Source organism: Gilliamella sp. Gris1-4, from assembly GCF_001690335.1.
GTDB lineage: Bacteria > Pseudomonadota > Gammaproteobacteria > Enterobacterales > Orbaceae > Gilliamella > Gilliamella apicola_P.
Window position 1 is genome coordinate 1 of sequence record NZ_LZHA01000081.1, and the last position, 50191, is coordinate 50191.

The 50191-nt window shown below is 34.3% G+C and carries 45 protein-coding genes, 1 CRISPR repeat array and 2 riboswitches; of the genes, 19 read left to right on the top strand and 26 right to left on the bottom strand.

The window, feature by feature from the left end; genetic code table 11:
• From A9G31_RS11470 to A9G31_RS09910, 4 genes are all read left to right on the top strand, one after another.
• Positions 1-218: hypothetical protein (locus tag A9G31_RS11470; RefSeq protein WP_176700388.1), on the top strand; the 218-nt coding region annotated here is incomplete at its 5' end.
• A 403-nt stretch (positions 219-621) separates the two neighbouring features.
• A CRISPR array of direct repeats spans positions 622-1009; the repeat unit is 28 nt; unit sequence TTTCTAAACTGCCTACACGGCAGTGAAC.
• Between the two features lie 360 nt (positions 1010-1369).
• Entirely contained in the window at positions 1370-2935 is a 1566-nt protein-coding gene (locus A9G31_RS09900; protein ID WP_218056449.1) for a type I restriction-modification system subunit M, read from the top strand.
• Complete coding sequence (locus A9G31_RS09905) at positions 2932-4086, top strand: restriction endonuclease subunit S (RefSeq protein WP_065561496.1); 1155 nt, start codon at positions 2932-2934, stop codon at positions 4084-4086. The genes A9G31_RS09900 and A9G31_RS09905 overlap by 4 nt, the downstream gene beginning before the upstream one ends.
• A 68-nt stretch (positions 4087-4154) precedes the next feature.
• Positions 4155-7256 (top strand): type I restriction endonuclease subunit R, encoded by a 3102-nt coding sequence (locus A9G31_RS09910; protein WP_065561497.1) that lies wholly within the window; start codon positions 4155-4157, stop codon positions 7254-7256.
• Between the two features lie 85 nt (positions 7257-7341).
• Here A9G31_RS09910 and A9G31_RS09915 read toward each other — a convergent pair whose 3' ends face one another.
• Positions 7342-8046 carry a GntR family transcriptional regulator gene (locus A9G31_RS09915; protein ID WP_065561498.1) on the bottom strand — a complete coding sequence of 235 codons (705 nt, stop codon included), beginning with the start codon at positions 8044-8046 and terminating at the stop codon, positions 7342-7344.
• 174 nt (positions 8047-8220) lie between these two features.
• Between A9G31_RS09915 and A9G31_RS09920 the strand changes: the two genes are divergently transcribed.
• Together A9G31_RS09920 and A9G31_RS09925 are read left to right on the top strand one after the other, a co-directional pair.
• Positions 8221-10092 (top strand): beta-glucoside-specific PTS transporter subunit IIABC, encoded by a 1872-nt coding sequence (locus tag A9G31_RS09920; RefSeq protein WP_065561499.1) that lies wholly within the window; start codon positions 8221-8223, stop codon positions 10090-10092.
• Between the two features lie 13 nt (positions 10093-10105).
• Positions 10106-11542 (top strand): 6-phospho-beta-glucosidase, encoded by a 1437-nt coding sequence (locus tag A9G31_RS09925; protein WP_065561500.1) that lies wholly within the window; start codon positions 10106-10108, stop codon positions 11540-11542.
• Between the two features lie 78 nt (positions 11543-11620).
• On the opposite strand, the gene dinB is transcribed toward A9G31_RS09925, so the two are convergent.
• The 10 genes from dinB to coaA all read right to left on the bottom strand — a co-directional run bounded on the left by dinB (position 11621) and on the right by coaA (position 21931).
• On the bottom strand, positions 11621-12676 hold the full coding sequence (gene dinB / locus A9G31_RS09930; RefSeq protein ID WP_065561501.1) for a DNA polymerase IV: 1056 nt from the start codon (positions 12674-12676) through the stop codon (positions 11621-11623).
• An 82-nt stretch (positions 12677-12758) separates the two neighbouring features.
• Positions 12759-14465 carry a phosphoethanolamine transferase CptA gene (gene cptA, locus A9G31_RS09935; protein ID WP_065561502.1) on the bottom strand — a complete coding sequence of 569 codons (1707 nt, stop codon included), beginning with the start codon at positions 14463-14465 and terminating at the stop codon, positions 12759-12761.
• 117 nt (positions 14466-14582) lie between these two features.
• Positions 14583-15293: a thiamine ABC transporter ATP-binding protein ThiQ gene (gene thiQ / locus A9G31_RS09940; RefSeq protein WP_065561503.1), complete on the bottom strand. Its 711-nt coding sequence runs from the start codon at positions 15291-15293 to the stop codon at positions 14583-14585.
• Entirely contained in the window at positions 15271-16848 is a 1578-nt protein-coding gene (gene thiP / locus A9G31_RS09945) for a thiamine/thiamine pyrophosphate ABC transporter permease (RefSeq protein ID WP_065561504.1), read from the bottom strand. The genes thiQ and thiP overlap by 23 nt, the downstream gene beginning before the upstream one ends.
• A gap of 14 nt (positions 16849-16862) precedes the next feature.
• Positions 16863-17858: a thiamine ABC transporter substrate binding subunit gene (thiB, locus tag A9G31_RS09950; protein WP_065561531.1), complete on the bottom strand. Its 996-nt coding sequence runs from the start codon at positions 17856-17858 to the stop codon at positions 16863-16865.
• Positions 17859-17899: 41 nt separating this feature from the next.
• Positions 17900-18008, bottom strand: a riboswitch (TPP riboswitch).
• 446 nt (positions 18009-18454) lie between these two features.
• Positions 18455-19135, bottom strand: a complete 681-nt coding sequence (locus A9G31_RS09955) for a 7-cyano-7-deazaguanine/7-aminomethyl-7-deazaguanine transporter (protein WP_065561505.1) — start codon at positions 19133-19135, stop codon at positions 18455-18457.
• A 46-nt stretch (positions 19136-19181) separates the two neighbouring features.
• Complete coding sequence (gene queC / locus A9G31_RS09960) at positions 19182-19838, bottom strand: 7-cyano-7-deazaguanine synthase QueC (RefSeq protein ID WP_065561506.1); 657 nt, start codon at positions 19836-19838, stop codon at positions 19182-19184.
• Positions 19839-19865: 27 nt separating this feature from the next.
• Complete coding sequence (queF, locus tag A9G31_RS09965; RefSeq protein WP_065561507.1) at positions 19866-20339, bottom strand: preQ(1) synthase; 474 nt, start codon at positions 20337-20339, stop codon at positions 19866-19868.
• 3 nt (positions 20340-20342) lie between these two features.
• Positions 20343-20387, bottom strand: a riboswitch (PreQ1 riboswitch).
• Between the two features lie 159 nt (positions 20388-20546).
• The gene (locus tag A9G31_RS09970) at positions 20547-20978 is read right to left on the bottom strand and encodes a DUF1090 domain-containing protein (RefSeq protein WP_065561508.1); all 432 of its coding nucleotides are present in this window, start codon (positions 20976-20978) and stop codon (positions 20547-20549) included.
• Between the two features lie 17 nt (positions 20979-20995).
• Positions 20996-21931 (bottom strand): type I pantothenate kinase, encoded by a 936-nt coding sequence (gene coaA, locus A9G31_RS09975; RefSeq protein ID WP_065561532.1) that lies wholly within the window; start codon positions 21929-21931, stop codon positions 20996-20998.
• Between the two features lie 170 nt (positions 21932-22101).
• On the opposite strand from coaA, the gene yihI reads away from it, so the two are divergent.
• The 4 genes from yihI (at position 22102) to A9G31_RS09995 (ending at position 25307) form a co-directional block, all read left to right on the top strand.
• On the top strand, positions 22102-22602 hold the full coding sequence (gene yihI, locus A9G31_RS09980) for a Der GTPase-activating protein YihI (RefSeq protein WP_065561509.1): 501 nt from the start codon (positions 22102-22104) through the stop codon (positions 22600-22602).
• Positions 22603-22928: 326 nt separating this feature from the next.
• Positions 22929-24299 (top strand): oxygen-independent coproporphyrinogen III oxidase, encoded by a 1371-nt coding sequence (hemN, locus tag A9G31_RS09985; RefSeq protein ID WP_065561510.1) that lies wholly within the window; start codon positions 22929-22931, stop codon positions 24297-24299.
• A gap of 199 nt (positions 24300-24498) precedes the next feature.
• A complete protein-coding gene (locus A9G31_RS09990; RefSeq protein ID WP_065561511.1) occupies positions 24499-24837 on the top strand; it encodes a hypothetical protein in 339 nt (112 codons plus the stop codon).
• Positions 24838-24908: 71 nt separating this feature from the next.
• The gene (locus tag A9G31_RS09995; RefSeq protein ID WP_141671445.1) at positions 24909-25307 is read left to right on the top strand and encodes a hypothetical protein; all 399 of its coding nucleotides are present in this window, start codon (positions 24909-24911) and stop codon (positions 25305-25307) included.
• Between the two features lie 114 nt (positions 25308-25421).
• Here the strand turns inward: A9G31_RS09995 and rsmC are convergent, their stop codons facing one another.
• Complete coding sequence (rsmC, locus tag A9G31_RS10000; RefSeq protein ID WP_065561533.1) at positions 25422-26456, bottom strand: 16S rRNA (guanine(1207)-N(2))-methyltransferase RsmC; 1035 nt, start codon at positions 26454-26456, stop codon at positions 25422-25424.
• 94 nt (positions 26457-26550) lie between these two features.
• Here rsmC and A9G31_RS10005 point away from each other — a divergent pair, with 94 nt between their 5' ends.
• The 6 genes from A9G31_RS10005 to cyaY all read left to right on the top strand — a co-directional run bounded on the left by A9G31_RS10005 (position 26551) and on the right by cyaY (position 29842).
• Entirely contained in the window at positions 26551-26958 is a 408-nt protein-coding gene (locus A9G31_RS10005) for a DNA polymerase III subunit psi (RefSeq protein WP_065561513.1), read from the top strand.
• Positions 26927-27388 (top strand): ribosomal protein S18-alanine N-acetyltransferase, encoded by a 462-nt coding sequence (gene rimI, locus A9G31_RS10010; RefSeq protein WP_065561514.1) that lies wholly within the window; start codon positions 26927-26929, stop codon positions 27386-27388. Before A9G31_RS10005 ends, rimI begins: the two co-directional genes overlap by 32 nt.
• A 35-nt stretch (positions 27389-27423) precedes the next feature.
• Positions 27424-28044 carry a thiamine diphosphokinase gene (locus A9G31_RS10015; protein ID WP_065561515.1) on the top strand — a complete coding sequence of 207 codons (621 nt, stop codon included), beginning with the start codon at positions 27424-27426 and terminating at the stop codon, positions 28042-28044.
• 84 nt (positions 28045-28128) lie between these two features.
• Entirely contained in the window at positions 28129-28914 is a 786-nt protein-coding gene (locus tag A9G31_RS10020) for a hypothetical protein (RefSeq protein WP_065561516.1), read from the top strand.
• Complete coding sequence (locus A9G31_RS10025) at positions 28915-29427, top strand: surface-adhesin E family protein (RefSeq protein ID WP_065561517.1); 513 nt, start codon at positions 28915-28917, stop codon at positions 29425-29427.
• A 106-nt stretch (positions 29428-29533) separates the two neighbouring features.
• Entirely contained in the window at positions 29534-29842 is a 309-nt protein-coding gene (gene cyaY, locus A9G31_RS10030) for an iron donor protein CyaY (protein ID WP_065561518.1), read from the top strand.
• Positions 29843-29922: 80 nt separating this feature from the next.
• On the opposite strand, the gene uvrD is transcribed toward cyaY, so the two are convergent.
• The 12 genes from uvrD to pmbA all read right to left on the bottom strand — a co-directional run bounded on the left by uvrD (position 29923) and on the right by pmbA (position 45261).
• Positions 29923-32106, bottom strand: coding sequence for a DNA helicase II (gene uvrD, locus A9G31_RS10035; RefSeq protein ID WP_081299402.1), 2184 nt, complete (start codon positions 32104-32106; stop codon positions 29923-29925).
• 218 nt (positions 32107-32324) lie between these two features.
• Entirely contained in the window at positions 32325-33038 is a 714-nt protein-coding gene (yigB, locus tag A9G31_RS10040) for a 5-amino-6-(5-phospho-D-ribitylamino)uracil phosphatase YigB (protein WP_065561519.1), read from the bottom strand.
• 2 nt (positions 33039-33040) lie between these two features.
• Positions 33041-33961 carry a tyrosine recombinase XerC gene (gene xerC / locus A9G31_RS10045; protein WP_141671446.1) on the bottom strand — a complete coding sequence of 307 codons (921 nt, stop codon included), beginning with the start codon at positions 33959-33961 and terminating at the stop codon, positions 33041-33043.
• A 9-nt stretch (positions 33962-33970) separates the two neighbouring features.
• Complete coding sequence (locus tag A9G31_RS10050) at positions 33971-34708, bottom strand: DUF484 family protein (protein WP_065561520.1); 738 nt, start codon at positions 34706-34708, stop codon at positions 33971-33973.
• A 150-nt stretch (positions 34709-34858) separates the two neighbouring features.
• Positions 34859-35683 carry a diaminopimelate epimerase gene (dapF, locus tag A9G31_RS10055; protein WP_065561521.1) on the bottom strand — a complete coding sequence of 275 codons (825 nt, stop codon included), beginning with the start codon at positions 35681-35683 and terminating at the stop codon, positions 34859-34861.
• Positions 35684-35804: 121 nt separating this feature from the next.
• Positions 35805-37058, bottom strand: coding sequence for a diaminopimelate decarboxylase (gene lysA, locus A9G31_RS10060; protein ID WP_065561522.1), 1254 nt, complete (start codon positions 37056-37058; stop codon positions 35805-35807).
• Positions 37059-37070: 12 nt separating this feature from the next.
• Positions 37071-37235, bottom strand: coding sequence for an LPS translocon maturation chaperone LptM (gene lptM, locus A9G31_RS11655; RefSeq protein WP_176700390.1), 165 nt, complete (start codon positions 37233-37235; stop codon positions 37071-37073).
• Positions 37236-37485: 250 nt separating this feature from the next.
• Positions 37486-39579 carry an ATP-dependent DNA helicase RecG gene (recG, locus tag A9G31_RS10065; protein WP_065561523.1) on the bottom strand — a complete coding sequence of 698 codons (2094 nt, stop codon included), beginning with the start codon at positions 39577-39579 and terminating at the stop codon, positions 37486-37488.
• Between the two features lie 5 nt (positions 39580-39584).
• Positions 39585-41693 carry a bifunctional GTP diphosphokinase/guanosine-3',5'-bis pyrophosphate 3'-pyrophosphohydrolase gene (gene spoT / locus A9G31_RS10070; RefSeq protein WP_065561524.1) on the bottom strand — a complete coding sequence of 703 codons (2109 nt, stop codon included), beginning with the start codon at positions 41691-41693 and terminating at the stop codon, positions 39585-39587.
• Positions 41694-41711: 18 nt separating this feature from the next.
• Positions 41712-42002: a DNA-directed RNA polymerase subunit omega gene (gene rpoZ / locus A9G31_RS10075; protein WP_065561525.1), complete on the bottom strand. Its 291-nt coding sequence runs from the start codon at positions 42000-42002 to the stop codon at positions 41712-41714.
• A gap of 155 nt (positions 42003-42157) precedes the next feature.
• A complete protein-coding gene (locus A9G31_RS10080; protein WP_218056451.1) occupies positions 42158-43900 on the bottom strand; it encodes a SulP family inorganic anion transporter in 1743 nt (580 codons plus the stop codon).
• Positions 43901-43908: 8 nt separating this feature from the next.
• Positions 43909-45261 (bottom strand): metalloprotease PmbA, encoded by a 1353-nt coding sequence (gene pmbA, locus A9G31_RS10085; RefSeq protein WP_065561526.1) that lies wholly within the window; start codon positions 45259-45261, stop codon positions 43909-43911.
• 77 nt (positions 45262-45338) lie between these two features.
• On the opposite strand from pmbA, the gene yjgA reads away from it, so the two are divergent.
• The 3 genes from yjgA (at position 45339) to cspE (ending at position 47072) form a co-directional block, all read left to right on the top strand.
• Entirely contained in the window at positions 45339-45875 is a 537-nt protein-coding gene (gene yjgA / locus A9G31_RS10090; protein WP_065561527.1) for a ribosome biogenesis factor YjgA, read from the top strand.
• Positions 45876-45938: 63 nt separating this feature from the next.
• Positions 45939-46469 carry an inorganic diphosphatase gene (gene ppa / locus A9G31_RS10095; protein WP_065561528.1) on the top strand — a complete coding sequence of 177 codons (531 nt, stop codon included), beginning with the start codon at positions 45939-45941 and terminating at the stop codon, positions 46467-46469.
• Between the two features lie 393 nt (positions 46470-46862).
• Positions 46863-47072, top strand: coding sequence for a transcription antiterminator/RNA stability regulator CspE (cspE, locus tag A9G31_RS10100; RefSeq protein WP_025315032.1), 210 nt, complete (start codon positions 46863-46865; stop codon positions 47070-47072).
• A 146-nt stretch (positions 47073-47218) separates the two neighbouring features.
• On the opposite strand, the gene gapA is transcribed toward cspE, so the two are convergent.
• Positions 47219-48217: a glyceraldehyde-3-phosphate dehydrogenase gene (gene gapA / locus A9G31_RS10105; RefSeq protein ID WP_034912538.1), complete on the bottom strand. Its 999-nt coding sequence runs from the start codon at positions 48215-48217 to the stop codon at positions 47219-47221.
• Positions 48218-48984: 767 nt separating this feature from the next.
• Positions 48985-50191 (bottom strand): hypothetical protein (locus A9G31_RS11885; protein WP_065561529.1); only part of this gene is annotated, 1207 nt, incomplete at its 5' end.

The window sequence follows — 50191 nt, forward strand, 5'->3', positions numbered from 1 at the left end:
TGTTGCCTGTTGCCTGTTGCCTGTTGCCTGTTGCCTGTTGCCTGTTGCCTGTTGCCTGTTGCCTGTTGCCTGTTGCCTGTTGCCTGTTGCCTGTTGCCTGTTGCCTGTTGCCTGTTGCCAAACATGGTAATGCATTTTTATTTCCTTGTCAAGTATTTTACTGTTTTTTCTCGATTTTTATATCCGTTCGCTTTATTTTTGAGCGATTCATTGCTTGAATAATCTTAAAAATTATAACTTGATGATAAATAATACGCCACTTTTTTTGTTAATTTATTGTAAAGAATTGTTAGGGGTGTGGGGTGCGTTGCTTTGTTTTTTTGTTGATGCATAAAGTGGGTTGGGTCCGGTGGTTTCGGACGTTTGGGCTTTGGGTGATAAAAATAGCTATTGTGGTCACGTCCGATTTAGGGGATTTTTTGCGAAATTCCCTAAAAACCCCTCGCAAGGCTGCAATATGAGGCCTTCGGCACTACTCGTATCATCCTGATGCTCGCCCTCTACGAGGTCACCTTCGCTGTGCTCAGATGTTCAAATTTGTTCCAGACAAATTTGTCTGACGCAGAAATAAGGCAGATAAAATAGCCCATTGTTTTTTATAATATCTGATTAATTTTATTTTTTAATTACTGCCTACACGGCAGTGAACACTAGTTCAGCTTGATAATTTTGAGTGCGTGATTTCTAAACTGCCTACACGGCAGTGAACAGTAACACCAACAGTGTAAAGGAGAATGGCGATTTCTAAACTGCCTACACGGCAGTGAACGATGGACGTTTACGTGGTACGTTGCAATTTATTTTCTAAACTGCCTACACGGCAGTGAACTTTTTACTTCACCTGCCATCAATGCCAAATACTTTCTAAACTGCCTACACGGCAGTGAACGTTTCGACTTTAACCGCTGATCCAGATTCAATTTTCTAAACTGCCTACACGGCAGTGAACGCCTAATAAGCTATCATAAAAAATGGCTTTATTTTCTAAACTGCCTACACGGCAGTGAACTAGAAGCTAATATACTATCAACATAGTATGTAAAAAGGCAAATAGGTATTTAGGTTTTAAAAACCCTTTTTTTAGAGATAAATTTAATTTATTGATTTTATTAACTTTTAAAATATAGCTAAAAAAAGGGTTTTGTTTTTAGATTTTGTTGCTTTGTTATTTTTTAAGATTTTCCAGCCTTAAAGTTCAAAATACCCATTGGCTGAGTTTTTAATAAACACCCCAGATGGAAAAATAACAACAAATCAGCTATGCTATAACACCTATAAAAGGTAGCTATAAAATGACTAATATGAAAGTAAAAATCAGTTACTTTCTAATTAGGCAGCACCTATTTTTTATTTAGGAAATTTGAAAAATATGACATCTAGTAACGCTAAATCAATTACCGAAACGCAACAACGCGATCAACTACAACGACAAATTTGGAAAATTGCCGACGAAGTCCGTGGTGCTGTCGATGGTTGGGATTTTAAACAGTATGTACTTGGTTCTTTGTTTTATCGCTTTATTAGTGAGAATTTTGCCAATTATATTGAAGGTGGCGATGAGAGTATCGATTACAGCACATTATCCGACGATGTCATTAACGATGAAGTTAAAAAAGACGCAATAAAAACCAAAGGCTATTTTATTTATCCTAGCCAATTATTTTGTAAAATTGTAGCTGAAGCTAATACCAATCCAAGTTTAAATACTGACTTGGCAAATATTTTTAATGCGATTGAAAGCTCAGCCATTGGTTACCCTTCAGAAAGCGATATTAAAGGATTATTTGCCGATTTTGATACTACCAGTAACCGATTAGGTAATACTGTTGCAGATAAAAACAAACGGTTAGCCGCAGTACTTAATGGTGTAGCCGAACTGGATTTTGGTGATTTTGCAGACAATAAAATCGATCTGTTTGGCGATGCTTATGAGTATTTGATTTCTAATTATGCCTCGAATGCTGGTAAATCAGGAGGCGAGTTTTTTACGCCACCGAATGTGTCCAAGCTGATCTCGCAATTAGCCTTACATAATCAAAAAAAGGTCAATAAAATCTATGATCCAGCGGCAGGATCAGGTTCTTTATTGTTACAAGCGAAAAAGCAGTTTGAGGATCATATTATTGAGGATGGATTCTTCGGTCAAGAAATCAACCATACTACCTATAACCTTGCTCGTATGAATATGTTTTTACATAATATCAATTACAATAAATTCGAGATCGCACTAGGTGACACGCTAATTAACCCACATTTTGGTGATGAAAAGCCATTTGATGCAATCGTTTCTAATCCACCTTATTCAATTAAATGGATTGGTAGTGATGATCCAACCTTAATCAATGATGACCGATACGCACCTGCCGGTGTACTGGCACCAAAATCGAAAGCCGATTTTGCCTTTATTATGCATGCACTAAGTTACCTGTCCGAGTGTGGGCGAGCGGCAATTGTTACCTTTCCGGGGATATTTTATCGTGGTGGTGCGGAACAAAAAATTCGCAAATATTTGGTCGATAATGATTTTGTCGAAACTGTAATCTCGCTCGCACCAAACTTATTTTATGGCACATCGATTGCGGTTAATATTTTAGTACTTGCCAAAAATAAAACCGTTAAAACAACACAATTTATTGATGCTAGCAAACTGTTTAAAAAAGAGACCAATAATAATGTGCTCACTGATGAACATATTCAAGAAATTATGCAAGTATTTGCTAGCAAGCAAGATATCGAATATTTTGCTAAATCAGTTGATAATCAAACCATTGCGCAAAATGACTATAATCTATCAGTCAGTTCGTATGTTGAAGCCGAAGATACCCGTGAAGTGATTGATATCACCCAGCTTAATGCTGAAATAAAAGATACCGTAGCTAAAATTGATAGCTTACGATCCCAAATTGACGCAATTGTGGCGGAGATTGAGGGATGATTAAGAGTTGCAATATAACTGAGTTGCTGAAAGGTGTTGAGGTTGAGTGGAAGACTTTGGGGGAAGTAGCAGAAATAGCAAACAATACAAGAAAACCAGTAAAAGCGTCTTTACGTATTCGAGGTCAAATACCATATTATGGTGCAAATAATATTCAAGATTATGTTGAAGGTTACACTCATAATGGTGAGTATGTATTAATAGCTGAAGATGGTTCTGCAAATCTTAAAAATTATTCAATCCAGTGGGCAACGGGAAAATTTTGGGCAAACAACCACGTCCACATTGTCCAAGGCAAGCCTGAATTAGATAATAGATTTTTATATCATTATTTACGCAATATGAATTTTATTCCATATTTAACTGGCGGTGATAGAGCAAAATTAACAAAATCGAATTTGATTGAAATTACAATCCCCATCCCCTCTCTACACGTTCAAACTGCAATAGTCTGTATTTTGGACACATTCACAGCCCTCACAGCAGAGCTCACAGCAGAGCTCACAGCAGAGCTTACTGCACGAAAAAAACAATACAACTATTATCGTGATAAATTGTTGACCTTTAAAGAGAATGAGGTTGAGTGGAAAACATTAGGGGAAGTTGCTCATTATTCAAACACTCGTATTAGCTTTGATAAGCTTAATGAAAAAAATTATGTAGGTGTTGATAATTTATTACAAAATCGAGCAGGAAAAACTGATTCAAACCATGTGCCTAAAGAAGGAAATTTTACAGAATATCTTACCAATGATATTTTGATTGGAAATATTCGTCCTTATTTAAAAAAAATTTGGCAAGCAGAATATTTTGGAGGAACTAATGGCGATGTTCTAGTCATTCGTCCCAAAAACGATCTATTATTTCACAGATATTTATACCATGTCTTAGCGAATGATAATTTTTTTGAATACAATATGCAACATGCCAAAGGCGCAAAAATGCCACGAGGAAATAAAGAAGCTATTCTTAAATATCACTTACCCATTCCCCCACTCAAGGAACAAGCTCGTATTGTCGAAATTTTAGACAAATTCGATACTCTAACAAATTCCATTACAGAGGGTTTACCGCGTGAAATTGAATTACGACAAAAACAATATGAATATTATCGGAATTTGTTATTGGATTTTCCTAAGGCAGAACAATAAATAACAGACAAATTACAGCGAACTAAATAGTAGAATAAAATTACAATATTAAACATTTGGAATAGACTATGACGACTTATACAAAACCCATCGCCGAAACAAATAGCTATATTATTTTAGATAACTACAACAAACTTGAAGAATCAGCAGCTGTTTATCAAACTGAAACGGATTTAGAAAATGAATTTATTCATGATTTAGCTCGACAAGGCTATGAATACTTACCGAATTTAAATACGCATGAAAAGTTATTAGCCAATATTCGCGAGCAATTGCAAACACTAAACAAAATGCAATTTACCGATGATGAATGGCGACGTTTTGTATTAGAGTATTTGGATAAACCCAATGAATCTATGATCGATAAAAGTCGCAAAATCCACCACGATCATATTTACGATTTTGTTTTTGATGACGGCCATATTCAAAATATCAAGTTGTTAGATAAAAAAGAGGTTACTAATAATAAATTACAAGTTATCCATCAATTTCAGCAAACAGGTAATTATGCAAATCGTTATGATGTGACGATTTTAGTTAATGGCTTGCCGCTTGTTCAAGTTGAACTAAAAAAGCGTGGTATTGCTATTCGTGAAGCCTTTAATCAAGTGCATCGCTATAGTAAAGAGAGCTTTAATCAAGACAATTCACTATTTAAATATTTACAACTGTTTGTTATATCAAATGGTACCGATACACGTTATTTTGCTAACACGACTAAACGTGACAAAAATAGCTTTGATTTTACAATGAATTGGGCGAATGTTAAAAACGAGCCGATAAAAGATCTAAAAGACTTTACCGCCACCTTTTTTGCCAGTCGAACGCTGTTAAATGTGTTATTGACTTATTCGGTGCTTGATGTGAATGACACATTGTTAATTATGCGCCCTTACCAAATCGCCGCCACCGAGCGTATATTATGGAAAATCATTAGCGCTTATCATGCCAAAAAGTGGAGTAGCTTACAAAGTGGTGGTTTTATTTGGCACACAACAGGTTCTGGTAAGACACTAACCAGTTTCAAAACGGCACGCCTTGCAACCGAACTAGAATTTATTGATAAAGTTTTTTTTGTGGTGGATCGTAAAGATCTGGATTATCAAACCATGAAAGAGTATCAAAAATTTTCAAAAGATAGTGTGAATGGCTCAAATAGTACCGCAGGGCTTAAGCGCAATATTGAGAAAACCGATAATAAAATTATTGTTACTACCATTCAAAAACTTAATAACTTGATCAAAAGCGACGATAACTTAGCGATCTATGATAAGCACGTTGTATTTATTTTTGACGAAGCGCACCGCTCCCAGTTTGGCGAAGCTCAAAAAAACTTAAAGCGTAAATTTAAAAAATATTACCAATTTGGTTTTACTGGTACGCCGATTATGCATACTAACGCAATCGGAACGCAAACTACAGCGGATGTTTTTGGTCGTGAACTGCACGCTTATGTATTAACCGATGCAATTCGTGACGAAAAGGTACTAAAATTTAAAGTTGACTATAATGATGTGCGTCCTAATTTTAAATCGATAGAGCAAGAACAAAATCTCGAAAAACTCAGCGCTGCTGAAAATAAAAAAGCATTGCTCCACCCAAACCGTATTGAGCAAATCACACAATATATTCTGAATAATTTTAAACAAAAAACCCACCGATTAATGGGCAAAAGTAAAGGGTTCAATGCCATGTTTGCAGTGAGTAGTGTCGATGCGGCTAAACTCTATTATGAATCATTCAAAAAATTACAAGAAGGTGCAAATCAGCCGTTAAAAATAGCCACGATATTTTCTTATTCTGCTAATGAAGAACAAGATGCACAAGGTAATTTTGCCGATGAAAGTTTTGAAATTGATGCCTTAAATCAGAGTGCTAAAGAGTTTTTAGCTTCTGCGATATCAGATTATAATCAGATGTTTAAAACTAACTTTGATGTCAGTAGCGATCAATTTCAAAACTATTATCGTGATTTGTCTTTAAAAGTAAAAAATCAAGAAGTCGATCTATTAATTGTCGTTGGTATGTTCCTTACTGGCTTTGATGCCCCAACACTTAATACCTTATTTGTTGACAAAAACCTGAGGTATCATGGGTTAATTCAAGCCTTTTCACGCACCAATCGTATCTATAATGCCACCAAAACCTTTGGTAATATTGTGGCGTTTCGTGATTTAGAACAAGCGACCATTGATGCAATAATAACATTTGGTAAAAGTAATACTCATGAAGTAGTGTTAGAAAAAAGCTTTAAGGATTACATGGAAGGGTTTACTGATAAAGATTCAGGTAATTTCCACAATGGCTATCTAGCCATCGTTGCCGAGTTACAAGAAAAGTTCCCACGCCCTGATGAAATTATCAAAGAAAAAGATAAAAAAGAGTTTGTTAAATTATTTGGTGAGTACTTACGTGCTGACAATATATTACAAAATTATGATGAATTTGTTGCATTAAAGGATTTCCAACAATTAGATGTGACCGATACGCAGGCAGTTTTAGCGTTTAAAAATAAGCATTATGTGACTGATGAAGATCTGCAAAAAATGCAAGCCGTTAAACTACCGACTGACCGCACAATTCAAAATTATCGTTCAACTTATAATGATATTCGTGATTGGCTACTCCGAGAAAAAGAAGCCAATCAACAAGATCAGCAAAGATTTGACTGGGATGATGTGGTTTTCGAAATTGATCTATTAAAATCGCAAGAGATCAATTTGGATTATATTCTTGAGTTAATTTATGAACAAAATAAACAAGAAAAAACCAAACAGGACATTGTCGAAGATGCTAAGCGATTAATTCGATCAAGCTTAGAAAATCGAGCTAAAGAAGAGCTAGTTGTTGAGTTTATAAAACAAACTGATCTTGATGCTATTCCAGATAAAGCCTCGATTATTGATGCGTTTTTCTTGTATGCACAGCAAGAGTTACAGGTAGAGCTTAATTTCTTAATTGAAGAGGAAAATTTAAATGAAGCGGCAACAAAACGCTATATTGCATCATCATTAAAGCGAAAATATGCAACCGAAAACGGCACAGAGTTGAACGAGATTTTACCAAAAATGAGTCCGCTGAATCCCCAATATTTAATTAAAAAGAACCGAGTCTTTGAAAAGATCGCCGCATTGGTTGAAAAGTTTAAGGGTGTTGGTGGTGAAATTTAATTGTTAACAGTTAAATTTGCTAATAATTAAAGGAAGATGAATGATCGATTCCTTATTCATCTTCCTAATAATTCATCATTCAAACTTACTTTGAGTGATTTTGTATACAAAATCTTGCATTTTCGTAATGATAAATGATTTTTGAAAAATCAAAAGGTTCACCTGATGAGGTGTAAAATATTTCTTCAACACAAAGTGCAGGTTCGCCAGGTTGCAGTCCTAAATAGGGAGCCATTTCTTCATCAAGTTTTATTACCTGTAAATATTTATCAGAAAAACCAATATTAATATTATAATTTTCCTGAATGTAATTAAAAATTGAGTTTTCTACAATTTCTTTATTTAAATAACAAATTAACTTTTTACGGTAATATGACTGTTCTAGGCCATATAATTTATCTTCAACATAGCGCAATCTTTTAACAAAATAGACTTCTTCGTTATCATCGCATTGTAGATTTTCTTTAACTTTTGCACTGGGCTTGATGATATCAACATTAAGTACTGTCGAAGAACCATAAACATCTTCTAGATCGACAGTAAAACCATGACTTTGCAAAAAATTGAGATAGCCTCTTTTTTTACGTTCACGAACAAAAATACCACTACCTTGCACTTGATAAATAACGCCCTGCCGCTCAAGACAATTAAGCGCTTTAACAATTGTACTACGACTGACCTGATATTGATTAATTAACCCGTCAATATTAGCAAGCTGAGTGCCTTTGGACAGTTGTTTTTGATAAATCATCTGTTTGATTTTTTTTGCAACATCCTGATATTTAACCATTTTTATATCTTTTTATTTAATGAAAATTTAAACATTATTTTATACAAGTTATTTTAACTTTTAAATTAAATGATGTAAAAGTAGATCAAGATCACAAACAATATAATTGTTAATTAACAATTTTTAAATTGTCTATAAAATAATCTTACTGAATTGCTTTTAAGGAGTTTATGGATGTCATCAAAAATTAGAGATTATAACAAGCTAGCTGTTGATATTTTAAATGAGTTAGGTGGTGAGAAAAATATTGTGACCGTTTCTCGCTGTGCAACGCGTCTTCGTCTTGTTACCCAGCATACACCTGATCACGCAAAAGAGAATATCGCTAAATTGCCAGGCGTAATTACCGTTGTTGAAAAAGGCGGTCAAATCCAAGTGGTTATTGGTACGCATGTTGATAAAGTCTATAACGCTTTTACTCAACTGATTAATACTGATAATAAAGTAACCAATAACGATAAAGCGAATATTTTAAATCGTGTTATTGCAACGATGTCAGCTGTTTTTGCGCCGTTTGTTTATGTTTTAGCCGCTTCGGGGATTTTACAAGGGATCTTAATTTTAATTAAATTAGGCTTTCCTAAAGTGGAATCAACTAGCACTTATAAAATTTTTGACTTTATTTCTTGGGCACCTTTTTTCTTTCTTCCAATTTTTATTGCTATTACTGCTTCACAACATTTTCGTTGTAATATTTACATTGCGGTGGCTTGTTGTGCCGCATTACTTTCTCCCACTTGGACTAAATTGGCAGAATTAATCAAAGAAGGGGCAGAAATCGATTTATTTGGTATTGTATTATCAGAAACGCTTTATAACTCAACCGTACTGCCGCCACTTTTTTTGGTGTGGTTACTGTCGTATTTAGAGCGATTTTTGGAACCACGATTACATAGTATTATCAAACCTCTTTTAATGCCTTTAATCTGTTTAGTGATTATGGTGCCATCAACTCTCATTGCTATAGGACCAATAACTGCAAACGCAGCTCACTATATTGCCAATGGTTATAATTGGGTAGTTAATCTTGCGCCTTACATTGCGGGTGGGTTGATTGGTGCTGTATGGCAAGTATTGGTTATTTTTGGTGTACATTGGGGAATAACACCTGTCATCACCGAAAATATCAATCAATATGGGCAAGATTCTTTCCAAGCATTCCAAACTATTGCCGTAATTGGTCAAGTGGGGGCTGCACTAGGTTTTTATATAAAAACTAAAACACAAGAGATGAAAGGTGTTTCATTATCTGCATTTATCACTGGTTTATTTGGTATCACTGAACCCGCTATTTATGGTGTAAATTTACGCTTTAAAAAGCCATTTATTTATGGATGTATCTGCGCATCTTTAGGTGGTATTGTTGCTGGATTCTTTACACCTTATTACTATACTTATGCGGCACTACCAGGCCCACTAACCATTGTCAATGCCATTAAACCCGATAATATGAGTTCGTTTTTTGGTGTAGCAATTGGTTCAGCAATTGCATTAATTGGACCTGTAATTTTAATCCAAATATTTGGCACAGGTGAAACAAAACAAGATATAGCTAACACTAAAGATGATACACCAAAAATATTACTAGATGAGGTTGAAATTACAAGCCCAATGACAGGTAAAGCATTACCGCTAAGCGAAGTGCCAGACCCTGCTTTTGCGCAAAAATTGATGGGAGAAGGAATTGCTATTGAACCAACGGATAACCACGTTTATGCACCTTTTGATGGCGAAGTCACAGCCGTGTTTGAAAGTTCTAAACATGCTATTGGTTTAACATTAGATAACGGTGTTGAGTTATTAATTCATGTGGGGATTGATACCGTTAATTTAACTAATAATGAGTTTGAATATCACATTGAATTGAATCAAAAAGTGAAAAAAGGAGATTTGCTAATTAGCTTTAATCCTGATGCTATTAAACAAGCTGGTTATCCATTAATTACGCCAATTATTATTGTTAACACCGATCAATACCAATTAATTTCATTAACCGATAAAACTGACGTAACGATTAATGATATCATATTTAAAATTAAGCAATAACAAGGAATCAAAAATGACAAAAAAACCATTTTTATGGGGCGGTGCTTTAGCCGCTCACCAATTTGAAGGCGGTTGGAACGAAGGCGGTAAAGGCCCAAGCGTTGTTGATGTCATGACGGCAGGCGCACATGGTGTACCAAGACAAATCACGCAAGATATTGAAGCGGGTAAATTTTATCCAAACCATACAGCAATTGATTTTTATCATCATTATAAAGAAGATATTAAGCTTTTTGCTGAATTAGGCCTTAAATGTTTACGCACTTCGATTGCTTGGACACGAATTTTTCCAAAAGGTGATGAGCTTGAACCAAATGAAGAAGGTCTACGTTTTTATGATGATGTTTTTGATGAATTAATTGCTAATGGAATTGAGCCTGTCATTACCTTATCGCATTTTGAAATACCTTTACATATTGCTCGCCATTATGGTGGTTTTAGAAACCGTAAAACAGTTGAATTTTTTGAGCGCTTTGTCATTACTTGCTTTGAACGTTATAAACATAAAGTAAAATATTGGATGACGTTTAATGAAATCAATAACCAAATGGATACCAGCAATCCAATCTTCTTTTGGACAAATTCTGGTGTGCAAGTCAAATCATGCGAAAATCGACAAGAAGTTCTTTACCAAGTTGCTCACTATGAGCTATTGGCCAGTGCGAAAGCAGTGATTGCCGGTAAAAAAATCAATCCTGATTTTCAAATCGGTTGTATGATTTCACATGTGCCAATTTATCCATTTTCATGCAATCCTGAAGATATGATGGCATCAGAAATTGCAATGCACCAAAGATTCTTCTTCCCTGATGTTCATGTTCGTGGCTATTATCCAGCTTATGCCTTAAAAGAGTTTGAGCGAGAAGGCTATAAACTTGATATTACTGACGAAGACTTAGCCTGCTTGAAAAAAGGCACTGTTGATTACATTGGTTTTAGCTATTACATGTCTACTGTTGTGAAAGCTGATGCCAAAAATGATAATCGTGACAACATAGTTAACGGTGCACTACCTAATGCGGTTGAAAATCCTTATATAAAAAGCAGCGATTGGGGTTGGCCAATTGATCCTGAAGGTTTACGTTATACACTTAATCGTCTGTATGATCGATATCAATTACCGCTATTTATTGTCGAAAATGGTTTTGGTGCAATTGATGAACTCGAAAACGGTAATCAAATACACGATAAACCACGTATTGAATACTTAGGTGCCCATATTAAAGCCATGCAAACCGCTATGGATTATGATGGTGTTGATGTAATGGGTTACACTGCTTGGGGAATTATTGATGTTGTATCATTCACTACTGGCGAAATGAAAAAACGTTATGGCGTAATTTATGTTGACCGTGATAATGAAGGTAACGGTAGTATGAAACGCTATAAAAAAGACTCTTTTGAATGGTACAAAAAAGTCATTAGTACTAATGGTGCAAGTTTGAAATAATCATTATTAGCTAGCTATCATTTGTTATGAGGATGTTTGAAGGTTTTGCCTGCATCCTCATTTTTATGGTTAAAAGGGCTAAAACTGAAAAATCAACTGCTTTTCAACTTGCGGATCGATTAACGTTACATGAAAACCAATTAACCGAACTCCACGCCCATTACGCCGTTCTAACCAAACTTTATGCGCTTGCTCAATTAAATCAGTTTTATCCAATTTAGACCAAACATGTTCTTGTGTAGTTAGCTGAAAATCGTCAAACTTAAATTTTACGCCTTGCCGAGCAATCGATAAATCAGCACGAACTTTGCTTAACCGTTTTTCCATTTCATCAAATAATGGATCGAACTGCAATAAACACTCTTCCCAACTATGAATATCATCAGTTAAAGTACGCTCTACCCCTACCGATTTACGTTGCCTGTCATTACACACTTCACGATCATCAATACCTTGACATCGCTCATATAGTATTCTTCCAAATTTACCGAATTGGGTAATTAATTTAGTTACATCATAATTAACAATATCATTGCATGTAAATAGTCCCAATTGGGCTAATTTTTTTTCCGTGACCTTACCCACACCTGGGATTTTTTTTAACGGTAGCTGCTCTATAAAACTATCAACGTTATCTGGTGTTATTACATATTGGCCATTAGGTTTATTCATATCAGAGGCTATTTTGGCAAGAAACTTAAGTGGAGCAACACCTGCCGATGCAGTTAACTCAAGTTCCTTGTAAATTGCCTGACGGATATCTTGAGCAATTAAAGTCGCTGAACCATAACAAAGTTTGCAATCAGTTACATCAAGGTAAGCTTCGTCGAGTGATAAAGCCTCAATAGATTCAGTATATCGTTTAAATATTTGGTGGATCTGTTTGGAGACTTCTTTATAAACTGCATGCCTACCTGCTATAATTTTAAGGTTAGGACAAAGTTTTATGGCTTGAGCCATTGACATAGCACTGTGTATACCATACTGACGAGCTAAATAATTGGCAGTCGCAACCACGCCACGCTTACGAGGATCCCCCCCTACCGCAATAGGCATATTGCGATAACGGGGATTGTCTCTCATTTCGACGGCGGCATAAAAACAATCCATATCGACATGAATAATTTTTCGCATAAAGGGTTTCACAATACTCAAATATAACTGTATAAATATACAATATTATACCTTAAATATTTGTGTAAACAACCTAAGGGAATTACTTAGTTAATTTATCAAAATCAATTAGACCATTCTTATCATAAGGATCGCCAATCCAACGAATCGATTCATGAAAATTAGGATTAACAATACTTTTTTCAGGAACATATAAGTTATAACTTAACCCTGCTAAATCAGACCAAGTATGAATCAAATCTTGAGTACTAAATTTTCGATCTACATAAGCTTGATAGTTATTAGGATGCGTTGCCACCCATGTTGGCGATTGCCAAAGCATAAATGGCACAGTATACATAGTTTTAGTTGGTGCCTTCTCGTTTCGCCCTAACACATTATGCGGTGGCGTTTGATAAACATCTTCACCATGATCTGAAAAATATAACATAAAACCATTTTCTTTACTGTTTTTGAAGATATTAAACAGTGTTGTTGTGACATAATCGTTATAACTTATTGCATTATCATAACTATTATATACATTTACTTTATCGTCATCGAGAAGATATGGAATACTTTCCTTATCTTTAAAAAGGTCATACTTACCGTCTTTTGGATAGCGGAACTCGTATTTCATATGCGTACCAAGCAGATGGATAACAATAAATTTCTTTTCAGCGTTGTCAGCTAGCACTTTTTTGAAAGGATCAAATACCGATTCATCATATTGTCTTGAACTTTGATTACGATCGTTATTCATATAAAACTGTTCATCGGCTTGTTTAGAAAACATAGTCAACATAGTATTACGCTTGGTCATGGTCTGCTGGTTAGTGATCCAAAATGTTTTATACCCTGCTTGCTTCATAAGATTTATTAATGAAGGAGTTTTAAGGTATAAATCGGGATGCTTCTCATCAGCAAAAGTTAACGCTTGTTGCAAAATTTCGATAGTATAAGGTCTTGATGAAACCACATCGTTAAATACAACAAAATCAGCATTATCTTTTTTAAACTGCTCAATTTGAGGTGTGGTATTTCGCCCATAACCATAAATACTCATCCTATTACGTGTTGTTGATTCACCAATGACTAACACCAACGTCCTAGGCGTATTACCGTTAGCATCTTTTAAATTTTCAACAGGAGGTAAAGTGTCTAAATGATTTAAAATATCTTCCATATTTTTAAGTTGAGATCGATAAGCTAAATAGCTATTAATAAGTTGCCATGGCACAGTTGTTTCCATACGCGTTAGTAAATGAGTTCCGGCTTTTTCAATAGATGATTTTTTTATTATCACACTAATAAACACAGGCATTATGGCATAAATAGCTATTAATAGTGATACAATCCATTTAGTAGAAGTTTTAATATAAACAGGTCTGACTTTGCTCCAAAGATAAACACCCACTAAACTATAAATAATCAATACCACAACTAATTTAATACTAAAATACTGCTGAACAAATTCGCTCGATTCACTATAATTTGATTCTGCCATAACAAAAAATACACTTTGCGAAAATTCTTGTCGATAAATCACAAAATAACCGACTGAAACCAAAGACAAAAAGCCGATAATAAGACCAAATATAGTCGCAATCTTTCTTGTATAATTAGGAAAAATCAAAACAGGAATAAGCCAAATCAAACTATAGATAATTGAATCGCGAAGTCCAATTGCATTGGAATGCCCCGAAAGAAAAATATATAACTGTAATGCACTAGAAAAATAAGTAAAAAATAAAATATTAAAGATAAGTGCTGACCAGCTAAATTTGTTGGTTGCTTTTATGTTTAGCATAGATATTTAATTTGCTTTGTTATTGATCATAAATTGCAATATATGCTTGGTAGATTAATAAAACCTTAAGCTTTAAATATCTAAATTTAAATATATAAATTATTAAATACTAACCTATTAATTTTTGGAGACATTTAAACCCAATATCTTTGCAATGTGATTATTTTCAGGTTGGTTTAATTGGTTTGGTAAACCATAAAAAACGATCTGTCCATTATCCACCACCAAACAACGAGAAAAATAACTAAGCGAATCATTAAGATTGTGTGAGACCATCATTAATGTCAAATCGAGCTCATCGCAAATTTGATCAACTAATGCTAACATCTCAAAGCGTAATGCTTGATCGAGAGCTGAAAATGGCTCATCTAACAATAAAATAGGTCGGCGTTGAATTAAACAACGAGCTAACGCAACACGTTGACTCTGACCACCTGAAAGGTGTTCAGGATAACGATTATTAAAACCAGTTAAACCAACTTTAGCTAACATATCATCTATTGTTTGGCGCTCCGATATATTTAATTTTGAACAAGGATTTATACCTAAACCAATATTTTGTTCAACATTTAAATGATCAAATAAATTATTATGTTGGAATAAAATTGAAACGGGACGCTTTCCTGGTTGAGTGTGAGTCATATTGTGATGATTAAGTAAAATTTGCCCAGAGTTTGGTGAAATAAACCCAGCAATCAAGCTTAACAATGAGCTTTTACCTGCACCACTTGGCCCAACAATAACCACCTTTTCTTTTGCAGTAATTTTGATATCAAAATGCATTTTAAAATTATCATATTGATAATTAATTTGATTCAGTTCGATCATAATCTATCACAACCAGTAAACTAAAAGATAATATTAGCAATAATGCAGCAGTTACAGCACTTTCATTATAATGATAATACGATATTTGCTCATATAAATAATAAGGTAACGTTGTGACTGACTGTCCACCAAATAACGCAATAATACCAAAATCACCCAATGATAATATTGCTGAAAAGGCAAAACTTTGGATAATTAACTTTTTTAGTGCTTTATATTCAATTAAATAAAAATGCCAAAAACCAGTAATATTAAGTGACTGGCTTAATTGCCAATAGCGTGATGTAACATCATACATTGGTGCAGCAAGATTTTTTAATATAAATGGCAGTGCCATTAAACTATTACAAAGCATTGTCAAAACACAAACAAAGACAGAACTATAAGCGTATGGAAATAACAATAAAAACAGACCTGACGCTAGCACCATGCTTGGAATAATTAAAATCAGCGATCCAATTAACATTAATCGATTACTCCAATTTATTTGCCGATAAATCAATAATCGGCTATTTGTATAAAGTAATAATAAAGATAGTAGCATTGCAATGCTGGCTGATCCAAAAGCAATTAATAACGAAAACATAACTGCACGTTGAAAGGCTACCGAAAAAAATGACCACTGAAAAAAATAAATGCCTTTTATTAATATAGTTATAATGGGTAGCAAAATAAATAATGCACCAATAACAATAATAACAATACTCGACAAAACTAAGCAAAACGAAGCTGGTAAACGATAATGTTTCTTAACATAGCGAGTGTTAAATTTATAGCTATAATTAAACTTTTGCATTAATCCCATAAAAAAAACACAACAAAGCAACTGCAAACACGCTAAAAGCACGGCTTGAATCAAATCAAATTCACGGATAGATTGATAAATAGCAACTTCAAGTGTGGTATATTTAGGCCCTCCTCCAAGTGCCAATACAATAGCAAAGCTAGAAAAACAAAGCATAAAGATGAGCGATGCCATAGGTAGCAATTGTCGACGCAATAGTGGCCATTCCACCAATTTAAAATAAGTAAAACTCGAAAAATTTAATTGAGCAGCTAATTGTTTGTGCTCGACTGGTACACTATTTAAGGTTTGATAAAACAAGCAACAAGCATAAGGGAAATTAAGAAATATATGAGCCAATAAAATACCTTTTAAACCATAAATGGATATCACAAAAGGCAAACCTAAATAATGACAAAACGACGCTAATAAACCATGTTGCCCATAAACGGATAATAACCCCGTTACCACAACCAACGTAGGAAAAATAAAGGTGATAGGCATAATGCGTAGCAATAGATTTTTACCCCAAAAATTGACTATCGATAGGGCTTTAGCCATCAATATTGCCAATAACACAGATAGCAATGTTGATAACGTTGCTTGAAATATTGTTATCCAAATAACATGTAATAAATAACTATCAAAATAAACAGTTAAATTGTTAGACTCAAAAGCAACCAAACATAGCGCAAATAAAGCTGTACCTAATACAACTAAGATCAAGCTTGCCGTGCTAATGCCAGGAATTAACGTTCTTAATTTCAACATTATACTGAATAAGACTACTTGCTAATGGTGGATTTCCATTCACGCACCCAGCTCTTTTGATTATTTTTAACTTGCTTAGCATCAAACTCGAGTGCTTTATTGACAGGTTTAATTTGCTGAAAAGCTTCAGGCAACGTTATATTAATAATTGGATACATGAAATTTTTTTCAGCAAATTGACGTTGTACATTAGGCGTTAATAAATATTGTAAAAAAGCACGTGCCAATTCGGGATGCTGACTATACTTAGTAATACCCGCAACTTCGACTTGGCGATAATGCCCTTCGTCAAAAATAGCAGCAGCATAACGATGATCATTATCATTCATAATATGTGCAACTGGCGAAGTGCTATAACTAAGCACAAAATCAGCTTCGCCTTTTAAAAATAGGCCATAAGCTTCACCCCAACCTTTGGTCACTGTCACTGTATTTTTTGCTATTTTCTGCCATGCAGATGCTGCATCATCACCATATATATTTTTCACCCAAAATAATAAACCTAATCCAGGAGTGCTGGTCCGTGGGTCCTCATAGATAATTTTCCAGTTGGCTTTATTATCAACTAACTCATGCATACTATGTGGTGGATTACTGATTTTTTGTTGATCATAAATAAAAGCGAAATAACCAAAATCATAAGGCATAAAATCACTATCCCACCAGTCGGTATTTAAATTATCTGGTTTAGTGATTTGATGAGGTATAACTATTTTGGCTTGTTTGGCTTGTTCTAAAAGATTATTGTCTAACCCTAAGATCACATCGGCATTGGTTTTATTACCTTCAAGGCGCATTCGATTTAAAACTGCCACCCCATCACCTAATGTAACAATCTCAAGTTCACAGTTACACTGTGCTTCAAACCCTTTCTCAATTGCTTTTCCTGGTCCCCATTCTGAAATAAAGGAATTATAACTATAAACAGTTAAGGTTGGTTTTACGTTGGCAGAATTTGCCATAAAAGGTACCGAAAATACCAAAGATAATAATAATTTTTTACAAAACATTTTGCCTCCAAAAATAGCAAATAAAAGACAAAAGGTTTGAGCAAGTGCAATAACTCAAATCCCTCCGCTGGCATGATCCAGTTCAGGTTCGGCGGGTTATGTTATCCTATCTAACATTCTCAGCCCTTTAGGGCACCCCGTTGAGAACATTAAGTAGTGTAGAGGTTAGCATAAGGATTGTAAACAACGGATGCGAAAAATTCCAATCCCCCCTTCAAAGATGATTTAAATTATCTTTTTGATTTTATGACATGTTCTTGTTTTTTTGCCATAAAATAAAAAATCGTTCTACCGTTCTAAATGCTCAAAAACAAACCGAGATAAATGCAACCAAACCTATCCATAACTAAATTAAAATACGCAGTTAATAAAATATTCGGACACCGAATAAATGACAAATAATAACTATTAAATGTTATAAAAAGAGGCTATTTTATGGAATGTACCCTTATATCAAAACAACAAAAAATTCAATAAAATCAATATGGTATCGGACGGTTTTTATGTTTTTTTTGTATTGAACATAAAACTCATTTAAAATAATTAATGAGTTTTATGTTTGTTAAGATAATTAAATAAAAGATTGATTATAATAATTAGTTACTTTTAGGCATTGCAACTAACTTTTTTAGGATAAAATTGAGAATGACTCCATAAAGTGGCAAAAAGAATAATCCGCAAATTAGAATTTTAAAACTATAGTCCATTAACGAAATTTCGATCCAATGATTTGCCATAAATTCATCGTTACTTTGATAAAATGCGATAGCAAAAAAGACAATAGTATCAATACCATTACCAAATATTGCTGATGCTGTTGGGGCAACCCACCATGATCTGTTTTTTCTTAAATAGTTAAAAACAGTAATATCCATTAGTTGTCCAACTAAATAAGCGGCAAAACTAGCCAATGCAATTCGAAATACGAAGCTATTAAATTCCGTCAATGCTGATAATCCAACCCAATGGGTTTCAAAAAATAGTACCGAAATCAGGTATGAAAATAACAATGCAGGAATCATTACCACAAAAATGATTTTTCTGGCTAAACTAGCACCATAAATTCGAATAGTCAGATCAGTAGTTAAAAAGATAAACGGAAAAGTGAATGCCCCCCAAGTTGTTTGAAAACCAAAAATTTCGAATGGAATTTGGACTAAATAATTGCTTGAAGCAATAACCAATATGTGAAAAAAAGCCAACCAGTAAAGCGCTTTTTGCTTTTGTTTACGGGTAAAACTTTTTTCTATCGATTCTGAATGAACATTTAAGTACATCTTTTTTCCTTTTTAATGGGGTGAGAGAACCCAATGATGAATGAATTTATTTAGCTTGAGCCATATATTCTTGTAGGCCCTTATTGCGCAATAAACAACTTGGACACTTACCACATCCCCCTTCAACACCGTAATAACAGGTGTGGGTATGTTTTTGAACATAATCAAGATAACCTAGTTTATCAGCCATTTCCCACGTTTGCGCTTTAGTCAAATACATCAGTGGCGTGATGAGATTAAACGCATAGTCCATGGCTAAATTCATTGATACATTCATTGATTTAATAAAGACATCACGGCAATCTGGATAACCACTAAAATCGGTTTCACAAACTCCAATAATAATGTCAGAAATTCCTTGTTGCTTAGCATGACAGCCAGCCAAAAGTAAAAAAAGCATATTACGCCCATCAACGAAGGTATTGGGGTAATCGCCATCTTGAGCGGCTTTAATTTCTTGAGCGTCATCAATCAACGCATTATTTGTAGTTTGTTTGATAACTGAAGTATCAATGACGGTTTGTTTAATACCAAGATCATCAGCAATCCATTTAGCTTTTTCAAGCTCTATTGCGTGACGTTGACCATAGTGAAAACTGATTGCCTGAACGTTTTCACGTCCATAATCAGCAATGGCTTGCAGTAAGCAAGTGGTTGAGTCTTGCCCACCAGAAAATATAACTAGTGCTTTACGAGTTTGCATTAACTGTTCCTGTTTGGATAGATTAGATTAGCGATTATCCACTTTTTCTGGATACATGTCGTGATTGGCTAATCGATTAGCCGCAACTTGTTCCCAATGAGTATCCGATTTGCCATAATTGGCATAAGGATCAATCGAAATGCCACCTCGCGGAGTGAATTTTCCCCAGACTTCGATATATTTAGGATCCATTAATTTAATCAGATCTTTCATAATGATATTAATGCAATCTTCATGGTAATCGCCATGATTACGAAAGCTGAACAGATAAAGTTTTAACGATTTACTTTCGACCATTTTAATATTGGGCACGTACGAAATATAAATTGTCGCAAAATCAGGTTGCCCTGTGATAGGACAAAGACTAGTAAATTCTGGGCAATTAAATTTAACAAAATAATCGTTATTCGGATGTTTATTATCGAACGTTTCGAGTATTTCAGGACAATAGGTTGTTGGATAGCGAACAGACTGATCGCCTAGTAGTGTAATTTTACTCATTATTTTTCCTTAGTTTTTTAGCGTGGGAGGTTCACGAACCACGTAACAAGGCGCACACCATACTCTTTTTGCTTAAAAAAGTCTAGTATAGCAAGATGGTTATACAAAATATAAAACTAACACCATCAACAATAGCCATCGATGGTGTTAATGATAAAAATGTTGTTAGAAAGTAAGAAAACTGGAAAATAGTCTAATTATTATAGCTTACTTTGATCCCAATTCTTTATAAAAATCAGATAATTTAGTTTTAGCTTCATCAAGTTCCATTTTGGCATCAGATAATTTTGTTTGTTGTTTGATAATTTTCTGTTTATTACCTTTTGCTCTTGCTTGTTCTAATTCTTTAGTCCTTTCAGCCACTTTATTTGATTTTTCATTAATCTTTTTTTTGTATTTGGCTTCTAAATCATCATTTGAACAATGCTCATTTACTTCGCGTAATGCTTTTTCAAGCCCTTGGATTTGATGAGAATTATTATTTTTTTTAGCATAATCAATCTGTTTTTCAATGGACTGTTTTTTGCTTTCACACGTTAGTCCCTCTGATTGGCCATTTGAGGCATAAGCACCAAATGAAAATGAAATAGCCAAAGTAATAATACTTAATTTACAGAATAACCAACTTACTGATTTCATATAAATTTTCCTTAAGTTTATTTTCTTAATTGAACACAATTGACTTTATGATCTTTACCTTTAGTTAGAATAAGGTTCGCTCGTTCTTTTGTAGGTAAAATATTTTCAACTAAATTTAATTCATTAATTTCTCGCCAAATACGGTTAGCAATATTTGTAGCTTCATGTTCTGGAAGTTTTGAGTAGTGATTAAAATAAGAGTTAGGATCGCTAAATGCACCCTCCCTAAATTTTAAAAACCGATTTACATACCAATCATGTAATAATGACATATCAGCATCAACATAAATTGAAAAATCGACATAATCCGAAACAAAAACTCGGTTATTCGCTTGTGGATAATTCAGTGTACTTTGCAGTACATTCAAACCTTCAAGAATCAAAATGTCAGGACTATCAATAACGATTTCTTCATCTTCGACAATATCATAAACTAAATGAGAATAAACTGGTGCTTTAACTTGTGCCTGTCCTGATTTTATATCAGCAACAAAATTAAGCAATTTTTTTATATCGTAAGACTGAGGAAACCCTTTTTTATTCATTATTCCACGTTCTTCAAGGCATCTATTTGGATATAAAAAACCATCGGTTGTTACCAAAGCTACTTTGCGATGTTCAGGCCTACGGGTTAATAGTGCTTGTAGCACTCTGGCGGTAGTACTTTTACCTACAGCAACACTGCCTGCAATGCCAATAATGTAAGGTGTCTTTTGACTTTTACCTAAGAATTTAGATAAGACAGCTTGCCGATTAAAATTATTGCTGATGTAATAATTAAGTAATCTAGATAAAGGTAAATAAATTTCACTCACTTCATCCATGGATAAATCTTCATTAATACCTTGTAACGAAACTAATTCATCTGCTGTTAAAGTCATTGGTACAGTATTACGTAAGCTAGCCCATTCTTGACGATTAAATTTCAGATAAGGGCTTAAGTGATTTTTCATTTTATATTGTTCTCTAATTCGGTCTAACAAATTTATTTGGCTCAGATTATACATAAATTTCTTTTTTTACAATCTTAAATTAGCCTGACGTCTTCATCATAGCTATATTTTGGACTTACTGATAAAATACGTTTGTAAAATGATTAACCCTAATATTAGACAGAGATTTTATGTTAAAAAATAAATCAAAACAGAAAGCTAAAAAAAGCCGTCAAGAGATTAATGAAGAATCTCGGGAACTGAAACGTAAACGCAAACACAAAGGTTTACCAAGTGGATCTCGCTTTAATAAGCTAGATAATAATAAAAATAAAAATTCGACAAAAACAACCAAAGATCCAAGAGTGGGTAGCAAAAAACCTATTTCTTTAATTATTGAAGATTCTAACAATATAGAAAAACCTGTTAAACAATCTAAACCAATTAAAACGATTTTATCGCCACAACAAGAATTAGAACAGTTAGAAAACGATCCAAAATTAGATATGTTACTTGATCTAGTCGAGCAAAATGTCAAACTCACTAAAGATCAACAAATTTATCTTGATAGCAAATTGAATCGTATCGATGAACTGATGCAAGAGCTTGGTTATACTGATGACGACTTTGATGATTTTGAAGAATTAGACGAAAAGAAAGAAGATATTGTTAGTTTATTAAAACGAAACTAATGATAGTAAAATATAATCGGCAATCGTGATAGCATGTGTCTTGATATCAGTAGGAATATAATCTATTGGATTATATTCCTACTGATAATTTAAACTTAGAATCCATTATTTTTATTCAGTCAATTAATAATTAACAGTGAGCAAATCATAGTGCCAATATTAATTATGTTAAGTTTATATTTTGGGTTGTTGATTTGCACATTGTTATATTTAAATAAAACTAATCGAATCAAAATTAAAACCAAAATCAAGAACCAACAAAAAACAATAGTAAAAATTCATAACAATAACAATACTAAAGATAGACATAAGTGGAAGTAAAAAGCATGACTGATACGCAATTATGGGATCAAGCGTTAATTGAAAAATATAATTATTCTGGCCCAAGATATACCTCTTACCCTACTGCACTTGAATTTAACGAAAAATTTAACGAGCAGGAATTTTTATCGGCGGCAACTCGTTATCCCACAAAACCACTGTCGCTTTATGTGCATATTCCATTTTGTCATAAGCTTTGTTATTTCTGTGGTTGTAATAAACTTATTACTCGCCAAACACAAAAAGTTACCAAATACCTTGATATTTTAGATATTGAAATTGCTGAACGTGCAAAATTATTTAAACATCGCACGGTAACACAAATGCACTGGGGGGGGGGTACACCGACTTTTTTAAACGATGCCGAAATTACTCGATTGATTAGCTCGTTAAAAAAGCATTTTAATTTTGTTGCTAATGCCGAACTATCCATCGAAATTGATCCGCGTGAAATTACACCGCAAACAATTGACCATTTAGCAAGTGTTGGTTTTAATAGGTTAAGTATGGGAATTCAAGATTTTAATCACGAAATCCAAAGCCTAATTAATCGTGAACAAGATGAAAAATTAATACGGTCTCTTATTAATCAAGCACGTAAAAATAATTTTCACTCAATTAGTTTAGATTTAATTTATGGCCTACCAAAACAAACCATTGAAAGTTTTGCCGAAACGCTTAATAAAGTGATTGAGATTTCTCCCGATCGTTTAAGTGTTTTTAATTATGCCCACTTACCAAGCCGTTTTGCTGCCCAACGAAAAATTAAAGATGATGATTTGCCTAATGCCAATCAAAAATTACAGATCCTACAAACAAGTATTAAAAAGTTAACTGAATCTGGTTATCAATTTATCGGCATGGACCATTTTGCTAAGCCTTATGATGATTTAGCTATTGCTCAACAAGAAAATAAATTGCATCGTAATTTTCAGGGGTATACAACTCAAGGTGATACTGATTTACTTGGACTTGGTGTGTCGGCCATTAGTATGTTAGGTGATAGTTATGCGCAAAATCAGAAAGATCTAAAAATCTATCAAACCCAAGTTGAGCAAAAAGGGCATGGATTATGGAAAGGATTCACTTTAAACCGTGACGATAAAATTCGTCGTGATGTGATAAAACAGCTTATCTGCCATTTTCATTTAGATAAAAATGTTATTGAACAACAATACCAAATTCAATTTGATGATTATTTTGCTGAAGATTTAAAATTACTGGCGCCATTGCAAAAAGATGGATTAGTGACAATCAATAACAATATAATCGAAGTCCAACCTAAAGGACATTTATTGATACGCAATATTTGTATGTGCTTTGATATTTATATGCGAAAAATGGCAAGGCAGCAGCAGTTTTCTAGGGTTATTTAATTTGAAGTCGTTTGTCAAATTGCTGTAAACAATATGAGTAATTCCTACAAAGTAAATATTATGTTAATATTTAGTCTAATTTAATAAAAAATAACAAATAAATTATTTGTTTTATTGTGATTAAAGGTTAGCTTTTAAATTCACAATTTTAGCCTTTAGACATGAAATTTTTATTTTTAATAAGGAGTATATTGATAAAATGGCATTGATGAATAAATTAGTAGAAGTATTTCCAACTCGCCCTTTAAAAGTCATGAAGTTAAAGCAAGAAAGCTCATTACATCAAATAAGAAGATTACTTGCAGCAATACTTCTCTTTGCGTTAGCTTTATTTATGGCCATAAGAAATTATCCTGGATTAATTGATGATTATAAAATATCACAGAATCCAGTTGTGGTTGACTATGATGTAGAAGGAACATGTCGTGCAAGACGTATGGTTGATAACTGTTCAGTAAAAATTACCACTGATACAGGACAAGTTATTAAGCGTGATTATACTTTCATTGGGGGAAAAAAGGAAATTATCAAGTTGTAACTGTCGCTTCAGCCGATGATCCATCACTAATAACAATCAATTTAGCTATTGATAATATGCGGACTGTATTTTTGACTACTACTGTTCTTATTCTTTTATTGTTGTTGGTTACATGGATGAGTTTAGGATGTTTCTTAAGAACACATAAAATGATAAAAGTTATCAATGAAATTAACGGGCAAAAATTAACACCTGTTATTGTACCAGTTAAATTAGTCTCTTATGGTAAAATAATAACTGCCTTATATCGTGCAAGCAATACACAAGGAATAAATGCTAAATATGCAGCCAATTTTAATAAAGACTCAAACGGAGGACCAATCATTATAGGTGATAAGATTAGAAATAAATGTAATGTGTTGGCCGTAGTTGGAGAAAGCAACTCCGTTCCTATTCTTCTTGACCAAGAATTTATGCGCTGTGATTTTACTTATAATGAAATGCAGGCATTAAAAGAAGCTCTCTCTTAATCCAGATATGATATCAAGAATAGTGAAATCAGTTTGTTTTTAAATAGTTAAATTTTATACATAGGGCGATAACATCGCCCTATTTTTTTAAACAAAATAAACAAACTACACTTATTAATGGCTTGCTAGATAAACCTTAAATTTTGTCGTTTGTGCAATCACTTCAACGCTTTTGAATGTTTCATCTAAAATGGTTTGATACGGTAAAAATGAATTTGCCACAATGCACAAATAACCATTTAATTTTAGGTGTTTTTTTGCTTCTTTGATTAACGTATTGACGGCAGTGTAATCAGTCTGTTTACCATCATGAAAAGGTGGATTCGAAACAATAAGGTGATATTTATCATTTAGATTTGAAAAAACGTCACTCGCTACAACTGTGGCATTAACATGATTACGGTTTAACGTGGCTTTACTTGATTCAATTGCTGCACTGCTTACATCAGATAACGTTAGTGCTATATCAGGGTATAATTTCCCTAGTACCGTGGATAAGATGCCCGAACCACATCCCACATCTAATACATTACCTTTAATGATATCAGTATGATCCATCAATGCATTTAACAGTAGTTCACTGCCAGCATCTAACCCTTTTTGGCTAAAAACACCGGGTAAACTTTTGATTTCAATATTCTGATTTTCAATAGTTAAATGATAACTTAACCACCATTCATCAAGATCAAAAGCTAAACGGCTATCCGCCTGAAAATGATATAAGCCACAGCGCCTTGCACTATCGATTTTTTGAATTGTACCAAAATCACTCAATAAAGTTTCCGCACTTTTTACACCGGTTCTATTTTCACCAATAATAAAAATATCACTACCTTTTGGCATATTATGCAATAAATAAGAAAGCTGGAATTGTGCTTCACTTTTAGTTTTTGGCCAATAGTAAATCAACGTATTCATTCCAACGTAAAAATCCGCTTCAGGCAATAATGAAAAATAGGTGTGATTGCCTCGTGCACTAGTTTTTAGACGTAAATAAGTATGAAATTGTGTGCAATGAATCTTAACTTGATTTGCCGACATAATAGATGGATAACTATCCTGAATATCACCAGCTATCAACACATTTTTATCGTTAAAAAATGTTTGGTGACGCTCAAGTACTTGACTTGCTGGAGTAAAAGCAGATATTGCCATATTTCCTCAATGAAAAACCTTTATAAATTGATGCATTGATTATACAATTAACTATCTTTAATCTCTAATAAAAAACAGTAAGTCAATAATGACACAACAAGATTGGTACCTAAAACAGTGCAATATAACTCAATACGTTTTGAGGAATGCCAATGTTTTCAAAGGTGAAATAGCAACACAAATAAGTGAAGACATTAGGTTGATTGTGGTTGCAGAACAAAAACCAACACAAAAAATCTATTATGATATTTTAAATGCTATCCATCTAACTGAAGAACAAGTATTGTTTTTAACGCCACAACAATTAATTATTCCTGCTGATGAAATTAAAACAGTAATTTGGTTTATTGATATTACCTTGGATGAGTCATGGGTTAACCCATTAACTATTCAAACAACCAGTCTAGATCAGCTTGCAAAAACACCACAACAAAAACGCCAACTATGGCAAAAATTATGTCAATATGAAAACCATTTCCACCCTGACCGAACATGATTTAATAGAAGCTTTTGAATTAGAACAGATTTGCCATGCTATTCCTTGGTCAAAACAGACATTCTTTTCAAACCAAGGTGAGCGTTATCTCAATTTTAAAATAACGATTAATAATCAAATGGTTGGATTTTGTATTTGTCAATATGTAGCAGATGAAGCAAATTTATTTAACATTGCAATACATCCCGATTTTAGAAAGCAAGGACTAGCAAGAGAGCTGCTCAACCATTTGATAGATGCGTTAATTACGATAAAATCACCCTGCCCAATCTCAACACTTTGGCTTGAAGTCAGACAATCAAATACGCCAGCAATTAAGCTATATCACACACTAGGATTTAACCAAATAACGATTAGAAAAAATTATTACCCAACAACTAATGGTAAACAAGAAGACGCTATTATCATGGCATATACTTTAGCTTTATGATTTACCGTTAAAATTAGCAAAAGGAAAAAAGTGTAATGTCACAAAATAGAGCTTTACTCTTTATTAATGGCGAGCCACCACAACGCGACTTTCAACATTTAGATAAGTATACTTATATTGCTTGCACAGATGGGGCTTACCATAATTATCTGTCGACCTTGTCAATCGAACCAAACTTCATTATTGGCGATTTAGATAGTTATAATCCTAACAAAGCAATTCCATCTAAAACTCAAATTATTCACACACCCGACCAAAATAAAACCGATTTTGAAAAAGCAATTTTGTTTTTAGCAAGTAAAGGGGTGAAAGCATTTGATGTTTATGGAGCTAGTGGCCATGCTAGCGATCACTTTTTGGGAAATATTTCTGTTGCAATGAAATACTATCATCAGTATCAAATCACTTTTTATGATAATTATTGCCATTTCTTTTTTGCCAAACAGCATCAAGAAATAACCAATATAAAAGATCATATTATTTCACTAATGCCACTTTCAAAAGTAACCGGTGTAACCATTACTGGCTTTCAATACCCCTTAATTGATGCCACATTGTCGCTTGGAGAATTTGTTAGTTTAAGAAACAAGGCAATTAGTGACTTAGTTAAAATATCTTTTAAAAATGGTGATTTAATGGTTTTTGTCAAAAATTAAAGAATCTTAATTGACATGTAAGTTTACATTACCTTACAATGACTTTACAAAAATAAGTATAATTATCAGTCAAAGGAAATTTACATGCTTTTAAAAAAAATATCAGCCCTTGTTTGTTTTTCATTTTTTTCTTGTATATCTTTTGCACAAGACAATAATGAACAAAACAAAACTGATAAAGTGATCGATACATTTCTTCAATGCAATAGTCGGTTTTTTGAACAATTATCTGAACATGAACAAGTAATGAGTCAATACGTTGATTTAACGAAAACTCCAGATAATGTAACCTATATTCCTGTCGAATCTACTCAACAATCCGGCAACAATAAAGTTATGTTTAAAAAACCATTTATGTATCACAACTTAAAAGTGATTGGTTACCAAAATATTTATATCCCAACGGCTTTATCTGGTCAGTTTTTTTACTGGGGATTTATTTTTGATAATAAAGAAGATGAAATTATAAATTCTTTAAATAATATTAACTGGTCGCTATACAACACTAATATTTATATTGCAAACGCTAAAATTTATGATCGCAAAGCAAAACCTTCAGCATGGGAAGATGATATTTATGCTATTGACGGTGTTATTCCAAGGTTTGGTACAATAAACAAAGCGATTTATTTAGAACCTATTGAGAATAATCAAAGCAGTATTTTTTGTTCTATTCAAGGCGATTTAGATAAAGAAATGATTATTGCCACTCGCCCAGATCTAAAACCAATCATAGAAAAACAAGAAGCTGAACGAGAACAACGAATTAAGGCACACCAAGAAAAAATGCAACAAGAAAAAGAAAAACAACAATCTCAATCACAAACTAATCCAACAGAAACTAACTCAAAAGATGGAGATAACATTTAAATGAAAAAGGTCAGTTTATTTTTAATTCTCTTTTCTTTTGCAACATTCAGCCATGCCGCTGGTGAAGTAGCTGATACCAACACCAAAGCAAATGAAAACAGTGCCGTTGAAAGTTTAAAAGATCCTAGAGTAGGAGAACAATTCATTCCAACCTCAAAAACTAACGAAGATAATACTATTGGTTATTCATTTTTAGATAGAAAATCAATCAAACGTCACCCTTTCAACTCCAGAATTCGTGTATTTAGTGAAGTCACTAATTACAGTCCTGCATTGGTGCAAAAAAATGATGACGGTACTAAAACACCCTATCACTCCATAAAAATTGAATACTATGCCAATTGTGACAAAATGGAGTTAGCTAAAGGAAAACTTAGGACCATTGAAAATAACTTTGGCGACGGTAAATTAGTAAATACTCTTGAAATTCCAAACCGTTGGGTAGCTGTCACTCATGATAATGAGCAATATAAATTACTTGCTATTGCTTGTTCATTACCTCTTGCTAATTAATAATAATTAAATAAGCACCTATTTTTACTCTTGCCACCTTGCTGTGGCGGAGTATATTCATTTATGCTAATATCATTCCATTATTTATTTAAATGAATATCCCTTTATGAATATCACAGAATTCCACACCCTTACCGATCAATTATTCAATAAAATCGAACTATTTTTAGATGATTATGTCGATGAACATGACATCGATCTAGATTATGAAACAAATGGCAATGTTATTACCATTAGTTTTCCCAATGGTAGTAAAATCATTGTTAATACCCAAGAACCACTCTTTCAGGTATGGTTAGCCACACAAAAACAGGGTTATCATTTTGATTACGTTAATAATAGTTGGATTTGCAATCGAACCGACAAGTCCTTTGACCAAATTTTTTCTGAATCTGTAAAAGAACAAGCTAATTAATAATATTTATAAAAAAGGGAATTAGCTTAATACTGAATTCCCTTTCAATAGAGTAAATTACAAATTTATTTTCAAATAATTTATAATAAAGTAAGATTTGCCAATTTAACTACTAACCATTTAATACCTTCATTAACAAAAGCAATTTGCACTCGTTTATGATCACCTTCACCATCAAGATTAACAATAGTTCCTTCACCAAAACGTTTATGTGACACTTTACGGCCTAATTTATAACCATCACATTGAGGTTTCTTTTTAGGAGGATAAGATTTTCTTTTCTCAAATGACATAGTACCCTGATAACTAATTTCATTTAATTTATCAGCTGGCAATTCAGATAGAAAACGTGAAGGTAAATTACGTTCTTCACGACCATATAGACGCCTTATCTGAGCTAATGACAATGTTAGGCATTTACGTGCTCTAGTAATGCCAACATAGGCAAGACGCCTCTCTTCTTCCATTTTGTCGAACTCTTGGGAGGATCTTAAGTCTGGAAATATACCCTCCTCTAATCCAACAATAAACACATGATCAAATTCAAGACCTTTAGCTGAATGCAGGGTCATCAACTGAACTGAATCTTGTTCATTAATTACATCCCTACTTTCTAGTGAGGTATAAGCCAAAAACGATTCTAAAACCGTCAATGTTTTACCTGTTTTACTATCTTGAATAACAGTATTTTCATTAGAACGATAGAATTGCTCAGCAGCTGACACGAGTTCTTCAAGATTCTCTATTCTTGCTTGCCCTTTGATACCAGGTTCTTGTTCATACATTTGCAATATACCTGATAACCTAATAATCGTATCAATTTGCTTATATAATGGTAATGCATTCACTACATCATAGATATATTCCATCAATTCAAAAAAACGGCCCATATCCGCACGCTGTCTTTCAGCCAATACATTACTTTGTATTAGCGTTATACTCGCATCCCACAATGAAATATTATGTTGTTTTGCTATCAATCTAACTTTATCTAACGTGGCATCACCAATACCTCGTGTTGGTGTGTTAATTGTAGCTTCAAACGCCATATCATTATTGTGATCATGCAATAGTCGTAAATAAGCAAGCGCTAATTTGACTTCTTGGCGTTCATAAAAACGAATAGAACCATAAATTTGATAAGGTAACCCTGCTTGTAACAAAGTATCTTCAAGTATGCGTGATTGCATATTATTACGGTATAAAATAGCGCAATTAGAAAACTTTTCACCTTCTTGATGGCATTTTTTTATTTGATCAACAACAAACCTTGCTTCATCAATATCATTAAAACCAATATAAAGTGAAATCTGTTCTCCATCACCTCTATCTGTCCACAAGTTTTTGCCAAACCGATTTTTATTTTGTGCTATTAATTTATTGGCTACATCTAAAATATTACCTGTTGAGCGATAGTTCTGCTCTAAACGAATAATTTCAGTTTCTGGATAATCTTTACTAAATAACTTAAGATTATCTGCATTGGCACCACGCCAACTATAAATGGACTGATCATCATCACCCACAATCATCACATTAGCTGTATTGCCTGCTAGTTTTTTTACTAACTGATATTGAATCTTATTAGTATCTTGAAATTCATCGATGAGTATATTATAAAAACGATTGTGACAATAATCTAAAACTTCTTTATCACGGCAAAGTAGCTCATGGGTTCTTAGAATTAATTCAGAAAAATCAACATAGCCAACTTTATCACAAATATATTGATAGTCATGATAAATTGTTTTCCACATGGCTTGTTTAGGATCTTCAGGAACAATGTCATCAGAACGAAGTCCCTTCTCTTTTTGAGAGGAAATAAAACTAGCACACTGCTTAGCAGACCACTGTTTTTCATCCATTTTAAGTTCACGAAAAATTCGCTTAATAAGTCTGATTTGATCTTCTGTATCAATAAGTTGAAAATTAGGCGGTAACTTAGCTTGCTCAGGGAACATTCGTAATAAGCGATGGGTTAACCCATGGAATGTACCCACCCACATACCATTAAAATAACCTTCCCCTACTAATGCTTGAATACGTTCTTGCATTTCAGAAGCTGCTTTATTGGTAAAAGTGACCGCAAAAATTGAACCTGGCGAATAATGCTTTTCAATACAAAGCCAAGCAATACGATGGACTAAAACTCGTGTTTTACCACTACCAGCACCTGCAAGAACAATGGAATATTGATTATCAGTGGTAACTGCATTTTGTTGTTCTATATTCAGACCATCTAATAATGATTTACAAACTTCCATTAGATTCAAACCTATTTCGATAATTGAAAACGTCAACCAACACTAATGTTGGGTGTGCTTTAATATTTTTGCCATATTTTAAGATATATTTGCCGACTGCAATCAAATAGAAAATAAAAATATGGCTTACTCATTAAATATAACACAATGTCATACCTAACAAAAATCAACCAATCTTTACGTAAATTAACTGTTTATTTACACAGTTAAAAGAAACATTATAGCAGATTCTCTAATTCTGGCAATTGTGTTATTTCGATGTGAGGTAAACATCTAGTATCATTAAGCTGAAAAATATCCTGATTATAAATATTAATAAAGCAAGCTAAAAAGCCGTTATCAATTGCTCCATTAACATCCGTTAATAAATTGTCACCCACATGTAAAATAGAGTGTGATGGAATATTAAGTTTGTGAGATGCTAAGTCAAAAATTTCAGGAAAAGGTTTTGAACGGCCATGTTCACCACCACGTAGTGAAAATTGAAAATAATCACCTAAGCCAATTTTGTTAATATCAACATTACCATTAGTAATAACAGCCAAAGGATATTTAGTGGCTAATTTAGTTAATAGTGTATGCGTTGATTCAGGAACGTTCATCTTATGCCGCCAAACATTAAAACAACTCATTGCTTCGTCGATGACATCAGCAAATTTTGATGCTGGTATATTAGTTTTATTTAATAGCGATGTAATTGTTTGAATTCGCCAAACAATAACATCGTGATAAATTTCGGGGTCAGATGCAAGTACAGCACGCTTTTCAGCAAAATATTCGGGTAGCGTAAGCGTGCGTAATTGTTCATAACCTTGAAGGGTTTTGATCATTTCGTCTTCCGCTTTTTCAACGATCATGCTGTTATTGTATAACGTATCATCTAGATCGAAAGTAAACGCCTTAATCGTATAAATAGATCGATAAAAGTGCATCGTTATTTTCCCCTTTTAGCGCGTGGATGGGCTGAATCGTAAACTTCAGATAGATGTGTAAAATCTAAATGTGTATAAACTTGGGTCGTTGATAAATCAGCATGCCCAAGCAACTCTTGTACTGCACGTAAATCGCCACTTGATTCTAACATATGAGTTGCAAAAGAATGACGTAATTTGTGAGGATGAACATGACTGCTTAGTCCTTGTTTAACTCCCCACTGAGCAAACCGTTTTTCAACATTTCGTGGTGAAATACGCTTACCTAATTTAGAAATAAATAAAGCATCATCTTGTGGTGCTAAAAAACCTCTCATTAACAACCAGTGTTTAATCCATTTGATAGATTCTCGTCCCAATGGCAATTTTCGCTCTTTATTCCCCTTACCCATTACGCGAATTTCACCATCAATAAGATTCAATTCTCGACAATTAAGACCGACTAATTCAGAAAGGCGTAAGCCAGAACCATACATAACTTCAAGCATAGTTCTGTCACGAACAGAAAGCGGATCGTTATGATCAATATCAAGCAGTTGATTAATTTCGTCAATATCAATATTTTTGGGTAAGTGTTGACCTAATTTTGGGTTTAGCACACCTCGAGCCGGATTAGCAGTAAGCAGCTCATTTTTAACCATCCAATCACAAAAACTACGCAATGCAGAAAGTCTTAACGATAAGCTTCTTGCTTGTAATCCTGTCTGTTTGCTACGACTGATTAACAATCTAACTGCAGATGAATCCAAATTTTGCCAATTCGAAATTTCAGCTTCACTTGCCAACGAAATAAGCGCATAAAGTTGACGCCGATAATTAATCTGAGTATTTAAGCTTAACTGCTTTTCTGACTTTAGATAATTTAAAAATTGATCAACAGGCAACGTTAATGCCATATTATCATTTTTATTAGACTGCGCCATGATATGTCCTTATTTTGTTCGCATAATCCATCTACTAATTAAAATTGGTAAAATTTCACTCATTTTTTCAAGTACTAATGTTCCTTGCCCAGCTTGATAATGTTCTGGATTAGCACTAGTAAACATTAAAAGCCCCAAATCACCAAATTGACCTAACAAAGATAATGCCACTGAGCCAACATAACCATGTTCATCAGGTAATAAAAAATCAAGCTCAGTTGAATTTAATGTACCTAAATATTGTTGACTATACTGGAAATGTCTAACACGAATAAAATCAAATTGTGATGAATCTAAAGCTATATGATGGTAATTTGATGGCGCACTAAGCAACCATTTGTCACCAAAAAGATATAAATAAGCACCACTAAGTCCTAATGATTTTGCCCATGTGTTTAATAAAACAATAAGTTGATTTAGATCCTGTGCTTTAATTAATTCAATTTGTAGATCCATTAGCTGATTAAACAACAATTCGTTGGCACTGGCATGTTCCAGTAATAATGAAATTTCGCACTCTAATTGGTTAATTTTATTGCGCTGACGCGCCATGTTCCATTCTGGTAAAGAAATCATTCCCCTGACAGGATGAGGCACTCGCATACACTCAACATGCCGAGCATTTCTCATAAAAAAGTCAGGGTTATCAATAATATATTGGCAAACGATTTCATCATTTAATTTTAATGATGAAGGCGAGCGTCGAGCTTTTTTTGCTCTTAAATTTCGTGTGTTTTTACCAACCATAATTAGCGTCTATTATATTACCGTGTTATCTCATATTTTACTGTCTTCCCTTTAATAAAAAATTCAATAAAATCAATATTCTAGCAGAGAGTTTTCGCTTTATAATTTTCTGACAACACGTTTTAGAGTTTATCGGAATTGATATTAAAGTTAAATAGCAATAAAACCATCATATACATGTGTAGCAGGTCCAGTCATATAAAGTGGTTGATTTCCACCTTTCCATTCAATCAATAATTTGCCACCAGGTAAATTAACATTAACATGTTGGTTTAATAATCCTTGATTGATGCCTACTGCCACCGCTGCACAGGCGCCAGTACCACAAGCTTGTGTTTCGCCAACCCCACGTTCAAATACACGTAAATTAATGTTATTGCGATCAATAATATGCATAAATCCAATATTGGCACGTTCAGGAAAGCGTTCATGTTGCTCTAATAATGGACCTAGTGTTGTCACTTCTGCAGTTACAATATTATCAACTTGAACAACACAATGTGGATTACCCATAGATGCAACACCACATAATATAGTCTGTTCTTGTGCTCGGATTATATAAGTTTTTTCTTCTTTGATAGCTTTGAAAGGAATTTTGTTAGGTTCAAAAATAGGCTGTCCCATATTAACACGCACGGTATTATCATCATTTACGGTTAAAACAATATTGCCTTTCATGGTACTAACTTTTAACACTCGTTTTCGGCTAAGGCCTTTTAAACGAACAAAACGTGCAAAACAACGCGCTCCATTACCACATTGCTCAACTTCAGAACCATCTGAATTAAAAATACGATAATGAAAATCACTATCTGGTACATAAGGTGGCTCAACAATAAGAAGTTGATCAAACCCGACACCAGTATATCGATCTGCCATACGTTTAATCATTTCTGTCGAAAGATGAACATTCTGCGTCACAGCATCAATAACCATAAAATCATTTCCGAGTCCATGCATTTTTGAAAAGTTCATCGCTAGTTTACCTTCTGTTGTCAAACATGTTTTTATTTTTTACTTTTAGTTAAAATTGTTTATCAACATCAACTAAAAGAGGAATGCTATTATGACTAAGCATTCAATAACCTGTTAAATATTATAAAACTACTTCACCTCGCCACAAATCATCAAAGGATTCACGCTGGCGAATTAATTTATGTTGTTTATCATCAATAAGCAACACTTCTGCTGGCCGTAAATGGCTATTATAATTCGATGCCATACTAAAACCATAAGCACCAGCACTACAAATTACCAACAAATCATCTTGTTTAACCGAAAGCTCACGCTGATAAGCCAATACATCGCTAGATTCGCAAATAGGCCCCACAACATTATAGACCCAAAATTCATCACCAGCCTGTGGTTGCTTTTCAGGTAACACTCTCATCCAAGCATCATAAAGAGCGGGTCGAATTAAGTCATTCATACCTGCATCGACAATTGCAAAATGGTTATTATCTTGGTGTTTGGTATATTCCACCTTAGTAATTAGCAAACCTGAATTAGCAACAATCGAACGCCCAGGTTCGAACAAAATTTCAATATCAGGATAATCAACTAATTTGTTCTTAAGCTCGGTCACAAGTTGCGACGCTGTTGGTGGTTGTTCGTTATCATAACAGACCCCTAAACCTCCACCTAAATCAATATGTTCAATTACAATATTATTAGATTGCAATTTATCAACCAAAACGAGTATACGATCGGCAGCATCAAGAAATGGTGACAATTGAGTTAATTGAGAGCCAATATGGCAATCAATACCAACGATTTTAATGTTAGCTAATGAGCTTGCCTTTCGATAAACATCTAAAGCTAACTCATAGCTAATACCAAATTTATTTTCGCGAAGACCTGTTGAAATATAAGGATGTGTTTTAGCATCCACATCAGGATTGATTCTCAATGAAATCGGTGCAATTTTACCTAATCTTTTAGCAACTTCATCAACCCGGTATAATTCAGCCTCAGATTCAACATTAAAGCACTTAATACCAACTTCAAGCGCACGTTCAATTTCAACTATTGATTTAGCCACACCTGAAAAGACGATTTTTTTAGGATCGGCTCCTGCTTTTAATACTCGTTCTAACTCACCTTGTGAAACAATATCAAAACCAGCGCCCAGTTTTGCAAGTAAACTCAAAACTGCCAAATTACTATTAGCTTTAACCGCATAACAAACCAAATGTTTATTATTAACCAAAGCATGTTCATACTCTAAAAACTGTTTACTTATGTATTCAGCCGAATAAACATATAATGGTGTACCATATTGCTTAGCAAGATCTGCTATCGCTATCTGATTGGCAAATAAGCGATTATGTTGATAATTTAAAAAATCCATCACTTTATTCCATTATGCAGTTTTAATAAATAAATCAGATTGAATTGAGACTGTGGTTATTTTTGCTTGTTGCATTGCTGTTTTTTCAACTGGACGATAGAGCGGGCCTTTTAATCCACATCCTACTAATGCCAATGTAACAAAACAGACAGAGAGTAATTTTATAGTTGATTTCATACAATTTTCGCAATTCTTTCCATTTTTTACAATGCTATCTATATTACACGATAGGCACATTGCTGCAAAGCGCAAATAATCATGCGGACATAAACAGGTATATAAAATAAGTAAATATATTAAATTAAAGGTACAAGGCTACATTCTATACATTAAGTTACTATGCAATAAACCGTTACACAATTTGTAGATTTGTAGAAATGATTCAGATTGATAATTTTAAAACTTATCAGAAAAAATCAGCTAAGTTTTATGCATTAATATACTTTTCACGATTTGGAAGCCAACAATCGACTAATTGTTCAGCAGTTTGTGGATGGTTTTTTTGGATGTCATAAGATATATTTTGAATTTCACTAATCAAATGCTGATCGCGAATCAAATCAACAACTTTAAAATTAGCCATTCCCATTTGCCTAGTTCCTAAAATTTCGCCACCACCACGAAGTTCAAGATCTTTTTGGGCAATAACAAATCCATCAGTACTTTCACGCATTACCTTCATGCGTGCTTGGGCAACTTTACTTAGAGGAGCTTGATACATTAATACACAATGAGATACTGCCGTGCCACGTCCAACTCGCCCACGCAACTGATGTAACTGAGCTAAACCTAAACGTTCGGCATTTTCGATAATCATTAAACTAGCATTAGGCACATCAACACCAACTTCAATAACTGTTGTAGCGACAAGCAGTTGAATTTTTCCTGCTTTAAACTCTTGCATGACAGATTGTTTTAAATCTGATTTCATTTTGCCGTGTACTAAAGCAATATTAAGATGTGGCAATCTTTGTTGTAATTCTTCTACTAGTATTTCAGCAGCTTGGGCATCAAGCGTTTCGGACTCTTCAACCAATGTACAAACCCAATAAACTTGGCGGTTTGCTAAGCAAGCTTGATTTACACGTTCAATAATTTCATCTCGTCGATTATTAGGTATTACAACTGTGTTAATTGGTGTTCTTCCTGGTGGTAATTCATCAATAACAGAAACATCTAAATCAGCATAAACGGTCATGGCTAATGTTCTTGGAATAGGCGTTGCCGTCATAATTAATTGATGCGGATAAAGATGTTCTTTAATTCCTTTTTCCCAAAGACTCAAGCGCTGATTAACACCAAATCGATGCTGTTCATCAATGATGACAAGACCTAACGAAGTAAATTCTACTTTATCAACAAATACTGCATGAGTACCAATTAACATAGTAATTTCACCCTTTTGAAGGCGCTCATAACGCTGTCGCTTATTTTTGGCAGTTAATCTTCCTGACAACCAATCAACACTAATACCCAACGGCTCAAACCAAGAACTAAAATTATTATAATGTTGCTCGGCTAATATTTCTGTTGGTACCATCAAAACCACTTGGCAACCATTTTCAATTGCATTCAACGCAGCTAAAGCTGCTACTAATGTTTTACCAGAACCAACATCACCTTGAATTAATCGCATCATAGGTACTGGTTTTGCCATATCGAGATAAATCTCTTGTACAACTCGCTGTTGAGCATGGGTTGGCGTGAAAGGTAATGATGATAAAAACGGGTTGATCAAGCGTTGAGTTGGGGAAAACAAGTGTGCCTGCTGTCTTTGATTATGTTTTTTTATCATTAACATACTCAAATGATAAGCAATCAATTCCTCAAAAATAAACCGTTTAATAGCTGGGTGATCACCCGACTCCAACTGTTCAATCTCAGTATCAATGGGTGGATTGTGAATAATATTTAAAGAATCAAAAGCCGACAAAAACCGACAAGCCAACTGAGGAGGTAAAACTTCATCTGAAGGATTATTTTTCAGCAAAATTAGCGCAGCCATAATTGACCGTCGAATCACAGTTTGAGTTAATCCATAGGTAGTTGAATAAATAGGTGTATATCTTTCTTGATCATCTTCTAACGTAATAGATTTTTCGTCTCGACTTGTTTTTAATTTAAATTGTGGATGAATTATTTCAAGATAATTTTTACCGCGTTTTATTTCACCATAAGCACTGATCCACTTACCTTTAATTAACGAAGCCTTCATGCTGGCAGTAAAATGCATAAATCGTAATATTGCAATACCGGAATCATCTTGAATATAACAAACTAGCATTTGTTTGCGACCAAAAGCAATTTCGCTTTTAATAATAACACCTTCAATTGTCGTAAATTCACCAATATTGGCGTCAGCAATAGCACAAGATGAAGTACGATCTTCATAACGTAAAGGAAAATGCAATAACAGATCTTTAACGGTATAGATACCTAATGTATTGAATTTTTTTTCTAGACTTTCACCAATCCCCGTTAGTTTTATCAACGGCAAATGGTCGAAAAAACGATTTATCATAATGACTAATTTATATTTCGTTTAACACTTACTACATCAGGTTGTAGTAACATTTTACGAATTAATTCATTAAGTTGTTGGGTATTTTTTACTTCTATCTGTAGAATAACAGTATAAATCTGCCTATCTTTTTCTTCGGTATTTAGCCATTGCAAGCGAGTATTTTCATCATTAATAATTGAAAGTATATGCGCCAAGGAACCTTGAGTATTTAAAATATCGATCCAAATTTCAGCAACAAAACGTTGAGAAATATCTGCAGCCCATTTAAGTGAGATATATTTTTCTGGATTGTTTTGATAACCACTAACATTTCGACAAGATTCATGATGCACTATTAACCCCTTCTCAGGACTAACATGCCCAACAATAGGATCATTAGGAATCGGATGACAACACTTAGAAAACGTAACAGAAACACCTTCACTGCCAGTAATAACAAGAGTTTTGTTTGACTCTAATTTATTTTGCATCAGCACTTTATGTTCTAGACCTTTGGCAATAAAATGGCTCATAATATTACCTAATCCGATTTCGACCAAGACATCATCAAAATTGGACAATTTGGCTAACTCAACCACTCTAGCCTTTTGGCTTTCTGACAGTCCATCAATACCGCCAGATTTAACTAACGAAAGATTAAATAAACGTCGACCCAATTCAATTGCATCTTCACGCTTAAGGGTTTTAAGCGCCTGACGAATACGCGACTTCGCTCTAGCACTAACCACAAAATTTAACCAACTAGCATTAGGATGGCCTTCAGGAGAGGTAATAATTTCAACAGTTTGCCCACTGCTTAACGGTTGTGATAAAGGATAAGGTCTACGATCAACAATTGCGCCAATACATTGATAACCAATATCAGAATGGACTGCATAAGCAAGATCGACGGCTGTTGCTCCTTCTGGTAACTGTACAATACGCCCTTTGGGAGTAAAAACGTAAATTTCTTTAGGAAACAAATCAGATTTAACGTTTTCGATAAACTCGAAAGAATTCCCTACACTTTGTTGCAATTCTAACAGGCTTTGCATCCAGCGCTGGGCTTTAATTTGCGCAGTAGTATTGTTTAATTCATCAGCTGCATTATACGCCCAGTGAGCAGCAACACCCATTTCTGCCATCTGATCCATATCTTCGGTACGAATTTGGACTTCAACAGGCGTACCGTGAGGACCTATTAACGATGAATGCAAGGATTGGTAGCCATTCGCTTTAGGAATAGCAATATAATCTTTAAAACGATTAAGACGTGGTTTATACAAATTATGCACCAGTCCAAGAGCACGATAACAAGCATCAACATCATTTACCACAATTCTAAAATTATAAATATCCATGATAGAATGAAAATGTTGCTCACGCAGTTTCATCTTTTGATAAATAACATAGATATTTTTCTCGATACCAGTAACTTCTGCATCAATATGAGCGTCATGTAATCGACCTCGGATTTCAGACAGAATTTGTTGAATTAGCTCTTTTCGCGTATTTCGTGCTGTTTTAACGACTTTTTCAATCACTTTAGCACGATTTGGATGCATTGCTGTAAAGCCCAAAATCTCAAGTTCTGTTTTGATGTGATTGATACCTAAACGATGAGCCAACGGTGCGTAAATTTCAAGTGTTTCTTTAGCAATGCGACGACGTTTATCAGGTCTTAAAGCACCAAGTGTACGCATGTTATGCGTACGATCAGCAAGTTTAATTAAAATAACTCGCACATCTTCGGTCATAGCAAGCACCATTTTCCGAAAATTTTCAGCTTGAGCTTCTTGTCTGTTACGGAATTTTAATTTATCGAGTTTAGATACACCTTCAACTAAAGTAGCAACATGTTTACCAAATTTGTCTGTAATATCTTGAAAGGTGACAGGAGTGTCTTCAATTGTATCATGTAAAAGTGCGGCAATAACTGTTTCATAGTCAAGCCGCATCTCAGCTAAATACGTTGCGACTGCAACTGGGTGAGTGATATAAGGTTCACCACTACAACGGAATTGCCCTTCATGTGCATTTTTAGCAAAAAGATAAGCATCTTGAATCAATTCGACTTGTTTAGACGGAAGATAAGATGCTACAACCTCTTTTAAGCTATCAAAATATTGCATAAGCAATTCCTGTAAAGCTTATTCGTATGACGGTGTATTTTCGAGAAGAATCGACTCATGAAGTGTTGCGCGTGTTTCTTCTTCTTCATGTTGACGCGCTTGAAAATCAGCAATATCAAGAATTTGTTTATTGACAAGACCATCTTCAATTTCACGTAGAGCAATAACGGTTTCTTTATCGTTCTCTTCTGGAACATGTGGTGATTTATTTTCCACTTGCAGTTGACGAGCGCGTCTCGCTGCCACAAGAACGAGATCAAAGCGATTACCAATTTTTTCTACTGCATCTTGAACAGTTACACGTGCCATTTTTACCCCTAAATTTTTTACTAAAATGCTTCATTTGAAAGATCTAATATTGTACTTAAATTTATAGTAGATTGTCCATATTAATATTACTTTATCTGTCGATAATCTAGTGATCTCAGATAATAAAAAACAAATTCCACATATTTAATGATTGGTCATGATAAATGTTTAGATTCATCATCAGTTTTATTACCCATATGGTCTTTACTTTGAACTAACCGAACAGCAAAATAAAGATCATAAGCAAACTCAATATACTCATCATCAAGCTTAATATTCATCTGTTTAAACCAGTTTTTAAGTGTTTTACGCCGGCCAGATAAAATTAGAGTAGCATTTCTTACTTTTAACGACTTCACTAATTCATCAATCCCTGACAACACACTCACATCTTTATAAGTAAAACACGGGATTGCATCGACAATAACATAGTTTATTGGCTCTTTAGATTCATCAATATAACTGATAATTCTTCGTTTAAAATAAGCGATATTAAAATAAGTTAGCGGAGAATTAAATCGATAAATCATTGTATTACTAATTGGTTGCACATCTTGGCTTATTGAATGAATTCGACCACTTTCATCAACACCCAGTAATTGATCTTTCGGCCTAAATACCCGACGTAAAAATAAAAATAACCCGAGTAGAACCGCTAACGCCATACCGGGAATAATACCTATAACAAGTACTGAAATGAGTGTTATCAAACTTAAATAAAAAGCGTCTCGATCAAATTTAAAAAAGCGAACGATGGTTTGAAAATTAATGAGTGAAATTGAAGAATATATTAAAACCACCCCTAACACGCAAGTTGGAATATATTGTAAAGGCGAAAGAAAAAACAATACCACAATACCAATTAATATTGCTGCAATAATCGAAACTAGTTGCGTTTTACCTCCATTAGCATCATTTACAGCAGTTCTTGATGATGTACCACTAACAACAAAACCTTGTGATAACCCTGCAACAATATTGGCTATACCTAACGCTTTAAATTCAACATCGGCATTGGTTTCATAGTTATTTTTTGATGCGAAACTGCGTACAGTTATCATCATACTAACAAAACAGATGATAGCGATATTAAGTGAAGGAACAACTAAATCACGCATTAATCCTTTATCAAAATCAAGCCATGACTCGGTAGGGATAAAATCACTGCTAACATTACCAATAATACGAATATTAAAATATTCAAAATTAAACGCCCACGAAAAAAACGTCATCACAATAACGGCTAATAAAGGAGCAGGATACAGGGGCTTTAATCGCTTTAAAGCAATTAAAATAGACAAAGTAAAAAAAGAAACTAGCGCAGTGCCTATATGGATTTCAGACAATTTAAAAGGGAAATAGACAATTCGCTCAATCAAATAAGAATAATCGTAGCTAAAACCTAAAGTTTTGGCTAACTGATCGACCATAATGGTAATTGATATGCCATTAAGCAAACCAATTAAAATAGGCTGACTAAGTAAGTCGGCTAAAGCACCAAGATGCAACTTTCCAGCAATGATACACCAAATGCCAATCATTATTGTTAATATAATAACTAATTGCCAGCGCAATATTGGATCATTAGCCGCTAAAGGAAACACAACCGCGGCAACCACAGCACAAGTTGCTGTATCAGGTCCAACAATCAGTTGTTTAGAAGAACCAAAAAGCGCATACACAATTAACGGCAAAATGGTCGAATACAGTCCAGCTATAGCGCCAACACCAGTCAATTCAGCATAAGCAATTGACACAGGTAACGAAACAGCAGCAACTGATAAACCAGCCTTAATATCAAAATTAAGATATTCTCGTTTATACTGTAATAAACTGCCTAATCCGGGCATCCATGCAATTAGTTTTTGAAAAAAAGTACTTTTTAACAAATCAGCCATGCTAATCCTTATTTCCCCGCTATACTCATATTATCAATCAAAATTGAGCCACATTGAATACTTGTTCTGGTTTCGATATCGTTTCCAATTTCCACAATATTTTTATACATATCTTTAAGATTACCAGCAATGGTGATTTCACTAACTGGATATTGAATTTTTCCATTCTCAACCCAAAATCCTGTAGCTCCACGCGAATAATCACCAGTCACACTATTAACACCTTGCCCCATTAACGAAGTCACCAAAACACCTTTATCCAATTTTTTTAGCATCTCATCAAAACTAGCATTTGCATGGCTTGGTGATACAAACCAATTATGAATTCCACCTGCATGCCCAGTCGATTTTAAGCCTAATTTACGAGCTGAATAATTGCCTAACAAATAAGTTTGCAACACACCTTGCTCAACAATATTGCGCTTAACTGTTTTTGTCCCTTCACTATCAAAAGGCGATGATCCAACACCTTTTAAAATAAAAGGATCCTCATAAATAGTTACCCAATTAGGAAAAATCGCCTTCCCTACACTATCTAAAAGAAAAGAAGATTTACGATAAATGGCACCACCACTTATAGCACCCACTAAATGCCTAATGAGTCCAACGGCAACTTCTGCACTAAATAACACAGGAGTTTGCATTGTTGAAATCTGTTTAGCGCCTAAATGTGAGATCGCTCTATCAGCTGCCTGCACACCAACCCAATCAGCAGACTTGAGCTGACTATAATCACATGATGAAGTATAAGCATAATTACTTTCCATCTGCCCTGCTTGTTGAGCAATAACTGAGCATGAAAGTGAATGTGAACTTGCGCAATAACCTTGCAACATCCCCAAACTATTACCATAAACATAAACGCCATAGCGACTACTAAAATAACCGCCATCAGAATTAATCAATTTGGAATGATTTAACGCAGTTAATTCGGCTTGTTTAGCCTGCTCAATGGCATTATCAACGTTCAAATCACTAGGATGAAATAAATCTAAATCGGGTGGATTAAATGCCATTTGACTCACATCACCCAAACCTGAACAAGGATCTGGCGAAGTATATTGCATAATATCAATCGCCATATTCACCGTTTGCAAAATAGCCTGAGAAGACAAATCATTGGTAGAAGCACTCCCTTTACGTTTATTTTGATAAACAGTAATAGATAACGCACCATCACTATTAAATTCAACATTCTCGGTTTCACCCATGCGAGTGCTAACATTAATACCTGTTGACTTATTAATCGATACCTCAACTTCATCAACACGTGACTTTGCTTGCTCAATAGCATTAGCAACAATTGCCGATAAAGTTTCTTTTTGATTTAAAGCTTCTTTTTTAATCTGTTCAATACTCATTTTATTATTTTCTACAATTCTGCTAGCGATACGTTATAATAAGCTAGAATTACACAATAGTTAACAAAAGAAATAACATGAATCATAATCAAGAGACAAATCTAGAACCCAACTTCGCTATTGACACTGAAGATGACGAAATCATCTACGTTAGTAAAAGTGAAATTAAACGCGATGCTGAAGCTTTAAAAAAATTAGGGATTGAACTTGTCAAACTAAGCAAAAACGAACTTGAAAAAATTCCTCTCGATGAAGATCTTACTTATGCAATTGAACTTGCGCAGAAAATAAAAAAAGAAGGATATCGCCGTCAAATCCAATACATTGGCAAACTGCTACGTAACCGAGATATTGATCCGATTAGCCAAGCGCTTGATAAACTTAAAAATCGCCATAATCAACAAATTTCACTATTTCACAAACTTGAAAAACTTCGGGATGAATTAATTGCAACTGGCGATGCCGAAACCATTATCGGTTTGTACCCAACGGCCGATCGTCAGCAATTACGAACCTTAGCCCGTTTAGCAAAAAAAGAGCAAGATACAAACAAGCCAACCAAAACGGCAAGGCAAATTTTTCAATATTTAAAAGAATTGAGCGACACTGAATAATCTTTATAATGTGCGCTTATTATTATTCACAAACCTATATAAACTTAGATAGAGGATACAAAAATGGGACTTTTAAATGTACCAGCAGGTAAAGAATTACCAGATGATATTTACGTTGTGATAGAAATTCCAGCCAATGCAGATCCAATTAAATATGAAGTTGATAAAGACACTGGCGCTGTATTTGTTGATCGTTTTATGGCTACAGCAATGTTTTATCCATGTAACTATGGTTATATTAATCACACACTATCATTAGATGGCGATCCAGTTGATGTATTAGTCCCAACGCCATACCCATTACAACCAGGCTCAGTTATTCGTTGCCGCCCAGTTGGTGTATTAAAAATGACAGACGAAGCTGGTCAAGACGCAAAACTTGTTGCAGTACCTCACAGCAAGCTATCAAAAGAATATGATCACATAAAAGATGTTGATGATTTACCTGAATTACTCAAATCACAAATCAAACACTTTTTTGAACAATATAAAGCTTTAGAAAAAGGTAAATGGGTTAAAGTTGACGGATGGGATAATGCTGAAGCTGCGCGCAAGGAAATTATTGAGTCATTTGAGCGAGCAAAAAACAAATAAATTTTAAATAAAAAATTTATTTTTATCAAAGCCATAAATATTTTTATGGCTTTTTTTTATGGTTTTTTTATTTGTTGCAATTTAATAACATCAAAATTAATTTAAGCTTTAATGGGTAAAATTTGATTTTTATCAATTAGCAAATAATTTTCTGAGGTTTGAACAAAACTTTTTTTTTTCATAAAAAAAATTAGTATTCACATCTTGCTTTTGATTATAATTTATGCGGTAATATCACTGGGTAAGCAACAAAGTACATAATTATGGATAACGATTAACCTCAATAATGTTTTTAAACACATTATCATGGCTTTTAGTTACATCATTAATACAATGTTAAAACCCATACGGCCTTAAAGGCTAATTATTAATTATTGTTAGGATGTCTAGTAAATGAATAAGAAAACAGGCCAAGTAAAATGGTTTAATGAAAGTAAAGGTTTTGGTTTTATTACCCCTGCGGATGGAAGTAAAGACGTATTTGTGCACTTTTCTGCTATTTCAGGTGATGGTTTTAAAACATTGGCTGAAGGGCAACAAGTTGAATTTGCTATCCAAGATAGTCCTCGTGGACCTGCAGCAGCTGAAGTTGTTGTAATCTAATTGAACTTTAAAATTCACATTAGAAAAACGCTCACTCACGAAGTGAGCGTTTTTTTTCTCTCAAAAAAAGTTAAAAATCGCTCAAAAATCAGAGAAAAAAAGCGGCCAAAAAAGCCGCCTTTTAAACAAAGTTAGTTAAACACTAATTATTTTTTAGAAATAACAGCGATTAAATCTAATACTTTGTTTGAATAACCTACTTCGTTGTCATACCAAGAAACAAGTTTAACAAAGTTATCGCTTAATTGAATACCAGCTTTAGCATCAAATACTGAAGTACAAACTTCACCTAAGAAATCAGTAGAAACAACATCATCTTCGGTATAGCCAAGAACTCCTTTCATTGGACCTTCAGCAGCGGCTTTAATTGCTTTACAGATATCTTCATATTTAGCCGGTTTTTCTAAACGAGCAGTTAAGTCAACAACAGAAACGTCTGGAGTAGGAACTCGGAAAGCCATACCAGTTAATTTACCGTTTAATTCAGGGATAACTTTACCTACCGCCTTAGCAGCACCAGTAGATGAAGGGATGATGTTTTGAGCAGCACCACGACCACCACGCCAATCTTTATGAGATGGACCATCTACAGTTTTTTGAGTTGCAGTTGTTGCATGAACAGTTGTCATTAATGCTTCAACGATACCAAAGTTATCGTTGATAACTTTAGCTAAAGGCGCTAAACAGTTAGTTGTACAAGAAGCGTTAGAAACGATATCTTGACCAGCATAATCTTTATCATTAACACCAATAACAAACATTGGAGTACTGTCCTTAGAAGGACCCGTTAAAACAACTTTCTTAGCACCTGCTTGGATGTGTTTACGAGCAGTTTCATCAGTTAAAAATAAACCAGTTGCTTCAGCAACAACATCAACACCGACTTCGTTCCATTTTAAGTTTGCAGGATCACGTTCAGCAGTAACACGAATTGCTTTACCGTTAACGACTAATTTACCATCTTTAACTTCAACAGTGCCGTCAAAACGACCGTGAGTTGAATCATATTTAAGCATATAAGCCATATATTCAACATCTAATAAATCATTGATAGCAACGATTTCAATGTCTGAACGTTTTTGAGCAGCACGGAAAACAATACGGCCAATACGGCCAAAGCCATTAATACCTACTTTGATTGTCATAACAATTACCTTCTTTTTTAATGTTTTTAATGTTAAAAATCTTTCCGGTAAACTATCAAATTTTAAAGATTTATTCAAGAAGATTCCTAATAATTAAACACGAATTGATTAAATAGATTAATACAAGTGTAAGTTATATTAATTATTATAAATAAAATCATAACATTGTAAAAAATAACCTAACATAGTGAACGGGGCTATATAAAAAACAATCAAAAATTAAACAACAACCAATAACTTGATATTCAGTTGCTAATGTATTCTTATACCGTAACTAAAGTAGACATATTAATCTTGCGATGTTGTAGGATTTTTCATCCAAAACTCATCCTAATAGACCATTGATTTTATTTATTTTTAATTATTACTTTTCAAGAAAATAAAAACAACACAAAAATATAATTGATTATATTGCCTGTCTTATCCCGGCATCGTGGAGCCGTAAGTCACATTCGGTAGCCAAAACGTGGGATTGCAAAGGGAATTCGCTTTAATTCCCTTTGCTCGGACGTGAGCACTGTAGCTATTTTATTCCCCGAAGCTAAAATAGGCCACAGCTTTAAACCGCCACAGCGTAATCCACTAAGACTGCCATCGACACTTTCAGCGTCGGCGGGGGGGGCGGCGCTATTGTGGCTTTGCCACAACGGCGCAAACCCTAAGGGAAACGCCCCAACTTACGCGGGGGCTTTATTCTTTGTTATATTATCCTCTCAAGCACCATAACCAACCCCGCGGCCTAAGGATTAAGGACTAAACGCCAAAAACTAAGGTACGGTGCAAACAGCAGAATAGCTGATGCTGGCACTGAAGCTGCCGACGTTGCCGTAGTACGAGGTGACAGCGAAGCCATTGCTACCTGGGGCGTCGCTAGTCCAATAGAGGTTGCCGACGAAACCCGCATCAGCGTAGCTGTACATGACGCCCCACTCAGTGAAAAAACCTGCACCTATGTGACGCATGTAAACATTATTACTAGAAGACGGCGTGGCGCCAACAGCTCCAGTACAAGGATAATTATTACTCACTCCAAAACCAGAACAAACCGCATTGGTTAAATCACTTACTCGTGACATTCGATAACCCAAACTATTACACCATGTGGTTTGATTGGGAACGTAATCACTTTTATCACCCCGATTGACGAACCACTGCTTTAACTTAAATCCGTACCGAACCTCATTACCACTTCTATCACTTCCGACTAACTCAAATGTCTGTGGCAAAGATGGACGTGTAAGTGGAGTAGGATTACTTGAGCTTATTTGAGTACGACTTGCCCTTGGACCATTTAACGTTACCCGTGTTACATATTTTGATTTATCCTTAATCCATCTATCACCTTGGTTCGGCAACCTCCAACTCACCGTTGTCCCTAGACTACCACTTGTGTTAACTGCCCAACTCAACTGACTTGCGTCTATCCCTCCTATGTCCAAATCAAAATACAATCCATCTGCACCTGTAGTAGGAAAGTTTTGGTTGTAAAATGATGGGTTTGTAAACACTGTTAAAAAGCCCTTAGTAGGAGACCATATGTTAGATGGACCGGCATAATATGGGTCGTCGTTAGAAACAATGCCACTTGTTCCGCCATACAACAAATTCGGCCTGACCGAACAAATAACGGGCTGTGACGGTAAAGTGATATAATAATCCACTGTTCCTCCACTAAATGTACTACTATTGGGGACACCATACTGCGTAACTAAATTCCCCCCAGTACTACTTAAGGTTACCTTATAAGGCGCTTTACATAGATTTAATGTATCACCACGACTAACCGTAGTGCCATCTTTATCCTTTATTGCTAACGATATACTCCCTGATGCCGTTACTCCCCCTGCCCCCTGTCCATCTCCATCATCATCTCCCCACTTCCCTTGGGTAATTAAATCATTGAGACTTATGCTATCTGAATCCAACGGCAATACCATATGAATATCATTAAATGTTATTCCAGCAGAAACCATT

Bases quoted from the DNA above. Each gene is read 5' to 3' on its own strand.
- A9G31_RS09900 (WP_218056449.1), top strand. From the start codon at position 1,370: ATGACATCTAGTAACGCTAAATCAATTACCGAAACGCAACAACGCGAT.
- A9G31_RS09905 (WP_065561496.1), top strand. From the start codon at position 2,932: ATGATTAAGAGTTGCAATATAACTGAGTTGCTGAAAGGTGTTGAGGTT.
- A9G31_RS09910 (WP_065561497.1), top strand. From the start codon at position 4,155: ATGACGACTTATACAAAACCCATCGCCGAAACAAATAGCTATATTATT.
- A9G31_RS09915 (WP_065561498.1), bottom strand. From the start codon at position 8,046: ATGGTTAAATATCAGGATGTTGCAAAAAAAATCAAACAGATGATTTAT.
- A9G31_RS09920 (WP_065561499.1), top strand. From the start codon at position 8,221: ATGTCATCAAAAATTAGAGATTATAACAAGCTAGCTGTTGATATTTTA.
- A9G31_RS09925 (WP_065561500.1), top strand. From the start codon at position 10,106: ATGACAAAAAAACCATTTTTATGGGGCGGTGCTTTAGCCGCTCACCAA.
- dinB (WP_065561501.1), bottom strand. From the start codon at position 12,676: ATGCGAAAAATTATTCATGTCGATATGGATTGTTTTTATGCCGCCGTC.
- cptA (WP_065561502.1), bottom strand. From the start codon at position 14,465: ATGCTAAACATAAAAGCAACCAACAAATTTAGCTGGTCAGCACTTATC.
- thiQ (WP_065561503.1), bottom strand. From the start codon at position 15,293: ATGATCGAACTGAATCAAATTAATTATCAATATGATAATTTTAAAATG.
- thiP (WP_065561504.1), bottom strand. From the start codon at position 16,848: ATGTTGAAATTAAGAACGTTAATTCCTGGCATTAGCACGGCAAGCTTG.
- thiB (WP_065561531.1), bottom strand. From the start codon at position 17,858: ATGTTTTGTAAAAAATTATTATTATCTTTGGTATTTTCGGTACCTTTT.
- A9G31_RS09955 (WP_065561505.1), bottom strand. From the start codon at position 19,135: ATGTACTTAAATGTTCATTCAGAATCGATAGAAAAAAGTTTTACCCGT.
- queC (WP_065561506.1), bottom strand. From the start codon at position 19,838: ATGCAAACTCGTAAAGCACTAGTTATATTTTCTGGTGGGCAAGACTCA.
- queF (WP_065561507.1), bottom strand. From the start codon at position 20,339: ATGAGTAAAATTACACTACTAGGCGATCAGTCTGTTCGCTATCCAACA.
- A9G31_RS09970 (WP_065561508.1), bottom strand. From the start codon at position 20,978: ATGAAATCAGTAAGTTGGTTATTCTGTAAATTAAGTATTATTACTTTG.
- coaA (WP_065561532.1), bottom strand. From the start codon at position 21,931: ATGAAAAATCACTTAAGCCCTTATCTGAAATTTAATCGTCAAGAATGG.
- yihI (WP_065561509.1), top strand. From the start codon at position 22,102: ATGTTAAAAAATAAATCAAAACAGAAAGCTAAAAAAAGCCGTCAAGAG.
- hemN (WP_065561510.1), top strand. From the start codon at position 22,929: ATGACTGATACGCAATTATGGGATCAAGCGTTAATTGAAAAATATAAT.
- A9G31_RS09990 (WP_065561511.1), top strand. From the start codon at position 24,499: ATGGCATTGATGAATAAATTAGTAGAAGTATTTCCAACTCGCCCTTTA.
- A9G31_RS10005 (WP_065561513.1), top strand. From the start codon at position 26,551: ATGACACAACAAGATTGGTACCTAAAACAGTGCAATATAACTCAATAC.
- rimI (WP_065561514.1), top strand. From the start codon at position 26,927: ATGAAAACCATTTCCACCCTGACCGAACATGATTTAATAGAAGCTTTT.
- A9G31_RS10015 (WP_065561515.1), top strand. From the start codon at position 27,424: ATGTCACAAAATAGAGCTTTACTCTTTATTAATGGCGAGCCACCACAA.
- A9G31_RS10020 (WP_065561516.1), top strand. From the start codon at position 28,129: ATGCTTTTAAAAAAAATATCAGCCCTTGTTTGTTTTTCATTTTTTTCT.
- A9G31_RS10025 (WP_065561517.1), top strand. From the start codon at position 28,915: ATGAAAAAGGTCAGTTTATTTTTAATTCTCTTTTCTTTTGCAACATTC.
- cyaY (WP_065561518.1), top strand. From the start codon at position 29,534: ATGAATATCACAGAATTCCACACCCTTACCGATCAATTATTCAATAAA.
- uvrD (WP_081299402.1), bottom strand. From the start codon at position 32,106: ATGGAAGTTTGTAAATCATTATTAGATGGTCTGAATATAGAACAACAA.
- yigB (WP_065561519.1), bottom strand. From the start codon at position 33,038: ATGCACTTTTATCGATCTATTTATACGATTAAGGCGTTTACTTTCGAT.
- xerC (WP_141671446.1), bottom strand. From the start codon at position 33,961: ATGGCGCAGTCTAATAAAAATGATAATATGGCATTAACGTTGCCTGTT.
- A9G31_RS10050 (WP_065561520.1), bottom strand. From the start codon at position 34,708: ATGGTTGGTAAAAACACACGAAATTTAAGAGCAAAAAAAGCTCGACGC.
- dapF (WP_065561521.1), bottom strand. From the start codon at position 35,683: ATGAACTTTTCAAAAATGCATGGACTCGGAAATGATTTTATGGTTATT.
- lysA (WP_065561522.1), bottom strand. From the start codon at position 37,058: ATGGATTTTTTAAATTATCAACATAATCGCTTATTTGCCAATCAGATA.
- lptM (WP_176700390.1), bottom strand. From the start codon at position 37,235: ATGAAATCAACTATAAAATTACTCTCTGTCTGTTTTGTTACATTGGCA.
- recG (WP_065561523.1), bottom strand. From the start codon at position 39,579: ATGATAAATCGTTTTTTCGACCATTTGCCGTTGATAAAACTAACGGGG.
- spoT (WP_065561524.1), bottom strand. From the start codon at position 41,693: ATGCAATATTTTGATAGCTTAAAAGAGGTTGTAGCATCTTATCTTCCG.
- rpoZ (WP_065561525.1), bottom strand. From the start codon at position 42,002: ATGGCACGTGTAACTGTTCAAGATGCAGTAGAAAAAATTGGTAATCGC.
- A9G31_RS10080 (WP_218056451.1), bottom strand. From the start codon at position 43,900: ATGGCTGATTTGTTAAAAAGTACTTTTTTTCAAAAACTAATTGCATGG.
- pmbA (WP_065561526.1), bottom strand. From the start codon at position 45,261: ATGAGTATTGAACAGATTAAAAAAGAAGCTTTAAATCAAAAAGAAACT.
- yjgA (WP_065561527.1), top strand. From the start codon at position 45,339: ATGAATCATAATCAAGAGACAAATCTAGAACCCAACTTCGCTATTGAC.
- ppa (WP_065561528.1), top strand. From the start codon at position 45,939: ATGGGACTTTTAAATGTACCAGCAGGTAAAGAATTACCAGATGATATT.
- cspE (WP_025315032.1), top strand. From the start codon at position 46,863: ATGAATAAGAAAACAGGCCAAGTAAAATGGTTTAATGAAAGTAAAGGT.
- gapA (WP_034912538.1), bottom strand. From the start codon at position 48,217: ATGACAATCAAAGTAGGTATTAATGGCTTTGGCCGTATTGGCCGTATT.